This is a genomic window from Marinobacter pelagius, from assembly GCF_003315345.1.
GTDB lineage: Bacteria > Pseudomonadota > Gammaproteobacteria > Pseudomonadales > Oleiphilaceae > Marinobacter > Marinobacter pelagius_A.
Map to the genome: position 1 here is coordinate 173014 of NZ_QNRO01000004.1, position 48528 is coordinate 221541.

At 60.5% G+C, this 48528-nt stretch carries 49 protein-coding genes; 25 read left to right on the forward strand and 24 right to left on the reverse strand.

Annotation, left to right across the window (positions count from 1 at the left end; genetic code table 11):
• The first annotated feature begins 141 nt into the window (after window positions 1-141).
• The 4 genes from DET50_RS05800 (at window position 142) to DET50_RS05815 (ending at window position 4179) form a co-directional block, all read left to right on the forward strand.
• Window positions 142-1626 (forward strand): DUF4331 domain-containing protein, encoded by a 1485-nt coding sequence (locus DET50_RS05800; RefSeq protein ID WP_113861930.1) that lies wholly within the window; start codon window positions 142-144, stop codon window positions 1624-1626.
• A gap of 12 nt (window positions 1627-1638) precedes the next feature.
• Window positions 1639-1869, forward strand: coding sequence for a hypothetical protein (locus DET50_RS05805; RefSeq protein ID WP_113861931.1), 231 nt, complete (start codon window positions 1639-1641; stop codon window positions 1867-1869).
• A 169-nt stretch (window positions 1870-2038) separates the two neighbouring features.
• Window positions 2039-3070 (forward strand): tetratricopeptide repeat protein, encoded by a 1032-nt coding sequence (locus DET50_RS05810; RefSeq protein WP_258546054.1) that lies wholly within the window; start codon window positions 2039-2041, stop codon window positions 3068-3070.
• Window positions 3067-4179 carry a HupE/UreJ family protein gene (locus DET50_RS05815; protein ID WP_113861932.1) on the forward strand — a complete coding sequence of 371 codons (1113 nt, stop codon included), beginning with the start codon at window positions 3067-3069 and terminating at the stop codon, window positions 4177-4179. Before DET50_RS05810 ends, DET50_RS05815 begins: the two co-directional genes overlap by 4 nt.
• Before the next feature lie 42 nt (window positions 4180-4221).
• Here the strand turns inward: DET50_RS05815 and DET50_RS05820 are convergent, their stop codons facing one another.
• Together DET50_RS05820 and DET50_RS05825 are read right to left on the reverse strand one after the other, a co-directional pair.
• Window positions 4222-4827: a hypothetical protein gene (locus DET50_RS05820; RefSeq protein WP_113861933.1), complete on the reverse strand. Its 606-nt coding sequence runs from the start codon at window positions 4825-4827 to the stop codon at window positions 4222-4224.
• Window positions 4828-4949: 122 nt separating this feature from the next.
• Window positions 4950-6437 (reverse strand): amidase, encoded by a 1488-nt coding sequence (locus DET50_RS05825; protein ID WP_113861934.1) that lies wholly within the window; start codon window positions 6435-6437, stop codon window positions 4950-4952.
• A 52-nt stretch (window positions 6438-6489) separates the two neighbouring features.
• Here DET50_RS05825 and DET50_RS05830 point away from each other — a divergent pair, with 52 nt between their 5' ends.
• On the forward strand, window positions 6490-7617 hold the full coding sequence (locus DET50_RS05830) for a lysozyme family protein (protein WP_113861935.1): 1128 nt from the start codon (window positions 6490-6492) through the stop codon (window positions 7615-7617).
• The gene (locus DET50_RS05835; protein WP_113861936.1) at window positions 7608-8384 is read left to right on the forward strand and encodes a sulfite exporter TauE/SafE family protein; all 777 of its coding nucleotides are present in this window, start codon (window positions 7608-7610) and stop codon (window positions 8382-8384) included. The genes DET50_RS05830 and DET50_RS05835 overlap by 10 nt, the downstream gene beginning before the upstream one ends.
• On the opposite strand, the gene DET50_RS05840 is transcribed toward DET50_RS05835, so the two are convergent.
• On the reverse strand, window positions 8381-10345 hold the full coding sequence (locus DET50_RS05840) for a sensor domain-containing diguanylate cyclase (RefSeq protein ID WP_309472648.1): 1965 nt from the start codon (window positions 10343-10345) through the stop codon (window positions 8381-8383). The genes DET50_RS05835 and DET50_RS05840 overlap by 4 nt on opposite strands.
• Window positions 10346-10548: 203 nt before the next feature.
• Between DET50_RS05840 and DET50_RS05845 the strand changes: the two genes are divergently transcribed.
• The 7 genes from DET50_RS05845 to DET50_RS05875 all read left to right on the forward strand — a co-directional run bounded on the left by DET50_RS05845 (window position 10549) and on the right by DET50_RS05875 (window position 16167).
• A complete protein-coding gene (locus tag DET50_RS05845) occupies window positions 10549-11340 on the forward strand; it encodes a MotA/TolQ/ExbB proton channel family protein (protein WP_113861938.1) in 792 nt (263 codons plus the stop codon).
• Entirely contained in the window at window positions 11327-11722 is a 396-nt protein-coding gene (locus tag DET50_RS05850) for an ExbD/TolR family protein (protein WP_113861939.1), read from the forward strand. The genes DET50_RS05845 and DET50_RS05850 overlap by 14 nt, the downstream gene beginning before the upstream one ends.
• Window positions 11719-12129 (forward strand): ExbD/TolR family protein, encoded by a 411-nt coding sequence (locus tag DET50_RS05855; RefSeq protein ID WP_113861940.1) that lies wholly within the window; start codon window positions 11719-11721, stop codon window positions 12127-12129. Before DET50_RS05850 ends, DET50_RS05855 begins: the two co-directional genes overlap by 4 nt.
• Entirely contained in the window at window positions 12126-12896 is a 771-nt protein-coding gene (locus DET50_RS05860) for an energy transducer TonB (protein WP_113861941.1), read from the forward strand. Before DET50_RS05855 ends, DET50_RS05860 begins: the two co-directional genes overlap by 4 nt.
• A 214-nt stretch (window positions 12897-13110) precedes the next feature.
• Complete coding sequence (locus DET50_RS05865; RefSeq protein ID WP_091998809.1) at window positions 13111-13629, forward strand: Hcp family type VI secretion system effector; 519 nt, start codon at window positions 13111-13113, stop codon at window positions 13627-13629.
• Window positions 13630-13735: 106 nt separating this feature from the next.
• Window positions 13736-14434 (forward strand): hypothetical protein, encoded by a 699-nt coding sequence (locus tag DET50_RS05870; protein ID WP_258546055.1) that lies wholly within the window; start codon window positions 13736-13738, stop codon window positions 14432-14434.
• Window positions 14435-14793: 359 nt separating this feature from the next.
• Entirely contained in the window at window positions 14794-16167 is a 1374-nt protein-coding gene (locus tag DET50_RS05875) for a WS/DGAT/MGAT family O-acyltransferase (protein WP_258546056.1), read from the forward strand.
• Here the strand turns inward: DET50_RS05875 and DET50_RS05880 are convergent, their stop codons facing one another.
• Window positions 16168-16575, reverse strand: a complete 408-nt coding sequence (locus tag DET50_RS05880) for an NINE protein (RefSeq protein ID WP_113861944.1) — start codon at window positions 16573-16575, stop codon at window positions 16168-16170. It abuts the gene before it with no gap.
• A gap of 116 nt (window positions 16576-16691) precedes the next feature.
• A complete protein-coding gene (locus DET50_RS05885) occupies window positions 16692-17798 on the reverse strand; it encodes an AraC family transcriptional regulator (protein ID WP_113861945.1) in 1107 nt (368 codons plus the stop codon).
• Window positions 17799-18030: 232 nt separating this feature from the next.
• On the opposite strand from DET50_RS05885, the gene DET50_RS05890 reads away from it, so the two are divergent.
• A complete protein-coding gene (locus DET50_RS05890; protein WP_113861946.1) occupies window positions 18031-18924 on the forward strand; it encodes a metal-dependent hydrolase in 894 nt (297 codons plus the stop codon).
• A gap of 6 nt (window positions 18925-18930) precedes the next feature.
• Here DET50_RS05890 and DET50_RS05895 read toward each other — a convergent pair whose 3' ends face one another.
• From DET50_RS05895 to yfbR, 3 genes are all read right to left on the reverse strand, one after another.
• Complete coding sequence (locus DET50_RS05895; protein ID WP_113861947.1) at window positions 18931-19719, reverse strand: class II glutamine amidotransferase; 789 nt, start codon at window positions 19717-19719, stop codon at window positions 18931-18933.
• Window positions 19720-19830: 111 nt separating this feature from the next.
• Entirely contained in the window at window positions 19831-20646 is an 816-nt protein-coding gene (locus tag DET50_RS05900) for an SDR family NAD(P)-dependent oxidoreductase (protein ID WP_113861948.1), read from the reverse strand.
• A 118-nt stretch (window positions 20647-20764) separates the two neighbouring features.
• Window positions 20765-21361 carry a 5'-deoxynucleotidase gene (gene yfbR, locus DET50_RS05905; RefSeq protein WP_113861949.1) on the reverse strand — a complete coding sequence of 199 codons (597 nt, stop codon included), beginning with the start codon at window positions 21359-21361 and terminating at the stop codon, window positions 20765-20767.
• Between the two features lie 109 nt (window positions 21362-21470).
• Here yfbR and DET50_RS05910 point away from each other — a divergent pair, with 109 nt between their 5' ends.
• On the forward strand, window positions 21471-22289 hold the full coding sequence (locus DET50_RS05910) for a substrate-binding periplasmic protein (RefSeq protein WP_258546057.1): 819 nt from the start codon (window positions 21471-21473) through the stop codon (window positions 22287-22289).
• Between the two features lie 8 nt (window positions 22290-22297).
• Here the strand turns inward: DET50_RS05910 and DET50_RS05915 are convergent, their stop codons facing one another.
• Window positions 22298-25123 carry a DUF748 domain-containing protein gene (locus DET50_RS05915; protein ID WP_113861950.1) on the reverse strand — a complete coding sequence of 942 codons (2826 nt, stop codon included), beginning with the start codon at window positions 25121-25123 and terminating at the stop codon, window positions 22298-22300.
• A gap of 85 nt (window positions 25124-25208) precedes the next feature.
• On the reverse strand, window positions 25209-26486 hold the full coding sequence (locus tag DET50_RS05920; RefSeq protein ID WP_258546058.1) for an MHYT domain-containing protein: 1278 nt from the start codon (window positions 26484-26486) through the stop codon (window positions 25209-25211).
• Window positions 26487-26708: 222 nt separating this feature from the next.
• Here DET50_RS05920 and pdxH point away from each other — a divergent pair, with 222 nt between their 5' ends.
• Genes pdxH through DET50_RS05945 form a run of 5 tightly spaced genes read left to right on the forward strand, consistent with a single transcriptional unit; the run spans window position 26709 to window position 29507 of the window.
• Entirely contained in the window at window positions 26709-27344 is a 636-nt protein-coding gene (gene pdxH, locus DET50_RS05925) for a pyridoxamine 5'-phosphate oxidase (RefSeq protein ID WP_113861952.1), read from the forward strand.
• On the forward strand, window positions 27313-28101 hold the full coding sequence (locus DET50_RS05930) for a 4'-phosphopantetheinyl transferase family protein (RefSeq protein WP_113861953.1): 789 nt from the start codon (window positions 27313-27315) through the stop codon (window positions 28099-28101). The genes pdxH and DET50_RS05930 overlap by 32 nt, the downstream gene beginning before the upstream one ends.
• Window positions 28102-28110: 9 nt before the next feature.
• Window positions 28111-28692, forward strand: coding sequence for a DNA-3-methyladenine glycosylase I (locus DET50_RS05935; protein ID WP_113861954.1), 582 nt, complete (start codon window positions 28111-28113; stop codon window positions 28690-28692).
• Between the two features lie 57 nt (window positions 28693-28749).
• Window positions 28750-29055 carry a DUF6482 family protein gene (locus DET50_RS05940; RefSeq protein WP_113861955.1) on the forward strand — a complete coding sequence of 102 codons (306 nt, stop codon included), beginning with the start codon at window positions 28750-28752 and terminating at the stop codon, window positions 29053-29055.
• Entirely contained in the window at window positions 29052-29507 is a 456-nt protein-coding gene (locus tag DET50_RS05945; protein WP_113861956.1) for a DUF3429 domain-containing protein, read from the forward strand. Before DET50_RS05940 ends, DET50_RS05945 begins: the two co-directional genes overlap by 4 nt.
• 2 nt (window positions 29508-29509) lie before the next feature.
• Here the strand turns inward: DET50_RS05945 and DET50_RS05950 are convergent, their stop codons facing one another.
• The 8 genes from DET50_RS05950 to DET50_RS05990 form a co-directional block, all read right to left on the reverse strand.
• Window positions 29510-30511 (reverse strand): sigma-70 family RNA polymerase sigma factor, encoded by a 1002-nt coding sequence (locus DET50_RS05950; protein ID WP_113861957.1) that lies wholly within the window; start codon window positions 30509-30511, stop codon window positions 29510-29512.
• 264 nt (window positions 30512-30775) lie between these two features.
• Complete coding sequence (locus DET50_RS05955) at window positions 30776-32227, reverse strand: aspartate kinase (RefSeq protein ID WP_113861958.1); 1452 nt, start codon at window positions 32225-32227, stop codon at window positions 30776-30778.
• Between the two features lie 51 nt (window positions 32228-32278).
• Window positions 32279-33547, reverse strand: a complete 1269-nt coding sequence (gene ectB / locus DET50_RS05960) for a diaminobutyrate--2-oxoglutarate transaminase (RefSeq protein ID WP_113861959.1) — start codon at window positions 33545-33547, stop codon at window positions 32279-32281.
• Window positions 33548-33733: 186 nt separating this feature from the next.
• Window positions 33734-34249: a diaminobutyrate acetyltransferase gene (gene ectA, locus DET50_RS05965; protein WP_091998752.1), complete on the reverse strand. Its 516-nt coding sequence runs from the start codon at window positions 34247-34249 to the stop codon at window positions 33734-33736.
• A 149-nt stretch (window positions 34250-34398) separates the two neighbouring features.
• Entirely contained in the window at window positions 34399-35352 is a 954-nt protein-coding gene (locus tag DET50_RS05970; RefSeq protein ID WP_113861960.1) for a hypothetical protein, read from the reverse strand.
• A gap of 3 nt (window positions 35353-35355) precedes the next feature.
• Window positions 35356-36759 (reverse strand): sodium:solute symporter family transporter, encoded by a 1404-nt coding sequence (locus tag DET50_RS05975; RefSeq protein ID WP_113861961.1) that lies wholly within the window; start codon window positions 36757-36759, stop codon window positions 35356-35358.
• A gap of 430 nt (window positions 36760-37189) precedes the next feature.
• Window positions 37190-38161, reverse strand: coding sequence for a radical SAM protein (locus DET50_RS05985; protein WP_113861963.1), 972 nt, complete (start codon window positions 38159-38161; stop codon window positions 37190-37192).
• Between the two features lie 78 nt (window positions 38162-38239).
• Window positions 38240-40438 (reverse strand): FAD-dependent oxidoreductase, encoded by a 2199-nt coding sequence (locus DET50_RS05990; protein ID WP_113861964.1) that lies wholly within the window; start codon window positions 40436-40438, stop codon window positions 38240-38242.
• 188 nt (window positions 40439-40626) lie between these two features.
• Here DET50_RS05990 and DET50_RS05995 point away from each other — a divergent pair, with 188 nt between their 5' ends.
• A complete protein-coding gene (locus DET50_RS05995; RefSeq protein ID WP_113861965.1) occupies window positions 40627-41247 on the forward strand; it encodes an RNA polymerase sigma factor in 621 nt (206 codons plus the stop codon).
• Entirely contained in the window at window positions 41241-41501 is a 261-nt protein-coding gene (locus DET50_RS06000; RefSeq protein WP_113861966.1) for an anti-sigma factor family protein, read from the forward strand. Before DET50_RS05995 ends, DET50_RS06000 begins: the two co-directional genes overlap by 7 nt.
• A 19-nt stretch (window positions 41502-41520) precedes the next feature.
• Here DET50_RS06000 and DET50_RS06005 read toward each other — a convergent pair whose 3' ends face one another.
• Window positions 41521-42273, reverse strand: coding sequence for a DUF6969 family protein (locus tag DET50_RS06005; protein ID WP_181799936.1), 753 nt, complete (start codon window positions 42271-42273; stop codon window positions 41521-41523).
• Between the two features lie 73 nt (window positions 42274-42346).
• Window positions 42347-43195: a cytochrome c peroxidase gene (locus DET50_RS06010; protein WP_113861967.1), complete on the reverse strand. Its 849-nt coding sequence runs from the start codon at window positions 43193-43195 to the stop codon at window positions 42347-42349.
• 176 nt (window positions 43196-43371) lie between these two features.
• Between DET50_RS06010 and DET50_RS06015 the strand changes: the two genes are divergently transcribed.
• The gene (locus DET50_RS06015) at window positions 43372-43701 is read left to right on the forward strand and encodes a C40 family peptidase (protein WP_258546060.1); all 330 of its coding nucleotides are present in this window, start codon (window positions 43372-43374) and stop codon (window positions 43699-43701) included.
• A 401-nt stretch (window positions 43702-44102) separates the two neighbouring features.
• Window positions 44103-45293, forward strand: a complete 1191-nt coding sequence (locus DET50_RS06025) for an ADP-ribosylglycohydrolase family protein (protein ID WP_113861969.1) — start codon at window positions 44103-44105, stop codon at window positions 45291-45293.
• On the opposite strand, the gene DET50_RS06030 is transcribed toward DET50_RS06025, so the two are convergent.
• Genes DET50_RS06030 through DET50_RS06040 form a run of 3 tightly spaced genes read right to left on the reverse strand, consistent with a single transcriptional unit; the run spans window position 45279 to window position 47685 of the window.
• On the reverse strand, window positions 45279-45473 hold the full coding sequence (locus DET50_RS06030) for a hypothetical protein (protein ID WP_113861970.1): 195 nt from the start codon (window positions 45471-45473) through the stop codon (window positions 45279-45281). The genes DET50_RS06025 and DET50_RS06030 overlap by 15 nt on opposite strands.
• A gap of 14 nt (window positions 45474-45487) precedes the next feature.
• Complete coding sequence (locus tag DET50_RS06035; protein ID WP_113861971.1) at window positions 45488-46702, reverse strand: YeeE/YedE family protein; 1215 nt, start codon at window positions 46700-46702, stop codon at window positions 45488-45490.
• A 23-nt stretch (window positions 46703-46725) separates the two neighbouring features.
• Window positions 46726-47685 carry a sulfurtransferase gene (locus DET50_RS06040; RefSeq protein ID WP_113861972.1) on the reverse strand — a complete coding sequence of 320 codons (960 nt, stop codon included), beginning with the start codon at window positions 47683-47685 and terminating at the stop codon, window positions 46726-46728.
• Between the two features lie 225 nt (window positions 47686-47910).
• Between DET50_RS06040 and DET50_RS19400 the strand changes: the two genes are divergently transcribed.
• Window positions 47911-48069, forward strand: a complete 159-nt coding sequence (locus DET50_RS19400; protein ID WP_181799937.1) for a hypothetical protein — start codon at window positions 47911-47913, stop codon at window positions 48067-48069.
• Window positions 48070-48136: 67 nt separating this feature from the next.
• Here the strand turns inward: DET50_RS19400 and DET50_RS06045 are convergent, their stop codons facing one another.
• On the reverse strand, window positions 48137-48403 hold the full coding sequence (locus DET50_RS06045; RefSeq protein ID WP_181799938.1) for a hypothetical protein: 267 nt from the start codon (window positions 48401-48403) through the stop codon (window positions 48137-48139).
• Window positions 48404-48528 lie beyond the last annotated feature (125 nt).

Genomic DNA, 48528 nt, shown 5'->3' on the forward strand with positions numbered 1-48528 from the left:
TTTTCGGGTAATACGCGGCCCCCGGCTTCAGGGATGCGCTTCAAGGCTATCCGGAAAAATTTATTCGACTGTGCATCTTTCCTGCGTGCTCCTCCGTTACCCCTGTGCAACACCAAGAAACCCTTACCTGAGGAGAACGGGATGAACAACGTACTAAAACGCTCCGGCCTCACCATTGCAGTGGCCAGCGCTGTGCTGTCCGCCGGCCTGAGCCACGGCTCCAGCCATCGCGAGGCACCATTCATCACAGAGGTGCCCAAGGTTGATGGTACTGACTTCTACATGTTTCGCAGCTACGAATCCGGTCGTGAGGGATTTGTGACCCTTATTGCCAATTATCTGCCTCTGCAGGATGCCTATGGCGGCCCGAATTACTTTGACCTGGACGAAGACGCCATTTATGAGATCCATGTGGATAATGATGGCGACGCCGTAGAAGATCTGACGTTCCGATTCGAGCTTCAGGATGTGCTGAACGACATTCAGCTGCCGGTGGGAACCGAAGGCAACACGGAGATGGTGTCTGTCCCGCTGAAAAACATCGGCGACGCCACCAATAACGCCAACGTGCAACTCCGCCAGCAATACAGCGTGAAGGTTGTTACCGGGGATCGGAACACGGGCACGGTACAGACCGCCACCAACGTCAGCACCGGTACCGATACCTTCGCCAAGCCCCTGGATAACATAGGTGCGAAGTCCTTCGCCGATTATGCGGCCTACGCGAACCAGCACGTGTTCGGTATCGATATCCCCGGCTGCAACACCGACGGCAGGGTCTTCGTCGGCCAGCGCAAAGAGGCGTTCGCGGTCAATCTCGGCGAGATCTTTGACCTGGTCAACACCAACCCGCTCGGGCCACGCAACGGCGAGGGTGCCGGTGACCTGGCCGACAAGAACGTCACCTCCTTCGCCCTGGAAGTCCCAACCGGCTGTCTGACCGGGTCGGCCGTGAACTCCAACGACCAGCCGGTGCTCGGCGCCTGGACCACCGCCAGCGTTCGTCAGGCTCGGGTACTTAATCCTGCCCCTTCCGCCAACGGCAAGGGGGCGACCGTGGAGGGCGGGGCCTACACCCAGGTTTCCCGACTGGGCATGCCGCTGGTGAACGAGGTGGTGATCGGCCTTAAAGACAAGGACAGGTTCAATGCCAGCGAGCCCAGGGACGACGGTCAGTTCCTGACTTATGTAACCCATCCCACCTTGCCGGAACTGCTCGAAGTTCTCTTCCCGGTCGAGGCGCCTAATAACTTCCCGAGAAACGACCTGATCACTGCCTTCCTGACCGGTGTTCCCGGCGTGAACATGCCGGTTGGCGTGACCGCTTCCGAGATGCTGCGTCTGAACCCGACGATTCCTGCAACGCCACTGGACTCCCAATCCGATCTTGGCGTGCTTGGCGGTGATGACGCCGGCTTCCCGAATGGCCGACGCCCCTATGATGACACCGTCGATATTGCCCTGCGCGTTGCAATGGGGGTACTGGCCGACCCGGCAGACGCACCGGATGGAAGCCTTGCCTATACCGACGGGGTCCAGCTGGCAGCGGATCCGTCAACGTTGCCGGCGGACTACGAAGTCTTCCCGTACCTGGCAACCCCGATTGCCGGCTCACCCAACGAATAAGAGGTACCAACAATGAGAACTCTGTTTCAATTGGGGTCCATTGGACTGCTCGTAGCCCTGCTGAGCGGCTGCTTCGGAGGCTCCAGCAACGGGCGCCCGAATCCATCGGTTGATTTCACGACTTTCGTGAAGGCCCAGATTGCCGCTACCGGCAAGGTGAAGGCACCTGTGGCGGTCAATCCGGTCGATTTCAGCTTCAACGATCAGAACAATCCGCAGGCCTATGATGACCTGTTCCGTTAACACCAAAGGCAGCCGGACCTTGCTTGATTTGTGTCCGGCCACCTTCCTCCCTGCCCTCCGGGGCAGGGCTTTTTGGATTGGGCTCGGTCTCGCTGGCCTGTTGTTGTCTCCAGACCCGTTGCAGGCGGCGCCGAGTCCAATCCAAAGCGATTTCGCGGACGACGCTGTCGTGGCGACCCTGCCCGACACCCCACCGATACCCGAGCAACTCCCGACAACATCAACCGACCTTGCCGACCGGGTTCAGAACCTGATTAGCCAGGCCCGCAGCACCGGCGACCCGCGTTACCTGGGTTATGCGGAGCGGCTGTTCCAGCGGTGGCCGGAATCGTCGCTCAACGACCGGCTGTTGGTACTCCGGGCCACGCTCTCCCAGAGCCTGCACCGATTCGAGCAGGCCCGGGAGGATCTCACCGTGGTGCTGGAACGAAGCCGGAACCGCCAACACCGGATCCAGGCCCGGCTTACCCTGGCCAATCTGGAGACAGTGCGGGGTCGCTACGCTGAAGCGCAACACCACTGCTACCAGCTGGCACTCGACTACCCGGGGCTTATCGCCGAGAGCTGCTCCGCCCAGGTTGCCGCCAGAACCGGGGATCCGGAGGCCGCGTACCGGGCACTCGAAACACGCCTGGCCAACTCCGATGCAAAGCGCCCGACCGCGCGACTCTGGGCCGAGGGAACCCTGGGTGACATCGCAGCACAACTGGGCCGGGAGGCAGCAGCCAGACACTGGCGCGACGTGCTGTCGGCCTCCCCCTCCGATCTGTACATCCGGGCCCAGCTCGCGGACTGGCACCTTCAAAGGGGGCATTATCGCGAGGTAGTGGCGCTTACCGAAAGCTACGAGCAGGTCGACTCGTTGGCGGTCATTCGCGCCATCGCGATGCACCGCAGCCAGCACCCGGAACAGGACGCCCTTACCCAACAACTCCGGGAGCGTTTCAGCGAGGCCCGTTGGCGCGGGGCATTGTTACACCAGCGCGATTACGCCCGTTTTCTGCTGGACGTGGAAGGCCGTCCCGAACAGGCTCTGGAACACGCCTGGGACAACTGGCAATCCCAACGGGAACCCCTGGATACCCGGCTGCTGCTGCGCGCGGCACAGGCCGCCGGAAACCGGGATACGCTCGCATTTCTCCGCCAGTGGCTGGAGCAGTATGGGCAAACCGACGCCCGCTATCCGGAGGTAGCTTCATGACAGGGCTCCGACTCTGGGCACCATGGCTGCTGCTTCTGGCATTTCTGAGTCAGAGCGGCACTGCACTGGCCCACAAGGCCAGCGACAGCTTTATTTACCTGGATTCGGATGCCGGGGAACTGCGTATCGATGTCGCCCTGCGTGACCTTGCATTACTGGTGCCACTGGATCAAAACCAGGACCGGCAGATCACTGGCCGCGAGGTGCGCAATCAGCGCCCGATCATCACCCGAACGGTGGAAAACGGGCTTGAGCTATCGGCAGAGTCCGGTGTTTGCCGCCTTCAGGGCCTTGAGTGGGGACTGAGCCGGCACAGTGACGGCCGCTATGCGGCAGCGCGTTACCGGATCGTTTGCCCGGATGGGGATGATCCCGGGCAACTGCAGTATTCGCTGCTATTCGACCGGGACAGCCTCCACCGGGGGCTGGTCCGGATCACCTCCGATTCCGGTTCCACGCTTGCGGTGCTGTCGCCGGACCGCAACACGTTGCCGCTGACCTCCGGGTCATCCCGCACGCTGGAGACTTTCGCAGCGTTTCTCGTGGAAGGGGTGGTCCATCTGTTGATTGGCCTCGATCACATCCTGTTCCTGCTGGTGCTCGTCCTGCCGGTCAGCCTCATGGCCCCGGAGACAGGGAGCGACACCATCAGATCCAGCATCGTCCGGCTGGCCGGGATCGTCACCGCCTTTACCGTCGCTCACTCCATCACACTGGCGTTGGCGGCCCTGAATCTGGTGACCCTGCCCATCGCCTGGGTCGAGACGGTCATCGCACTGTCCATTGCCGTCGCGGCAGTGAACGTAATCTGGCCTGTGCTGGGCCGGAAAACCTGGAAACTGGCGTTTGCCTTCGGCCTGATACACGGATTCGGCTTCGCCAGTGTGCTGGGGGATCTGACCAGTGGTGTCTCGGACATGGCCGTGGCGCTGGCCGGATTCAATCTGGGCGTGGAGCTGGGGCAGTTGGGGCTGCTGGTGCTGGGTTTCCCTGTTCTGTGCCTGTTCTCGCGGTGGCGACTTTACCAGCGGGCTATCGTCCCGGCCATACTGTTGGCAGTGGTGGGTACGAGCCTTGTGTGGGCAGCCGAGCGGGCCGCTTTCATCTGAAATCGCCTGCGGTAGCCGTTGCCGGCTACCGCGTTATCGGTCTCAGTGCAGGGCGCGCATCTGGCGCGGGTAAAGTGCGGCGCTCACTTCCGGTTCCTCGAGGAGGTCCGCCAGTTCACGGTCCACGTCTGTTTCCTCCCCCTCGGCCGGCAGCGGCTCAAAGAGCGTATTCAGCCAGGCGGTAACCGACGGCGCTTCGTCCCGCCGGTAATCCGTGGACAGCGCCTTGATCCGGCGGAAGCCGATAATGCGCTGATGGCGTGGATCCCGGATCTGTTCAAAGCCCCGCCAGTAGACATGATCCCGGGTGTGGAGCTGGACGAACAGGGTGTCGATCGGGCCACCGGAATCATCGTCCGGGGCGGCTTCATCTGCTTCGTTTGCTTCGCCTTCTTCGGTTTTCTTATGGCGAATAGTGGTCCAGGCCGGGTAGAGCACCGCCACGGCGTCCGCTTCCACGTGCTCCCGCGCAGCACGGAGAATCAGTCCCCAACGGGCCTTGTCGGCATCGCTTTCAAGGGAGTTAATGGGCAAGTCGTAGCTTTGCTCACTGGACAGGACGATTGCCATCATCGGGGCGTCAAGTTCCCCCATGGCCTCGGCCTGTGCTACTGATACCAGTTCGTCGATTGCCATCGGTTGGTTCATAAGACGCTCGCCTCCTCGATGCCATCTGGTGGGTCAGGAAGAAGATGCCTTCCTGACTCACAGCATAGCCTGTTCCACACACAAAGATAAACGTGGAGTTTCGGAAGCCGGATCACAACCCCTCAGAATGCATCTTCCAGGCGTTCATAGTGACTGAACCAGGGCGTGGCCTCCTCGAGCTGCGCCGCCAGCTGGAACAGCACGTCCTCACCACCGTGGGGCGCCCCGAACTGGACGCCGACCGGCAGCCCCGACAGTGTCCAGTGCAGGGGCACCGACATGGCCGGAGTCCCGGTCAGGTTGGCCAGCTGGGTGAACGGCGTGCGAGCCAGGCTCTCCAGGGCCATCTGGTCCACCTGGCCACTGCGATGCACCAGCCGGCCCGCTTTCAACGCCAGCATCAGCTTTGCAGCAAATTTCAGATGGGACGGCGTGTCCAGTTCTCCTATACGGGCCGGCAACTGGCCCGTGGTCGGACAAAGGTAGAGATCATAACTCTCGAAGAAGGTGCCCAGCGCCCGGGCGAACTCGTTCCACTGCTGGCGCCGGCGGACATACTCCGGTAGCGGCATGGTCCGGCCGAGCATGGCAATCAGCCGGGTATCCAGCTCGAAATCATCATCGGTGGCGCCGAACTGCTCACGGGCCCGCTCCATCAGGGCCGACACCTCGCCGAAATACAGTGCGAGGTAACACCGGGCCAGAGCCATGCCATCGAATTCAGGCCGGGCATACTCGACAATGTGGCCCATCCTCTCCAGGGTGCGGGCGGTCTCCTCCACGGCGGCAATGCATTCGGGCGCGACGTCGGTATCATAGGGAGATTCGGTAAACACACCGATGCGCAGCCGGCCCGGGGCCTGTTGCATCAGTTCCGTGTAGGGTGCTGACGGCGGCGCAATGACAAAGGGATCGCCCTGGGCAGGCCCGGCCAGCACATCGAGCATGGCCGCGCTGTCGCGGACGGTGCGGGTCACCACGTGATCGACCGAGGCTCCGGTCCAGGTCTCGCCCAGGAACGGCCCACTGGAAACCCGGCCCCGGGAGGGCTTGAGCCCGAATAGACCGTTGTAGGCAGCCGGGATGCGAATGGAGCCACCGCCGTCGTTGGCGCCGGCCATCGGCACCACTCCGGCCGCCACCGCGGCACCGGAGCCTCCGCTGGAACCGCCCGGGGTAAGGTCGACGTTCCAGGGGTTGCGACTGGCGCCCCAGAGCTCCGATTCGGTCACCCCCTTCAGACCAAATTCCGGGGTGGTTGTTCTCCCAAGGAAGACCAGACCACCCTGACCGGCGCGTCGGGTAAACTCGGAGTCCACCGGCGCGATATTGTTTTTCAGGCCACGACTACCGTAGCTGCAGGGATGGCCGGCCTGCTCCTGCGCCAGGTCCTTGAGCAGAAAAGGAACGCCACTGAACGGGGCGGATTCGGTAAACTTCTGTTCGAGGGCTTCGGAGAACTGGGGATGGCAGATGGCATTCAGGGTTCCATTGACCCGGGTCGCACGCTCAATGGCCGCTTCGCACACATCCCGGGCCTGGATCTCGCCTCGCCCGATCAGGTCGGCAAGGGCCATGGCATCAAGTTTCAGATACTCGGATTGCTTCATGATCACGTCCGTTTGTTATTGTGTTATCTGAATGGTGACGGGTATTACTGATATGAACCGGAAAATCGGAAGCTTACGCCAGCCTGCTCTGTTTTTCATCCTGCTCCTGCAGGCCTTTTCTGCAACCGGAGCTGCGTCACAGGACGAGAGCGAAAACGACGGCTGGACCAGCGTTATCCGCAACTCACCGTACTGGGTCAGCCAGGGGGTCTACCAGAATATCCAGACCATCCGTAGCTGGGTACTGGCCGAAAACGCCTACTGCTCCGAGTCCGAGCGCCACATCCTGTTCGACATGCGCGGCCGGTTCCTGGGCTGGATTGCCGATGGCCCCGACACGGCCAGTACCCAGAAGAAGCTGAACAGCACCCGCCAATCCCTCCATGAACGGGGAGAGGTGGACAGCTGGGTGGCGGGCAGTGAGGGGCAGACCGGTTATCCGTTCGCCCTGGCCTGCGATCAGCCTCACGTCAATTTACCGGAAGCGCTCGCCCGTTACCTGGGCACTCTGCCCGCCGACCGCCTCTGGGGCCGGTGGGACGACCTGAGCTTCGCCAGCAGCGACCAGCCCGGCAACCTCCACGATGCCCTGCTGTATGTGTACAACACCCGCCAGCAACAGGGACGACTGGACCTGCCAGCCGCCATGCCCCGCTATCTTGCCGGCCAGTTACTGATCGAGAGCGGCGGCCAGGCCCGGGCCCACTCGGCCGCCAACGCCCGGGGCATACTGCAGCTTTCTCCCAGCGCGCTGTCCGATTGCGGGCTCAAGCCTGAAAACTACTGGCATCGCCTGGCACAGATCGACTGCGCCCTGCGCCTGACCAACCAGAATGCCCGGAATCTGCGCCCGGCCTTCGACGCCAGATTCGGGCACCTGCCAGAGGACAAACAGGACCGTCTGTTCACCCTGCTGCTGATCCAGGCCTACCATGGTGGTGCCGCCCGGGTGCAGGCACTGCTTGAAGACGACATCCTGGCCCGACCCGCGGCCTATTTCGCCGAGCACCAGGAGCGCTTCACCGCGGGCGATATTGCCTTCGGCATAGTCTTCCACAACCTTGGCCGCGACCGGCTCGGCCTGGCGTCACTGTATTATGTGGCCGATGTACAGCTTGCCACCGAGGCCCTGTGCCGGAATCCCCGACTCAAGGACACGGATTTCTGTCAATGGAACTGACCCTGATCCCGGAGGCCCTGTCGCCCGGAATTGCCCTGTTCCTGCTGGCCTGCTCGACGCTGACCTCGATGATAACCGCCAGTCTGGGCGCCGGCGGTGGCCTGCTGTTGCTGGTCCTTATGGCGAGCTGGCTGCCCCCGACCGCCATCATACCGGTGCACGGCATGATCCAGTTGGGCTCCAACGCCGGGCGCATGGTGCTCACCTGGAAACACATCGACTGGAGAGTGATCGCCGCCTTCGCACCCGGAGTCGTGGTCGGGGCCGCTATCGGTGCCTGGCTGCTGGTGAACCTGCCTGAACACCTGTGGCAACTGGCCATTGCCCTGTTTGTGCTCTATCTGTGCTGGGGCCCGGCCCTGCCAAAAGCGGCCTTCGGGCGCATGGGTGTTTTCCTGGCCTCCGCACTGACCAGTTTCATCAGCCTGTTCGTGGGCGCGACCGGCCCTCTGGTGGCCGCCTTCATCAAGCAGATACACCGGGACCGGTTTGCCACGGTCGCCACCTTTGCCACGGCCATGACCCTGCAGCATCTGCCCAAGGCACTGGTGTTCGGCTTCGCCGGTTTTGTCTTCGCCGACTGGCTGGTGTTCATTCTGGCCATGGTCGCCTTCGGCTTTGCCGGCACCTGGCTCGGATTACACGTGCTCCGGTCCATGGGCAACCGCTGGTTCACCCTGGTGTTCAATGTGATGCTCACGGCCCTCGCCCTGCGTCTGCTCTGGCAGGCAGGCATTACCGCCGGCTGGTGGTCAGCGCCCTTCTAATCACCCGAATCACCGGAATCCGGCGGCACAGGTACCACCACAACGGCATTGCGCCCCCGGGATTTGGCGACATAACAGCCCTCATCCGCCCGGGCCACCACCTCACGGGGGCCACTGTCACGAATGGTAAGTTCCGTCAGGCCTATCGATGCGGTCACCCCGAAACTGCGACCATCCTGCTCGATACGCAGCGCCTCAACACCGGCCCGGATCTTTTCCGCCAGAATTTCAGCCGGGCCAAGCCCGCAGGAAGGCAGGATCACGCCGAACTCGTCGCCCCCTAACCGGGCGACCGTGTCCGAATGGCGCACGGAGTCCTTGAGCAGATCCGCCAGCCGACGGAGCAGGTCGTCACCGAGCAGGTGGCCACCCTGGTCATTGACCGGCTTGAAGTGGTCCAGGTCGATCAGCATCAGCACTGAAGGCGTATCCTGCCGGGCAGCCTCACCCAGAAGTTTGACCAGGGTTGCGGTAAAGGCACGGCGATTCAGCACCTGGGTCAGGCTGTCGTGGGTTGCCTCCCAGGACAATCGCTGTTCCTCCCGACGGCGCTCGGTGTCATCCCGGAGGACAAACACCAGCTGCTCGTTGTGGAGGCCCTGACGGATGTGGAGCAGGGTGAGGTCGATGTCGAACTCCACCGCCCGGTGATTGCGCAAGGTGGCATACAGGCTGTCGATATCAGCGCCCTTGAGAAAATCGGTGCGATGCCAGGGTTGGCCGGCCGCCTTGATGGTCACCATGTCGAAAAAATTCTGGCCCAGGCAGTTGTCGTCGACTCCGATGAATCGGCAGGCCGCCCCGTTGGCAAAGCGGATCATACCGTCGGCGTCGAGCATCAGGACCCCTTCCTGCAGGACACCCAGGATGCTCTCTGCCCGTTGCTGCTCCTGGTGCAGCGTTTCCGTCACGGTATTGAAGACCTCGGCAACCCGGCGAATTTCCCTGCCACCGGCCACCTCAACCGGGATGGTGCGGGTACCTTGGTAGCGCTCCTGGATCTGAATGGCCAGGGTCTGAAGGGGAGCCATCAAGCGGCGGAAAAGCCACAAAGCCAGGGGCACGACGATCAAAATGACCGCAAACAGAATCCAGACAAAGTTATCACTCGCCCTCGTAATCGGCGCATAGGCTTCCTGCGTTGGCCAGACAGCAACCACGAACCAGGGCACTTGGGCCATTTGCTGGACCGACATAATACTGTCCTGACCGAGACTGTTCTGCGTCTGCACTGTTCCCTCGAAGCCAGCCAGAGCCTCCGTCATCACCGGAATCTCACGGCCCACCGGCACCATCACTTCGCCGGTCGCCCCGTGGCTGATTATCGTGCCACGATGACTGACCAGATTGAGGTAACCGGTTTCTCCAACCGTGAGGTCACTAAAGTCCTCCATGAAGTCATCGCCTTCAAGGAGAATGGCACCACCGAGTGCCCCGACAAACCGGCCATCGTGATTAAACACGGGGACTGCAATCATCACAGCAGGGTGGTTCCGAACGTTGGAAACGAAGGGCTCACTGATGACCGGTGTAAGCTGGCTGGCAACACGTGTGAAATAGTCCCGGTGACTAACGTTCAGGCCGGTCTGCTCATAAGCTTCCGGATACTCCGCCAGGACCTGACCCTCGGTGTCGATCAGGTAAAGACCGTCAAACTCATGCTGCAATGCCACCTGTTGCTGCACGATGACCCGGGCACGCCGACGTAGCGCCGTTTCACTCATAGTCAGACTGACGGCTACCTCACTCAGTATCTCCAGCCGGCGCCCGAGTCTATCGTCCAGCTCCAGCGATACCAGTTCGGCGATGGTGGCGACCTGATCACGGGCCTGCTGTTCCAGCTCAGTCCGGCTGAGCAACGAACCTGCGCCGGTCACAATCAGCGCAGTCACCAGGACAACAATGGTCACCAGGGCCACCGCCCGGTTCACCAGGCTTCCGAACCACCGTTGGATCAGCACGTCAGGCCAGCTCCATAGTCGAGTATCAAGGGTGCGATAGATCCTCCCCCTGTTGAACAGAATTCCATCACCAGCCAGTTTAGCGAGCCGACAAACCCCTACAAAAGACCAAGACAGGCCAGTCCACAACATTTAACATGTTTGAAATTTTACTGATAATCGTTATTATTTAGATCCAAATTCTTAAAACCGAGGGGATTCCAATGTCTGATCCTGCCAATGTAGTCAGTTTTCCCTTCCTGCAGGGTCCGATTGCGCAACTGATTGATATGGGTGGCCCGGTCATGATGGTGTTACTCGCCCTCGCGGTCCTGGGCGTGGTGGCGTTTTTCTACCTGATGCTGTCGGGCACACTCTACGCCCCAAGGCTGAACCGGCATCTGAAGCAGACCCTCCGCCATTGGCAGACCGACCCGGGCGCCGTGAACCCGGAGCATCTCCGCAGCCAGGCCAGATTCCGAGACCGGATGAACCCACTGCTTCACCTGGTGGCGGATACCATCGAGGCCTGCAAGAAACGTGTCGACGGCCAGCAGATCCGGGAAACCGCTGCACGGGACGCACAGCACGCCCTGGAGCCCTTCGAAGCGCCCCTGAAAATCATCGAAGTGATTGCGGCACTTGCCCCTCTGCTGGGGCTTCTCGGTACGGTAATGGGAATGATGGAGGCCTTCAGTGCCATGGCCGCCACCGAAGGCCGCGCCAACGCCGCACAACTCAGCGGCGGCATCTACGAGGCCCTGACCACCACCGCGGCGGGTCTGGTCGTGGCCATTCCCTTTGCCGCGCTGGCCGCCTGGATCGAATTCCGCCTGCGCCGGATTCACAAGACCATCAACAGCACCCTGGTCAGCATCCTCAACGTGGCGGAAACGCCCCGGAGCAACGAGGACGCGCTTTCGCCCTCCGGAGAGGCCGGCGCCGCTTGGCCTCGGGAACAGGCTGAAAACAACGGATTCACCGGCAGGCAGCGGTTTGCCCATGCAACTGGTTGATCCCCGGCCCAGCCGCCCCATCCCGATCCGCATCACGCCGCTGATCGACGTGGTGTTCATCCTGCTGGTGTTCTTCATGCTCACCAGCCGGCTTTTGCCGGTGGGCGCCCTGGAACTTGCCAACGACACCAGCCAGCGCGGTGGCGCGGACGGCGCCCCGTTGCCGGCATTGACCGTCATCAGTGACGGAAAGGTACGCTGGGAGGATCGGACCTACCAACCCGATGAACTGGCAACAGAGCTGAAGCAGCGCGGCATCAGCGAAGTCAACCTGGCCACGGAAGGTCAAACACCGCTTTCGGGCTTCACCCGAACCCTGAGCCTGCTCGACGTGCAGGGCATTACCACCCACTGGCAACGAACAGATCCGAAACAACCATGACCAACCTGGTTCCGCCTCCGGCCACCTCCGGCAAGTCCCTGCTGGAACGGGTGGAGGATGCCCTGTTACCACTCATCAATCTGGTCTTTCTGCTGCTGATGTTCTTCATTGTGGCGGGCCAGCTTGCCAATGAGCCCTTGCCCGAGTTGCCGGGCGCTGCCGCCAGCGGACAGGAACAGACACCGGAGGCCGACCTGAAAGTCACCGAAGGCGGCCGCTGGATGGTCGGCGCCAGCAGCGTCGATGAACAGACCCTGCTGGCCAGCCTGCCGGAACCGGGGGCCGGGCAACCCTTGCGAGTGGCTGCGGTCGAATCCGTGACCATGGCCGAACTGGAGCGACTGTTCCGGATCCTCGAGCGTGGTGGTCACAACGACATCCTGCTGTTGACGGAGCCCGGCTCATGAGCCTCTCCCGCCCCCTGCAGAAAACGGGGCTGGTGCTCCTGGCCATGCTGCTGACGGCGGCAGTCCTGGTCTGGGCCGCTCCGCAACAACCGCTCAAGCTTGAGCCCCTGGGCGAGGACGCCATCAACCCGGCGCCGGCCATTCGCATCAGCCTCGCCGGTCGGCCGCCGGAGCCAAAGAAGCCCGATTCCCTGCAGGACCCGGCGCCAGCACCCGACCCCGCCCGCAAACCGGAGCCAAAGCCCAAGCCGGAACCCAAACCCAAACCTGAGCCCAAACCTGAGCCTGAGCCTGAGCCTGAGCCTGAGCCTGAGCCTGAGCCTGAGCCTGAGCCTGAAACGAAGCCTAGTCCGGCTATTGCGGATCCGGAACCCCAACCCGAGTCCGCACCCTCGTTGGCAAAGACAAACAGGGAACCCCAGGAAAACAATACCAGTGAGCAGCAGCCCGTGGCCCTACAGAATGCAGGATCGTCCGCGGACGTGGATAACTATCTCTCAAAGCTCAGCCGTCACCTGGCGCGCTTCTATGACTATCCAAGGCGGGCACGCCGCCTGGGGCAGGAGGGCACCCCGGTGATCGTGTTCGAATTCCAACGGGACGGCACCCTGGTCCGCCACGACCTCAGGGACTCCTCCGGGCATGAGCTTCTGGATGAGGCCGCAATGAACATGCTGGCCCAGGCTGCGCCCCTGCCCGAAGTTCCGGACCGGATGAAAGGGCAGAGCTTCAGCTTTGCCCTGCCGGTTCGGTTTCGCCTGCGCTGACGACTATCTGGTGCAGGCCAGAACTTGCCACCAAGGCAATTTCTGGCCACGGATGCAGGCACGATGTTGCCTGCATCCCCCACGGAATCGGGCCAAAAATATCTATGCCATTGTTTTTAGTGCAATTTAAAGAGCTGGCACGAGACTTGTTGGTGACATGGGCGTCCAGGGAAGAACCCAGGGACAATCATTCATCAAGTCAAGGAGCAGACTCATGCCAACCCCGTGTTACATCAGTATCGAAGGCCAGACCCAGGGAAACATCACCGCCGGCGCTTTCACCTCAGATTCCGTAGGCAACATCTACGTGGAAGGCCACGAAGACGAAGTCCTGGTTCAGGAATTCAGCCATGTGGTCACCGTGCCGACTGACCCCCAGTCCGGCCAGCCCTCCGGTCAGCGGGTACACAAACCCTTCAAATTTACCGCTGCCCTGAACAAGGCCACACCGTTGATGTACAACGCCCTGGCTTCCGGCGAGATGCTGCCCAAGGTGGAACTGAAGTGGTACCGCACTTCCGTAGAAGGCAAGCAGGAGCATTTCTTCTCCACCATTCTGGAGGATGCCACTGTCATCAACATCGACTGCAACATGCCCCACTGCCAGGATCCGGCCAAGGCCGAATTCACCCAGCTGGTGGAAGTGTCCCTGGCCTACCGCAAGGTAACCTGGGAACACGCCGTTGCCGGCACCTCCGGTGCCGACGACTGGCGTTCGCCGATCGAGGCCTGATACCAACGTACCTATCCGGGAAAACGGTTGGCCCAGGGGCCGGCCGTTTTCATTTGTGCTGCCTGCCGGGCGCCGTTAAGATGATCTCCTGCACAACAGGTTCATCATGCGCGACTCATCTTCTGCCCTACACCAGATCGGCCAACTCATGTGCGAGGCCACCCGGGATATCCTCTGGCAACCTGCTGCCGACTGGCTGAGCTCACAGTCCACCGGGGGTGCCCTGCGTTGCCGGGTCGGGTCCGGGCAGGCCACCTACCATCGCTACGATCCCCGGAAGAAGCAGCACCTGATCAACTACGGGCTGCGCATGATTGCCGCCAAGCTGCAGCCAGAGACTGCCGAGGGGTGGCTATCGACCCGGGAAATCCGCGGGCGGGGCTATTTCGATGGCGAGCTGAGCACCCTGAACCTGCTGGCCCACACTTGCTGCCATGAGTTTTCCCATCTGCTCCAGTACAGTGCCGGCCAGCGTTCCTATGGTTCGGTCCACAACCGGCACTTCTACGAGATTCTTGACCAGTTACATGAAAGCGGTGGGGCGGGTGCTACCCGGCACTTTCTTGCCGAACAGGCCCGCACCCGGGGGCTTGAGCTTCCGACCTCTCCCTTCGAATTGCCCGATAGCCGACATCAGGCGCGGCAATGGCAGGTAGGGGAAAGGGTCAGCTTTGGCGAAGGCAACCGGCAAAAACACGGCGAGATCATCCGTGTAAACCGGAAAACCTGCACGGTACGGGGCATAGGGCTCGCCCGGGGCACCCGTTACCGGGTGCCGCTGTCCATGTTGCGCAAGGCCGGGTAGCAGCCGACTCAGGGCCTCAATTCCGTGCACGCCGCCCCGCCAGGGGGCGAAAATCCCCACCACCTACTGTGACAAAACCGATCCGTCCTTCCACCTCTATGTTTTTCATAGAATTATAGAGTTGGCACGAAGATCGCTAAGTTTTCCGCAGGGATGAACGTCCCGGCCAGGGATTCGGCCGGACCATCAGATCATTGTTGTTGGCATTGGCACCGGGCTCACAAATCCCTTGCAGGAGGCGGAGCCCGGTTTTTTTTCGATGACAACAACAGTTGCCGGATTCAGCCTCCAACCGTTACCAGTAGTCAATTCCAGAACCGCCCGACTAAGGTAAGATCACGGAAAACAGAACGACAAGGATGCGCCCCGTGAAGCCCCTGAGTCCCACCGACCAGCTGTTCCTCTGGCTCGAGAAACGCCAGCAACCCATGCACGTGGGCGGCCTGCAGCTGTTCTCCTTCCCGGAGGATGCGCCGGACGACTACGTAGCTCGGCTCGCTGATCAGCTCCGGGAACACACGCTGGTTACCCCGCCTTTCAACCAGCGCCTGAGCTACCGCCTGGGCCAGCCGGTCTGGGTCGAGGATGAGCATCTGGATCTGGAGCACCATTTCCGTTTCGAGGCGCTGCCCACCCCCGGTCGTGTTCGCGAGCTGCTGACCTTTGTTTCGGCGGAGCATTCCCATTTGATGGATCGGGAGCGGCCAATGTGGGAAGTGCACCTGATCGAGGGGCTCGGCGAGCGGCAGTTCGCTCTGTACACCAAGGTCCATCATTCCCTGGTGGACGGGGTCTCGGCCATGCGCATGGTGACCGGCACCCTGTCCGAGGATCCGGAGCAAAGGGGCATGCCGCCGATCTGGGCACTGCCACCCAGGGTCCGGGACGAATCCGGCGAGGGCCCGTCAATGTGGCGCAGCATCGGGCACCTGCTGGGGGAATCCGGCAAGCAACTGGGCACGATCCCCACCGTGGCCCGGGAGTTGCTGAGGACCATCAACGAGGCCCGCAAGGATCCGGCCTATCACTCCATCTTTCATGCCCCCCGCAGTGTGCTGAACCAGAGGATCACCGGCTCCCGCCGGTTTGCCGCCCAATCCTTCTGCCTGAAGCGGATCAAGGCGGTGTGTCAGGCGTACGGTACCACCGTGAACGATGTGGTCACGGCCATGTGCGCCACGGCGTTGCGGGGCTACCTGATGAACCAGGAGGCGCTGCCAACCAAGCCGCTGATTGCCATGGTGCCGGTATCGCTGCGCCGGGACGACAGTTCCGGCGGCAACCAGGTGGGCGTGATTCTGGCCAACCTGCACACCGACGAGCCGGACTCGGCCGAACGGCTTCGCAAGATCCATCAGGGCATGCAGGAAGCCAAGGACCGCTATGCCCACATGTCGCCGGAGGAAATCATCAACTATACCGCGCTGACCCTGGCGCCGGCCGCGTTCCACCTGCTCACCGGGATGGCTCCGAACTGGCAGACGTTCAATGTGGTGATTTCCAACGTTCCGGGTCCCCGGGAAACCCGGTACTGGAATGGCGCGAAAATGGAAGGCATGTATCCGGTGTCTATCGCCATGGACCGGCTGGCCCTGAATATGACCCTGACCAGCTACAACGATCAGGTGGAATTCGGGCTAATTGGCTGCCGGCGAACCCTGCCCAGTCTCCAGCGTATGCTGGATTACCTGGACGAGGGTCTGGCCGAACTGGAGGCTGCCGCAGGGCTGTGATCAGCCGAAGCGGCGTTCTTCGTTGCGCACGGAGATCTGGTCGTTCAGGGTCCAGAAGTCGTAAAGCACGCCGATCATGAACAGGCCGCCGGTCAACAGGTACAGCAGGCCGGTCAGCCACTTGCCCATGTACATCCGGTGCACCCCCAAGACGCCAAGGAAGGTGAGCAGCAACCAGGCGATGTTGTAGCTGATCTCGCCCTGGCGGAAGCGCAGGTCTGCCTCCCGGTCCATGGCGGGGATCAGGAATAGATCGATGATCCAGCCAATGAAGAACAGGCCGAGGGTGAAGAACCAGATGGTTCCGGTTACCGGCTTGCCGTAGTAGAAGCGATGTGAGCCCAGGAATCCGAAGATCCAGAGGAGGTAGCCAAAGACTTTGCTGTGGGTGTTGGGTCTGTCGGTCATTTACACGTCCTGGTGAGATTTTGGATTTACGGAGTTACATGGGGGCCTGAAGTCAAATTAGCAAGGTTTCGGGTTTGGTGCCGGACCTCGCGATAACGCTTTTGAAACCACAGACTTCAGGGGCCGACCTCTGGCGCCGGATCTGGGCCATCTTCCCGGAATTCGCTGGCCGATTTGCCGGTCCATTTTCGGAACGCGCGACTGAAGTTGGACAGGTCGGCATAGCCCAGTTCGTAAGCGATCTCGCTGACGGACTGGTTGGTGTAACGCAGCAGCTGGATGGCCCGGTCCTTGAGCACCGATTCGAGGATTTCCCGGTAGCTGGTGTCCTTGTCCGCCAGCCTCCGTTTCAGGGTTCGGGAGGAGACGCAGAATCGTTCTGCCATGGCCTCCAGAGAGGGCAGCGGACCAGGGGTCATGCGTAGCATGTTGCGGACCGCGAGGGCGATGTCGCCCTGTTCTTTGAGGGCCTTCTGCAGTTCGAACTCGCACTGTTCCCGGGCCATGGCGGAGGCGTCGGCATCGGCCAGGCGCATGCGGACGTCGAGCATGGTCTTGGGGAAGATCATCATTTGTTCCGGCTGGCCGTACTCGAAGCGGACCGGCAACTGATCGGCGAACTTCCGGTAATAGTGCGGTTCCGGTGAGCTCAGGTGGACGGATACGCCGGGGAGTTTGCCGTCTTCCAGGGCGAAGCCCCTGGCTTCGGCGTCTTGCCGGTCGAGCAGCTGTTCGGTGAGCAGGATCAGCGTGGCGCTGACGGTTTCGGCGAGGAAGGCATAGAGCTCCGGCACGTCGAATTCGGCACACAGTTGCACCAGGACCTGGTTCCCGGCCAGGGACTGGTTCATGGTCAGGAACGGGGCGCGCAATTGCAGGTAGCGGCGTACGGAGTCCAGCGCTCCCTCGAAAGTGGGGCTGGTGAGTGCGGCGAAACCCAGGGTGCCGTGAATGGTCAGCCGCAGTTCCCGGGCGAGGGCAAAACTCAACCCCTCGTCACCGGCCAGCTCCCGGGCCCGCTGGGCCATGATGGTAGCGTCGGTGACGAAGACCCGGCTGTCGTTGGCTTTCAGGTCAGCGGCGGTGAATGACAGCCCTTCATACAACTTCCGATCGTTGTGTCCCAGTTTCCGGACAGTCTCCGCCAGCACCCGGAGGTACACGCCGGGCACCAGGAAAAATCCCGGCATCTGCCGCTCGTTGTCCGGGGTACCTGTTGCCATACGCGGTTCCTGATTCCTGTATTGGTTGTTACCGGACTCTATCAGAAGCCGCCAGCCCGGACAGTGGGGCCACACACACCACCGGCACCGTCACCGGAGTCAATCGATCCACGTTCCCTGTGTCCCATCCTGAATGATGGCCGTCCCGTTCGAGCATTCAGCCTTACCGTTGACCCGCGCACACTGGTGGCATGACATCGGCTAAAGTGCGCAAGCGCAGAGGAGTAGCACCATGCTGAATACCAAGACTGCCGGAACCACCACCCCGGTTTCCCAGACCCCGGACCACGTTGCCATCAAACCACAGCGGATGGGCTTCGAGTTCGGTGAGCAAGTCCCCCGTTATTGGCTCAATGACAATTACCTGCTGAGCCACATGATGAATGCGTTGTCGGTCCTGTTTCCCCAGGGCGAGCAGTTTTTCGTGGATTCGGTCCGTCAATTCCGTGACCAGATCACCGACCCCAAACTCAAGGAGGAGGTCCGGGGTTTCATCGGACAGGAGGCGATGCATTCCCTGGAACACGATGCCATGAACCAGCACGTGCGCGATCAGGGCATGCCGGTGGAGGAGATGGAGAAACACCTGGAAGTGGTTCTGGGAATCGCCAGCAAGTTGCCCAAGCGGCACCAGCTCGCCATCACCTGCGCCCTTGAGCACATGACGGCGATGATGGCGGACATGCTGCTGGCGCGGGACGACGTGCGCGAGGACATGCACGAGTCCATGCAGCCGCTGTGGGTGTGGCACGCCATCGAGGAGACCGAGCACAAGGCGGTCACCTACGATGTGTTCCAGCAAGTCGGCGGCACCTACGCCGAACGTTCTTTCTACCTGGCGTTCAGCACCGCCGCTCTGGGCGTGATGGCAACTTACTTCACCACGCGGATGATGCTGAACGACCGGAAAGGTTTCTCACTGAAGGACGCCGGCAAGGGCCTGTGGCGCATGTGGGGCAAAAACGGCACTTTCTCGAGCCTGATTCCCACCTGGCTGGAGTATTTCAAGCCGGACTTCCATCCCTGGGATCACGACAACAGCGAGCTGATTGCCCGGTTCAAGGAACAGATCCAGGCTCATATCGCCCCCCAGTACCGCAGCGGTAACCGTCGCACGCTGCAGTAAACGGGGTCAGTCGGGCCGGGCAGGCGCCAGGCCCGACTGTACCACCTCGCCCTTGCGCCAGAGGCGCCATTCCCCGGGCTGGTAGATATCCCAGGTTTCATCGGTGGTCAGCGGTTCGGTCACGATCACGCTGACGATGTCATTGGGGGTGGTTTCCGCCTCGAAATCCACGGTGACATCGGCATCCCTGAGCCGCGCCGGCCCGAACGGTGCCCGCCGGGTGATGCTGGCCATTTTCGTAGTGCAGTAAGTGAACAGCCAATCCCCATTGCTCAACAGCAGGTTGAACACGCCCTGACCGGCGTAGCCGCTGGATAACCGGACCAGGCGCTCGACAATCTCATCGGTGGGGCAGTCCCGGTCACAGTGTGTGCGAAGGTGATTGAGGATGTCGCAGAACAGTGCCTCGCTGTCGGTGGTGCCCACTGGCTCGTAAAAGCCACCGCTGTAATGGAAGTCACTCAGCTGTCCGTTGTGGGCAAAAACCCAGTAACGGCCCCACAGCTCCCGCATGAAGGGGTGGGTGTTGGCCAGGCAGATGGAACCGACATTGGCCTGCCGGATGTGGCAGATGGCCACTTCACTCTTGATGGGATGGGTCTGTACCACTTCGGCAATGCGGGAATTGGCGCTAGCGTCGGCATCGTGGAAGGCCCGCACGCCCTTGCCCTCGTAGAAGGCCACACCCCAGCCATCCTTGTGCGGCCCGGTGTCGCCACCCCGACGGGTGAGGCCGGTAAAGCTGAAACACAGATCGGTGGGGGTGTTGGCACTCATGGCCAGCAATTCGCACATGGACTGGATGACTTCCTGACGGTTCCGGGTTCACCCCAAGAATACCGGAATCAGGTTTCTGTGCCAGCCAGCAGGCCGGAATCCACTCCAACCTGCTGCCGATCTTTGGCCTCAGATATAGAGGTTATTGCGGGAAAATCGTTCCACCAGGGGCTGGTAAGCAGAACCCAGGAGCCGGTTGATGGCGTCGATGCCCCAGGCGTCCGGGCCCACCAGGATCCGGGATTCATCCCGGAGGATGCCCTTGAGGATAGTCTCTGCCGCCTTGTCCGGGGTTGTCATGGCCAGCTTGTCGAAACCCTTGCGCTGGGCCGCGCCGTTTTCGGACTTGCCCATGCGGGCGGAGTTGGCGATGTTGGTCCGGATACCGCCGGGGTGGACACAGCTGACCGCCACCGGCTGGCCCTCAAGCTTCATCTCCTGCCGCAACGATTCGGTGAAGCCCCGCACTGCAAACTTGGCGGCGTTGTAGGCACTTTGTTTGGGGACGCCAATCAGACCGAAGACACTGGAAATGTTGACCAGGTGGCCGTCACCGGAAGCGATCAGGTGCGGCAGAAACGCCCGAGAGCCATGGGCCACGCCCCAGAAATCGATATCCATGATCCACTTGAAGTCCTCGTCGGTCATTTCCCGGACCGAAGCCGACAGGGCCACACCGGCGTTGTTGATCACCAGGTTGACCTGACCGAAGTCCCGGACCACCTCTTCCGCATGGGCGTAGATGGCATCACGGTCCGACACGTCCAGCCGGTAACTGCGGACTTCCGCTTCCTTGAGCTCGGCCGCGGTTTCCGCAAGGCCGGTTTCATTCACGTCCGAGATCGCCAGCCGGCAGCCCCGGGCCGCCAGAGCCCTGGCAAGGGACCGGCCGATACCGGAGCCTGCCCCGGTGACCACGGCGACTTTGTTGTTCAGATCCTTCATGGCGGGAGCCTCTTGTAGTGGTTTTCCTTGTATAGCAGAACTGCTGTGGAAAACCACTTTAGGCCCCGGACGCGGCCGCGCCTATGGCAGCATGTGCTCCCCGCGGCAGGCAGTGTGGTCAGTCGCCCAGCAGGTTATCCAGCGGCTGGTCATAGCTGGGGGCGAAAACCTGCAGGAAATACTGCACTTCCGGCAGACCGTCCTGTTCTAACCGCTGACGGATCTGGGTTGCGGCTGGTCCGAACTCCTGGTTGCCCGCGCGGATCTCGGCCTGGCACTTGAGCCAGGCCGACAACCGGTCGGCGGCCTTGATCAGCTCCTTCTCCTCTCTTGCCAGTTGCGACTCCTGCAGATAGGGCGCGAACGGTCCCTGCAAGTCTTCAGGCAGCAAGGCGAGTAACTCCGCCTCGGCCTTGTGCTCGATGTCGCCAAAGGCTTCCCGCATGACCCGCGAGTGATACTTCACCGGGGTTGGCATGTCACCGGTAATGACCTCGGTGGCATCATGATAAAGCGCCGCGGCGGCAATGCGATCCGCATTGACCGTTCCGTTGAATCGGTGGTTGCGGATGATCGCCAGGGCGTGGGCCAGGGTAGCCACTTCCCAGGAGTGGGTGGCAACGTTCTCCTCGATGGCATTGCGCATCAGGCCCCAGCGCTTGATCCAGCGCAGGCGTGACACATAGGCGAAGAAGTGGCTTACGATGGCGGCCATACCCCGATTCCTTTATCTTTAAGTGATAACCCGTGAACCCTGTTTCAGGTATTTGCGTGTTAGCTTTTGAACTGGTGACTTTGTTGCGCTCTTAGCAGGTGGATTATACGTGCCCCGAATCCGATGTCTTTGCAAGCTCGTCTTTCTTGCGCTGTTCTCACTGGCATCGCTGCCAAGTGCCTGGGCTCAAACGGAAATCATTGTCGGTGTCTATGATTTTCCGCCAGTCGCCCGCGTCGATGAGGACCAGAACGTCGCGGGTCTGCTGGGAGACCTCCTAAGCGAGCTGGAAACCGTCCATCAGGATGTCACTTTCCGGATCTTCCACACCTCCCCAAAACGCCGTTACCTGGATTTCGACGCGCACCGGTACGACGTCATTTTCTTTGAAAGTCCGAGTTGGGAGTGGCAGGACAAACAGGCCCTTATCAGCCCCCCGCTCCTCATGGACGAAGATCTCTACATTGCCCTGAACAAGCCGGGGCGGGACGCGAGTTTTTTCGAAGACCTTGAGCACCGCAATATTGTCGCCCTTTCCGGTTACCACTATGGTTTTGCCGGCATGGAAACCGATCCGCAAGAACTCGAACAACGCTTCAACATCGAGTTCTCGGACAGTCACAGCCGCAACCTGGATCTGATCAAGGCAGACCGGCCCTCCGTCGCCCAGGTGGCCATCATCAACGACTCGTACCTGCAGATGCATCTGGACCAGCATCCTGAAGACCGGAACCGGTTCCTGATTTCGGACCAACCGGACCAGAGCTACCAGCTGAGCATCATCACGCATCCCGAAGGACCCGTCACCGCCCGGGACATGATGGATCTCCTGACGCCACTGATCGAGACCGGACGTTACCAGAGCCTGGTGCAGAAGTGGGGGCTGGATCTGCCGCCCTCCCTGTCACCTGACTCCGGGAACAACTGACATCACGGTCAACGCACATCCAGGGCGAAGGGCACCACCACATTGCCTTCGGCACCCACCCGGGCATCCCGAACCGGGTCCAGCAGGAACAGCTGGTCAGCCGGAACCTTCTGGGTATTGGCCAGCAGCTGGCGAACGGCCAGGCCCCGATCCCGGGCCAGGTTGTTGAGCGCCTCCGGCGGCAGCTTCCGTTCACCCGAGAGATAGGCCTCGCGGGCCTGTGCCCAGGCCTCCTCGGACAGTTCTTTCTGACCGCCATCGGTCAGCTCATCCCGCAGCAGCGCCAGTCCGTCAGTTTCCGGAGATACCGCTCCACGCACGTTCAGTAACAATTCGGGACGCTCGCGCAGAGCATCGGCCAGTGCCGACAGTTTGGCTGCCTCTCCTTCCGCCAGCTCAACGCTACCCGGGACAAAGCTGACCTGACCGAGATCCTCGCCGGTCAGCCCCGCCATCTCCGCAATCGAACCCAACATGCTGAACGGCGAGGCCGCCGCCTTCACCAGCAGATTCACGAAGGCACGCATAACCACCTGGCCGACACTGAAGTCCGGGTCAGACAGGTCGCCGCTGATCGGAAGGTCCACCTCGATGACACCATCGCTATCCCGGAGCAATGCCAGGCCCAGCTTTACCGGTGCATTGACGGCTTCATCACTGGCCACCGCCTGCCCGAGCTGCAACCGGTCCATGACAACCAGGTTCGAGGCGTCAATCCGGCTGCCGGCAATCTCGTAATCCAGGTCCAGATCGAGCTTGCCGCTGTCCACACCGTAACCCAGGTAACGGCCGAAATAGGGTGACAGTGCCGGCAGGGACAGGTTATCCATGGTCAGGGTGAGATCACTGACATCGTCGGTCCCCAATGTACCGAGGGTCCCCTGGAACTTCACTTCACCCACCTGGCCAACCCGGCCCCGCAAGGACACCTTGCCCTGTTGCGGCGGGATATTGCTGATCCCGATGACCGAGCCGGACAGCTCGTCAAAGGAGGTGGTGAACGCCGGGCTCAGGGTCCGATCCGTGTAGGCCACCGACCCGTTCTCGAGGGCCAGTTCCCCGATCCGGAAGATGAACGAGGGCTGGCCGTCGCCGGAATCCACAGTCTCGTCGGCCGAAGTGTCCTCGGACGATCCGCCACCGGACACCGGGATCTGGCTGACGTTAAGAATAGCATCAGTACCGCGCACGATGTTGGCAACCGGCTGCACCACGCTGATCGTACCGATCTCCAGACGCGCAGGGCTGACGTTGTATTCGATTGGAGCAAGGCGCACAGTCTGCCAGGACAGCAGCCGATCCTGCTGGCCGGCCAGGCGCAGATTCAGGTTGCTGACCTCTGCGGTGCCGCTGAAGGTTCCGGTCATCGGTTCCTGCTGGCTATCCAGATCGAGATTACCGTCAAAACCCAGTTGGCCATTGGCAACACTAAGGTTGGCACCCTGCTGTAAATAGGGCTCAAAAGCAGACAGGGTGATACCCGATCCGGACACCGCCGCTTCGAAAGTGAAGGGCGCCGGTGTTACCTGGCCCTGCAGCGCCATTCGGCCGCCGCTGGCCAGGGTGGCACTCAAATCATAGCTGACCGGCTCTTCCAGCCGGTGGCTCAGGGTTCCGGTGGAGAGGGAGATTTCCTGCAGCCGGAGATCTGCCTCCGTGGCGGGCACCCGATCCTGCCAGCTTACCGCCGAACGGGCGACGCTTACGCCGTCCACTGACCACCGGAACGGCCGGGTGTCGGCGGCGGACTCCGGTGCGGACTCCCCGGTCTCTGCCTCGGTGGTATCACCCGCCAGTGGCGCCAGCCAGTCGATCGATCCCCCGGCATCCCGGGCCACCGCCAGGTCCAGGTTATCCACCGTTACCTGTCCAACCCGGGCCTCCCTGGCGGTCAGGTCAAATCCGATCTGGTCGACACCGATACGTCCGGTGGTGAGCCTGGCGGCCTCTGACTCCGCGTCAAGAGCGACCGCCAGATCCTCCAGGGACAGTTCGCCATTCTCCGTGGCCAGGTAAAACACCTCACCGGCCTGAAGTTCATAGTCGGACCGGACAGTAACACTGCCCCCACGCAGGTCGTAGGGCAGATAGGGTGCCAGGAAATGTTCGAGGGTTTCATAACTGATGTCAGCAATGCGCAGGCTGCCCCGTGAATAGAGCGGCGTCACGCTCAGGTCGCCCTGCCATTCAACCGTCTGGCTGCCAATAGCCGCCAGCAGATAGTAGTTGCTGTCGCCTTCCTCGCGCGGCCAGGTGGCCAGATCACTAAGGGAAAGGTCCAGGGGCGTGATCCGGAACTCGGCCGGCTCGGCATGGCTGAAATCCCGGAACAGGAGCTCGCCACCATCGATGGCCAGCTGCTGGAAGAACAGCTTCGGCGGGCCACTGTCCTGGCCGTCCGTTTCGGGTTCAGCCGCCCGCTGCGGTTCCGGGTGAGCGGCCTGCCAGTCCCGCGCGAAATTGATGCTGTAGTCTTCGAGCAGGTCAACCCGGATGTAGGGCTCCTGCAGTCGGATCTCCTGGAAGCCGACGATACCCCGGAACAACTGGAAAAAACTGAGGTTTACGAACAGCCGGTCAAAGCCAAGGACCTTCTCACCGTCACTGTCGTTGGCGGACAGTTGCGTCGCTTCCACCGTCAGGGCAAACGGATTGATGGCAAGGTCCGTTACCTCACCCTGCCATCCCATTTGCTGATCCAGCTGCTCAGGGATGGTGCGCTTGAGCCACCAGGGCAACACCAGGAAGCCTACGACGGCATAAAGAACAACCAGAACGAGGGCAACTATTGCCAGGTTCCTCGGCAGACGACTCTTTTGACGGCTCCGGGCCACGAAACTCTCCTTTGTTTTCGGCGGAAAAGCGGGGCCTTAACAGCCCCCTGCCTGACACAAGGATAGTCGGCCCGGTGTCCGTTTGTCAGCCTGCGGTGCTCTGACCCGGCAAAACCAGGTCCGGATCGGCCTTTACATTGTTGAACCGGCCAATCTGGTCCAGATCCCGGGGAACCATCGCCGCCCGGACCAGCTTGCGGCTGGAATTGCCGGTGAGCGGGAACACCGACTGGCCCGCCCGCCAGGTCACCGGCATGGCCGGCGTGCCAATGCGTTGATCCAGTTCTCTCAGGCGCTTGTACATGAAGCTGTAGGCGGGATCGCCATAATCCTGCACTATCAGGAAGAAGCTACTGGCGGAATACCGTGCCAGGTAAACCGGCTCCGGCGCCAGGTCCCTGATCGCCAGTGTGATTTCCCGGAGGACAGCATTCATGGACTCCGATCCCAGGTTTCCGGACAGCTCCCGGTAGTTGGCAATGTCCAGGTAGATCAGGGCAAAGGGATGCTCCCGGGAATCTTCCCGGGCCAGGGTGTCCAGCAGCCTCTGCTCAAGGGCGGAGCGGTTGGGCAACCCGGTCGCCGCATCCAGGAATGCCATGCGCGCAACCCGGACGTCTTCTTCCGCTTTCTGCCGGGCCAGCTGACCTTGCTGACGGATGTCGAAAGCGGCAATAAACACGCTCACTGCCAGCAGCGCGACACAGAACAGCGCCAGGGGAATACCCATCCAGTCGCCACGCAGACCATTGTCAGCCGCAGGCATGGCACCCTCCGGGAAGGTCATGGCGAGCATACCGGTGTAATGCATGCCACAGATGGCGGCCGCCATCACCAGGGCCGCGCCGAAGCGGGCCACCGTGACACGACTACCCGGCAGGGACCGGATCTTGCGGGAAACACCCAGGGCTGCGGCGGAGGCAGCAACGGCAATGGCGATCGAGACCACCAGCCAGACGCCGTCGAACACCGGCGGCGCTGACATTCGCATGGCGTACATACCGAGGTAATGCATGACGACAATACCTCCGGACATCATCAGTGTTGCGGCCGCAAACAGTCCGGTTCCGATCTTCTCCCGCCCGATGATGTGCAGGGCAATCCCCGAGGCGAGCACCGCCGCCAGCCAGGAAATGACGGTCATGCCGGCATCGAATGTCATCGCCATGTCCATGGCCCGCATGCCGACAAAGTGCATGGTCCAGACGCCGGTGCCCATGGCCAGGCCTCCGGTCACCAGCCAGGGCAGGCGTTTGCCGCCGCGAACGGAACCGATCCGGGCTCCAAAAAAGAGTGCCGTGTATGCGGCCAGTACAGCCACCACGTATGAAGCTATTACAAGCGATAGATCGTAATGGGTCATCATTTTCTGTACTCATCGATTTTTGAGGGTAAAGGCTGCCTGCAAGCCCGAGGATTTACGGCGGCAATGTGAACTGGCTCTCAAAAATATGTATAGATATGTAACCATCAGCAACAGGTCGCACCAGCACTGATGACTGACACGATGGTGTGAACCCGCTATGCTCTGAGGCCGTACCTGAACACGGTTACCGCGGCGGTTGAGCAAGACGAGGAGGAGTGGATGGACATCGGCGACATGCGTCGTGATTTCGAAAGCGAAGGCCTGGATCGGGAGCATCTGGACGGCAATCCGGTCCGGCAGTTCCAGCACTGGTTCGAGGATGCCCGGACAGCCGGCATACTGGAGCCGAACGCCATGTCCCTGGCAACCACCGGCCACGATGGCATGCCGGACCTGCGCACGGTTCTGCTCAAGTATTTTGATGAGCAGGGCTTTGTGTTCTACACCAACTACGGCAGCCGCAAGGCCCGCGAGATCGAGGAAAACCCCCACGCAGCCCTGTTGTTCCCCTGGATCGGTCTGAACCGCCAGGTACGGATCCAGGGCGCGGTCGAAAAAGTCAGCAAGGCCGAATCCCTGCGTTATTTTGCCTCCCGGCCCCGGGGCAGCCAGATTGGTGCCTGGGTATCCGAGCAGAGCAAGGCCATCACCTCCCGCGGCCTGCTGGAACAGAAGGTCGCCGAAATCAAACGCAAGTTCTCCGAGGGGGAAGTCCCGCTGCCGAGTTTCTGGGGCGGTTACCGGGTGGTTCCGGAACGCATCGAATTCTGGCAGGGGCGACCCAGCCGGCTTCATGATCGCTTTGAATATGTGAGGGAAGGCGATGGCTGGCTCATCCAAAGACTCCAACCCTGAACGGGTACCGAGCCCGATGCCGAAAATCTGGCTTTGCCATGAGACCCCGGGCGGCGATCCCGAGATTCCGGCCTGGCTCACGGACTACGAACGGAAAACCGTCGCGAAATTCGGCGGCCCGCGCAAACGGGAATACCTGACCAGCCGCTGGCTGATCCGCCAGGCCATCGGCCGCACCAGTGGCGAACTGGTCTCTGATTGCCGACCGGTACCCGGACGGCCGAACCGCTCGGAAGTGCCATCCGGGTTCTACCTGTCCCTGAGTCACAGCCATGGTCTGTCGGCCTGTGTGGCCGGCCCGGTGGCCGGCCTGGGGATCGACATCGAGCCCCTGCAGCGGCATCCTCAGTGGTACAAAGTGGTCAAACGCTGGTTTACACCCAGGGAGCAGGAATGGCTGTTCCGTACCGATGATCCTGGCAACTTCCTGGTCGCCTGGACCCTCAAGGAGGCCTGGCTGAAGGCGACCGGCCGCGGCATCGCCAACAACCTGCAGACCCTGGAGGTACTGGAGGGCTTTGAACTCTATGGCGATCAGGACGACAATCACTGGTCGGCTTACTGTTACGAGTGCGAGGGATTCCTCGTGACGCTGGTCTGCCGGCAACCCGGGGCGACCGGCCAGCCCGGCTGGCCCTCCATCCAGTTGTTGCAACCTCCGGCCGAAGACTTCAGCCTGGGCGAGGCAGAGGACCTGGACACTCACTGGGAGCCCCGTATCCAGCGGATAATTCACCCTGCAACCGGCACAAAGTGAGAAGGCAACATGACTGAATCCGGACGCTGCCCCTGGTGCGGCACCGATCCGCTGTACGTGCATTACCACGATACCGTCTGGGGCCGGCCCGAATACGACGACCGGGCCCTGTTCGAGAAACTTTGCCTGGACGGCCAGCAGGCCGGCCTGAGCTGGATCACCATTCTGCGCAAGCAGGACAGCTACCGGTCCGCCTACGACGGCTTCGATCCCGAACGGATTGTCCGCTATGGCGACGACAAGGTCGCCGAGCTGCTCGCCAACCCCGGGATCATCCGTAACCGACTGAAAGTTCAGTCGATCATACGCAATGCCCGGGGTTACCTGGAGCTCCGGGAACGGGGCCAGGGGTTTGCCGATTTCCTGTGGTCCTTCGTGGATGGCCAACCCATCCAGAACCGGTGGCGCACGCTCGACGAGGTGCCGGTTACCACCAATGAATCTGAGGCCATGTCCCGGGCGCTGAAGAAACAGGGGTTTACGTTCGTCGGCCCCACCATTGTCTACGCCTTCATGCAGGCCACCGGGATGGTCAATGACCACCTGACCGGTTGTCCGCAACATCACCAGTGTGCGCAGCTGGCCGGATGATCCTGTCACGCCGGCGGTGCGTAAATACCGGGGTAACACCAACTCCGGAGATTCATAGTGAGAATCACCCTCGAAGAGCTCAGGGACACCAAAGACCTGGTCGTTGACCTGCTGGAAATCCTCTCGCTGGAAGGCCAGCAATACATGGCCAGACTGGTTATCGGCGACCAGACCCTCCTGCTATCTGATGCCGGGGGCAAGACCGCCCTGTTCCGAAGCGCCTGGCAAATCCAGGACACCCTCGGATCGTTCAATATCCTCGAAACCCAGGTGGTACACCCATCTGCCTATCACGAGATGGTCGGCATGGCGCCAGCCGATATCGAACCCATGAGAATCAGGATCCAGAGGCAGCGGCAGTGATTTCGGTGGCACGACTCGCGGTCCTGGTGGGAATCGCCGGGCTGATTCCATTCATTGCCGGTACCGCCGGGCTGCTCCTTATGCCGGAGAACAGTGTGGCGATCCTGGCCTATTTCTATCTCTACAGCGCCGGCATCCTGGCGTTCATGGCGGGTATTTACTGGCCCATCTCCATGCAGCTGGAGAATCGCTGCTATCCCCTGTCACCGCTGGTGACCATGCTGCTGAGCCAGGCCTTCTTTGTCACCGCCGGCATCGGCCTGCTGCTACCGACAGCAGCCCAGGTTGGGGTCTATACCCTGGCTTACGCGGCGCTGTATCTGGTGGACGCCCGCTGGATGAAGATCTACTGGCCAGCCTGGTACCGGCAGATGCGCCTGATACTCACCACGGTGGTCCTGGTGTGCCAGGTGACTGTCGGCGCCTGGTTCTTCCTCCTCCATGGCGCCTGAATTCAGGCGCCCGTTTCATCCCCTTCGCCGGAGCCAAAGCGGGTCTGCAGTTTACGCAAGGCACCTTTCTCGATCTGGCGGACCCGCTCCCGGCTGATACCCAGGGCATCGGAAATCACCTGCAGGGTCTCCGGATCGGGCAGGTCCAGACCGAATCGCCGGGACAGGATATCCCGTTCCCGGTCACTGAGTTCGCTCAGCATCATCCGCAACTCGCTACGCCGGTCCCGCTGGCTCATCGGATGCTCCGGAGCCAGCTGCTCACCGGCCGGAAGGGCATCGGCCATGGTCGCCGAGCCGTCTTCAAGGATCGGGACGTCGGTGGACACTTCCCGTGCCGCCAGCGCCCGCAGCTCACCAATCCTGGATGGTGTCGCCTCCATCGCACTGGCCAGCTCGGACTGCGACGGCGTGCGCCCGAGTTGCTGATGCAGGCGAAGCGAGACTTTCTGGAGCTGACGAATCTCGTCCACGACATTCTCCGGCGTGTGAACCACCCGAGTGCCCCGCTGCAGGCATCGTTTCACTTCCTCACTGATCCACCAGTAGGCATAGGTGGAGAAACGGAAACCCTTGGTGGGATCAAACCGTTCCACGGCCTTGATCAGCCCGACATTGGCGTCCTGGATCAGGTCAGGCATGGGAATACCATGCTGGTTGTACCTCCGGGCGATGTGCACCGCCAGGCGAAGGTTGCTCTGGATCAGCTTGCGCCGGCAAGCCATGGCCAGGTGATAGGCCCGGCGGCATCGGCTGGAAAAGGCGCAGGCGTCACCGAGGCTGCCCATTACCTCGCGAAAGGTCTGGGGTGTCGATTCCGGCAACCCCAGTTCGGTGCTGACAATCCGGAAACACAGGGACATTTTTCGGGACAGACGACGCTCCTGATCGTCCGAGAGTATGTGATAACGGGACGCATCCCTGAAATACAGCCCGACCAGGGAATCCCTTTCACCATCGCTGGGCGGAGTCGGAGACGGTCCCAGCCTGTAATTTTTTCGCATGGCTACGGTACCGGTCTGGATCACAATATTTGTGAAAGGATACGTTTGGAGCAGGCGGTCAGATTGGCGCGGTAGGGGCAAATGCGGAGGCCGGAGTCAGGCCAGAAAAGTAACAGGAATGGAACGCCGGAAAGGGGATCGGCTACGCCCGGCCATGAGAACTCACTTTCGGTGAGCCGGCCGACCGGGCGCCCGATCTGGAGGCAAGACGTCCTCCATTACCGGTGGGCGGAGCGACCGGTTCCGCCCACCGGTAATCCTGCTTTACTCGATGGATGCCGCCACGATGGCGTATTCGTGCTTGTGAGGTTCAATCAGACTCGCATGCAACGCTCTGATCGAATCTTTATAATTGTCCTCATCCACCACAAACTGGATATCCACCTGACGCATGCACTGGTGAATCGCCAGTACGCTGATGTCCTCATCCGCGAGCGACTTGACGGAACGGGCCAGGATGCCCGGCACTTTCATGTCGCTGCCAATGGCCGATACCAGCGCCACCTTGCGGGTATTGACCTCGGCGTTCGGGAATTCCTCCTTCAGTGCCTTGACCACACGCTTGACGTGCTTGAGCGTGCTGTCCACGTAGTGGGTGATGGTATTGGCGTTGGTGTCCTTGGACATGAAGCGCACCTTGAAGCGGCTCAGTACGTCCAGGATCCTGCGATCGGAGCCCGGCTCGCCCTGCATGTCCTGGTCGAACACCTCGATGGCGAACACACCCTTGGCGCCGGCAATGATCTCCACCTGCGGCGTCTCGCTGATGTAATCGCCGGTGATCAGGGTACCGGTATGCTCCGGCTCGAAGGTGTTCATCACCCGCAGCGGAATCTCGTTCTGGCGCAGCCCCTTACCGGCGCGGGGGTGGATCGCCTCCATGCCCAGGTTGGCCAGCTGGTCGGCCACGTCGTAGTTGGTCCGGCCCAGGGGCACCACCTTGTCCGCACCGACGATGTTCGGGTCGGCGGAGCTCAGGTGGTATTCCTTGTGGATGATGGCTTCACGGGCGTTGGTGATCACCGCTACCCGGCTGAAGGTCATCTCACTGTAGCCCCGGTCGAAGGTCCGCATCAGACCTTCCTTGCACTGGGCATAACCGGTGACGATGGGCAGCTCCCGGCTCAGATCAACAGCATCGAACGCCTGCTTGAGTTTCTCATCCAGCGGCAGCAGTTCGCTGTCGCGCCAGCCGGTCAGGTCGACGAAACGGGCGTTGATGCCTTCCTGCTGAAGCTTCAGGGCGGTATTGAAGGCACTGTGGGCCTCACCGATGCCCGCCAGCATCTCACGGACGGTCAGCAGATGCTCTTCCAGCTGGAACTGGCCATAGGAGCACAGCCGCTGGAGATCGATCAGACAGCCGCGAACACCCTCGATACGGTCGGTGATGAACTGGTCCGCCTGCTGCTTGAGCATCGGATCCTGGAACAGCTCACCGTTGATGTCGGTGAGAAACTTCACCAGCTTGGTGAGGTCATCGCCCCAGGCCCAGTCCGACTCGGCATCCGCAAACAGGGCGTAGACCCCGGGCTCACCGGTCTTCTTGTGCTCGAGCAGTTCGTTGGTCACGCCACCGTAGGCGGACACCACGAAGATGCGCTGGTACAGGTCGTCCTTGCTGCGATTACCAATGATGATATTGTCGCGAACGGCCTCGTAGTTACTCATGGAAGTACCGCCGATCTTCTCGACGGTATGTTGTGCACTGGTCATAAAGTCGCCTTCGCTATCCTGCAGAATGAATGTCCCGGAAGTGCGGGCGCCTTACGACGCCTCGCTGACCCCTTCCTGCATGATCTCGTCGACACTCTCGGCCAGCAGGGCAACACCTTTGCGGAGGTCATCCTCACTGGTGGTCAACGGCATCAGGCACTTGATGACTTCATCGTTCGGACCGCTGGTCTCGATGATCAGGCCACGCTCGAAGGCACGCTTGGTGATCGGACCGGTCAGATCCGCGTCCTTCGCCTCGATGCCCCGCATTAGGCCACGGCCTTTCATCCTGAACTCGCCCGGATACTTGTCGCAGATCGCCTGCAAAGCGTCGCCCAGGACCTTGGTCTTGGCCTTCACTTCGTTGGCGAAGGCATCGTCCTTCCAGTAGGTCTCGATCGCGGTACGGGCAGTGATGAACGCCATGTTGTTACCACGGAAAGTACCGTTGTGCTCGCCCGGATCCCAGACATCCAGCTCCGGCTTGAACAGCACCAGTGCCATCGGCAGGCCGTAGCCACTGAGGGATTTGGACACGGTCACGATGTCCGGCTTGATGCCGGCGAATTCAAAGCTGAAGAACTCGCCGGTCCGGCCGTTACCGGCCTGGATGTCATCCAGGATCAGCAGGATGTCGTGCTTCTTGCACAGCTCGGACAGGCCTTTGAGCCACTCGGCACGGGCGGCGTTCAGACCACCTTCACCCTGGACCGCCTCAACGATCACGGCGGCGGGCAGCTCGACACCGGAGGAGCTGTCAGACAGCACCTTGTCCATGATATCCAGGGTGTCCACATCTTCACCGAGGTAGCCGTCATAGAACATGAAGTCCACGTGACCAAGCGGCACGCCGACACCACCGCGGTGATGCTCGTTACCGGTCGCGGCAACAGCACCGGCCGTTACACCGTGGAAACCGTTGGTGAAGGAAATGATGTTGGTACGACCTTTCACCTTACGGGCCAGCTTCATGGCCGCTTCCACACAGTTGGTACCGGTGGGGCCGGTGAACTGCATCTTGTAGTCCAGGCCACGGGGGTCAAGGATGTACTTCTTGTATGACTCCATGAAGTCGTGCTTGGCGGTGGTGAACAGGTCCAGGCCCTGGCTCACGCCGTCTGCCTCGATGTACTCAAGCAGGGCTTTCTTCAGGATATCGTTGTTGTGGCCGTAGTTCAGGGAACCGGCGCCGGCCAGAAAATCCAGGTACTCCTTGCCGTCTTCGGTGTACAGATGTGCATTCTTGGCACGGTTAAAAATCACCGGAAAGGCACGGGAATAAACGCGTACTTCAGATTCGGTCGACTTGAAAATTTCCATTGTCTTGCCTCTTAGCATTTCAGGTTCGAGGTAGATGCGCGGGGACCTGTCGGTTAATACATTTCGGTCGCGACAAGCCCGCCGTGCGTTGGTTTAAGCCTTGGTGACAGACCTACCTCGGGTGGTCTGCCGGCTAGTCCAAACACAGTCAGTCATTCACGATGAGAGATCGTGAGACCAGGGCTCTCAGACAGGCTTCGTGAAAGGTCCGATGCGCAGCAGGAATTCAGAATCATGCTTGCCACCGAAGTGCTTCTCTTTCTCGAAGTGCTCGTGGTAGGTGAGCTCGGCTCCCATATCACGGGCGAATGACCGGAACAGCGCCCAGGAGGCCTCGTTGTCCTCGGTGATGGTCGTCTCCATGTGGGTGACGTCTTTGCACGCATCACGGGAAACGATCTCTTTCAGCATCCGCTTGGCGAGGCCCTGTCCACGACCTTTCTCGTGAACCGCCACCTGCCAGACAAACACGGTCTCGGGCTGTTGGGGAGGGATGTATCCGGAGATAAAGCCGACCAGATCGCCTTCCTTCTCCGCGGCCACGCCGGTCTCGGCAAAGTGGCTGCACTGCAACAGGTTGCAGTAAATCGAGTTGGGGTCCAGCGGCGGGCACTCGGCCACCAGCTGGTGGAGCCTGTAGCCATCGTCTTTCGTGGGTGTACGAAGACTGATGGCGGTGGTATTCGAACCTTCTGATGTCATAACGTGATCAATTCGCTTCTAAAAGTTAGTGCTGAATTATATAGACCACAAAATATATTTCAAGTTGCGGTCCATTTACCCACAGCAAGACGCCCGCTCTCACGCTTTAAGAATAGACCGAATTGAAGCATTCGCCAGTGACAATCAGATTAAAAACCGGAAGGAAAAACGACATCTCCGGGCGCCAGGGAAGTACCGTTGAGAAGCCGGTTCCGATAGGAGACCTGGGCATCGGAACCGGACGGCCAGAGTGCATCAAACCGGGTCAGCCAGGCCCGCTGATCAAAGGCTACCGGCACCAGCGAGAAGTGCAGGCCACGGCGCTCCAGCGCTGCCACAGGCTCAACGGAGGGCATGGATGCGCTGATACGGGTGATCAACCCACGAGGATCATTCTCCAGGTTGCCCATGCCGGCAGAACCATTATTGACCACCACCCTGGCCTGTTTTGCAACCAGTCCCGACCAGAGCACCGGCAGACAGGTATGGGTGCAGACAATCCCATCGGCACCGGTTGCATTGAACCATTCGGCCAGGGAGCTTTCGTTACCTTCGGCAAACGCCTCGTGGGCCAGACCCCAACCGGCCAGGGATTCGGGATCGCCATGCAACACCAAAATCTTTAGGCCTCCAAACATCAGGCAGCGATACCGGGGTGAATCAGCCAGTTGCTTACGGATATCCTGGCAGGCCGAGGCCACGCCCTGGAGCCGCTCGATGATCCGGTTGGAGCGTTCCACCACGTCCTGCTCGACAAACTCGGGATAGGCACAACCGCAACCCGCCCCGGGGCTCGGATTGGCCAGTTCGTACTCGACATTTCCCAGGCTGACGGTATGCCCGAGCACCCGTTCATTGACCTCCCGGAACAACTCATCACTGGCGTTGAACCAGTTGAAATCCCCGTTGAACACCAGCTGGACGCGCCGGCCTTCTCGTTCCTCCGCCCGGGCCATGCGCTCAATCTCGTCCAGCGCATATACATTGCCGTAGAGCCCACCGATCACATACAGCACATCCGCGGAACTCTCACTGACCTGCCGGCACAAATCGGCTGGATCGTATCGGTACGCCAATGGACAACTGCGACCTTCCTGCGCCATGGATCAGGCCTCCCCGGCAGCCAGCGAGCGTCCCGCCAGGCGCCGCAACACCAACGGGACAAAGAACCCGGCGGAACAGATCAGGAAGCCCCAGGCGTTGACGCCCAGCAGCATGGCGTACTTGCCATCACCGATGGCCCAGCTCGCCGGAATCAGGCCCATGGCCAGCAAGACACCCAGGCCCAGGCCGGTCCAGAAACTCAGGTGGAAACTCCAGGGCGACCACCGGGTGAAGCCGTAAAACAGGAACACCGGCGCCAGCCCCATCACCATGGTGCCGGAGATGGTCGTGGCCTTGAGAATATCGGTGCCGGCAAACATCGGCAGGTTACCAAGGAACGCAAACACCACCATCACCACCGCACCAACCCGTATGCTGGGCAAGCGCTCTTTTGCCCGCCTGGCAAGTCGTGGCAGGTCCACCGCCAGGGATTTCGCCAGCGACGTAAAGGTGGAATCCAGAGTGGAACCGGCCGAGGTCATCATCACCACACTCATGAAGAACAGCGCCGCCAGCCCGAGCGACTGACCCACCGCCGCAGGCGCATTGCCCATGGCCTCGATACCGTTAAGCCGCGCATGAACCCCGACCAGGCTGAAAATGAACACCGCAACAAAGCCCAGCAGACCGGCGACCACAAAACTCCTGAGCATGGTCTTTTCCTTGTTCACAAAGCCCCGGTCGGTCAGTACCGGGTCGTGGAACGGGTAACTGAACAACTGAAGCAGAGCCACGAGCAACAGGTCAAAGCCGGCATCCAGCCGGAACTCGCCATTGGAAAGCAGGGCACTGGTGTCGTTGGCAGGAACGATGAAGAACAGCACTGCCCCGACAAAGAACACGAACACGAAAGCCTGGATCACATCAGTAAAGATCGACGAACGCAGCCCGCCTTTCAGGCTGTAGGCCAGGGTAAACACGGTGAACAGCATCGCCGCTGCGTAATACTCCCACTCCCCGGGCAGACCGAAGTAACCGCCCACGACCGCGGTGTTACTCCACACCTCGTTATACAGCCGGATCAGAATCGCCGCCGCAAAGGCCAGACCGGCCAGCCGGCCAAACCGGGAGGTCAGAAAGTCCTGCAGACTCCGGGCCCCGGTCTGGGTCCGAATCAGGTAGATGACATAACCGGCCACCGGAATCGACAGCCAGTAACTGGCGTACGCCAGACCACCGACCACGCCGTAAGCCGCCCCCAAATTCGCCGCATTGGTCACCGACTTGGCGAAGATCCAGCTGATAAAAATACTGGCCGTCAGTGACCACTGACCTACCGGGTTCCCCTGATCATCGGCGCCTTTATAGAACGAGTTCGCGTTCTTGCTCTTCGGCGACAGCACATACATCACCACGCCGTATACCAGCAGAAATCCCCAGAACAGGGAGGCTTCAGTAAAGTTCATTGCTTCAATCCGGTTTGTTGTTTGGTCCGGGGCTCTTCCCGGGGTTTCAACTATGGGTGGTATCGGGGATGGCAGGCAAAGGATCAAAAAAACGCCCGTAAACCCGTCCATGGGGGGCTTGGTCGCGCCGTCCATGGCGCTCCACATTTTTTGATCCTCTGCCTGCCATCCCCTCGTTCAACTTCAGTTCTGGTTTCCCCGACCAAGGCGCAAGCTGACAGAAAAATCACACCTTTGAGTCTTTTCCTTGCTTTCCTTTTCGCCTGTCAGCGAATGGCAAAGCCATATCTGCGGTCTGGGTGGTGGGGGTAATTTATCCGCCGGAAAAAGATGTCTGAGCGAAGCGAGTTGTTTTTCCAAGGAGAAATTACCCCCACCTCCCAGGCCGCCAATGACCAGCCATCAGTCCTGAAAGGCCCCAAACCAAAACTCAGGCAGGCGCCGAACAACTAGCCCCAAAGCGGTAACAGGAAAAACACCGGTGATGCCGCAACATGATCCGTTCGTCCATGCTCTCGGCCAACGACCCGCCAAGATCATACTGCGGATCATCATCCACCAGCGTGCAGGCATACACCCGCACCGAATCGCCCTTCTTCACCAGCATCCGCGTATACGTACACATAAAGTGGGAGCGAGCCTCCTTGGTCGGATACTTTTCCATGCAGGTCTCAGTGATTTCCGGACTGCCGTCCTCGGAACCCGGTGTGCCCAGGTCGGGGAATGCAGTAAAGGCCAGGTTCTCCGGGATATTCCACTCACGGAAAATTTCACGGAACGCCGCCTCGACGTCCGAGGGAACCTCCTCCGGGTCGGTCTGGCGGGCAATGGACACCTTGAAGCCCTGTTCGATCAGCCAGCGAATGCCTTCCAGCGCCTGGTCGAAGCTGCCATCGCCGCGGTCCTTGTCGTGCCGGGCACGGTCCGGGAAATCGAGGCTGACCCGGAAGTGAATCGGGTGGGGATTGTCCAGCAGTGGCAGCACCTGATGCCGACGCTTCAGCAAGGGCTCGGTGGCGTTGGTGAGCACGAAACAGGGCCGGTGCTGGCTGGCGTAATCGAGGATGTTGACGAAATCCCGGATGACAAAAGGTTCGCCGCCGGTGAACGAAAACTGCTCCACGCCCATGTCGATGGCCTCGTGGATAAACGGCTTCACATCACTCAGTTTCATGCCGGGGATTCGACCGTCGCCGGGGTGGGAGCCCTCCAGACAGAACGGACAGGCCAGGTTGCAGGCGGTGCCGGTGTGAATCCACAGCTCCTTGAGCTTGTCCGCATCGATGTAACCCCGGGGATCACCGTTGCGGGTGTGGGTCCAGCTGTCGAACGCCCGGGGTTCGAGGACTTCCACGGCCGGAATACGTTTACTGCGGGCCGGTCGGGTTTCGGTCAGGGGCATAGATGCTCCTCGATGATTCAATGTTATTGGGCACAGACACGGGCAGGACGGTTTTATTACAGCGACCGCCTGATTTTTTTAGCCCGTGGTCACTTCTTTACGCTTTTCCTGTCGGCTCTGGCCTTTTTTCCCGCGGCGCCATCCGTGAAGTTTCTCGAGAAGCCTGAGGATGCCTGCCGGCGCGTGGGCGCGTTTCCATTCGCCGGCCGCGTACTTGGCGGACTCGTTCCAGGTCGGGTAGGGGTGGATGGTACCCAGGATCTTGTTCAGGCCGAGGCCATGTTTCATCGCCAGGGTGAATTCCGCCAGGATTTCACCGGCGTGGGTGCCCACTACAACCGCGCCCAGAATCTTGTCCTTGCCCGGCGGTGTCAGCACCTTGATGAAGCCATAGTCCTCGCTCTCGGCTATCGCCCGGTCCAGATCATCCAGGCCATAGCGGGTGACCTCGTAGGCAATTCCCTTTTCTTTCGCTTCAGCTTCGCTCAGGCCGACCCGCGCCACTTCCGGCGAGGTGAAGGTGACCCAGGGCATGACCCGGTAGTCCACCCGGAAGCGCTTGAACTGGCCAAACAAACCATTCACCGCGGCATACCAGGCCTGGTGGGCGGCGGCGTGGGTGAACTGGTACGGGCCGGCGACATCGCCACAGGCAAACACGTTGGGGTAACGCAGGCTCATATCCTCTTCCACCGGCACGGTACCGTTGGGCAAGGTGTCCACGCCAATCCGTTCCAGGTTCAGGCCGGAGGTGTTCGCGGCACGGCCTACCGCTACCAGTACCTGATCGAAGGGAATTCTCACGCGTTCACCCTCATGATCGCAGTAGGCGACCTTCTCGCCGTTTTCTGTACGGAACTCGGCCGCAGAATGTTTGAGCCGGACATCGATGCCGTCAGCCTCGAACTGTTTCAAAACCACCGCGGCAACATCGGGATCTTCCTTCGACAGCAGACGTTCGCCGCGCTCCACCTGCGTCACCTTGCTGCCCAGGCGAGCAAAAACGTGGGCCAGTTCGGAACCGATCGGACCACCGCCCAGCACCAACAAACGCTCAGGTTGTTCCTGCAGGTCCCAGAGGTTATCGGAAGTCAGCGGCTGCATGTCTTCAAGTCCCGGGATCGGCGGCATGGCTGGCTTGCCTCCAGTGGCGACAATGATACTGCGCGCAGTCAGTCGTTCGGTACGGCCATCGTTGTGCCGAACCTCCAGTTCCCAGGGAGATACGAAGCTCGCCTCGCCGGAGATGCAGTCGACACCCAGCTTGCGGTAGCGCTCGGGGGAATCGTGGGGCTCCACTTTGGCAATCACGTCCTTGACCCGATTCATGATGGTTTTGAACGAGCCCTTCACCGGCACCGATTCCAGGCCGTAGCGATTGGCGTGGCGCAAGGTGTCTGCGGCCTTGGCACTGCGAATCAGGGCCTTGGAGGGTACACAGCCGGTGTTGAGACAGTCACCGCCCATTTTGTGCTTTTCGATCAGGGCCACCTTTGCCTTGACGGCCGCGGCGATATAGGCCGAGACCAGGCCTGCAGAACCACCGCCGATGACCAGCAGGTTGTAGTCAAAATGCTCCGGTTTCTGCCAGCCGGCATACACCCGGCGCCGACGGATAAAGCCCACCACGAACTTGGCAATCAGGGGGAACAGTCCGAGCAGGGCAAAAGACAGAAGCAGATCGGCGGACACGATGTCGCCAGTGGACTGGATCTGGCCGAGCTGGGTGCCGGCATTCACGTAGACAAAGGTCCCCGGCAGCATGGCAATCCAGCTGACCAGGGCATAGGTGCGCAGCTTCATGCCGGTCAGGCCCATTGCCAGGTTGATCAGGAAGAACGGAAACACCGGCACCAGGCGCAGGGTTGCCAGGTAGAAGGCACCGTCTTTTTCGATACCCCTGTCGATCCTGGCAATGGTTTCCTTGTAGCGCTCCCGCAGGGTATCCCTTAAAAGAAAGCGTGCCACAAGAAAGGCCAGGGAAGCGCCCACGGTCGAAGCAATGGACACCGCAGCCAGGCCATAAAGATTTCCGAAGAAGGCACCGCCGGCCAGGGTCATGATGGTTGCGCCAGGCAGGGACAGGGCGGTCACGACGACGTAGATCAGCCCATAACCGAGAACCGCCACCAGCAGATGTTGATCAATCCATTGGGTCAACGCAGCCTGATTCGACTGCAGGTTTTCCAGGGTCAGCAGCTTGTGGCCGTCCAGACCAATAAACACAGCCACGATCGCGGAGATAACGAGAATGAGTAAAAGCTTGCTTCGATTCATGTCCATACCTGCAAAAAATGTATAAACCAGTACGTTGTTATTGCTGAGACACGATCACCGGCTGGATGTTACATCGTCCTTGATTTAAGATTTTTGAGCAATCGCTACAGAATGCCGGAACTTTTCCGGAATCCGAACCACTATAAAGACACAGCGATCGAAGCCAGACTGACAAGGGACGGAAACCCATGGACACAGCAGTGCATCCGGACATCGAAGGTTCACTGATAGAAGCACTCAAACAGGGCGACTCGACGGCCTACAAGCAAGCCGTGCGCGACTATTCACCGGGTATGCTGGCCGTCGCCCGGTTCTACCTGGACCACTCGAGCGCAGAGGAGATTGTCCAGGACTGCTGGGTTACGGTGATTGACGCCATCCACAAGTTTGAAGGCCGCTCCGGCCTGAAAACCTGGCTGCACCGGATCGTCGCCAACCGGTGCAAGAACAAGCTACGTTCCAGCAAGCGCGAAGTAGCGACCGATTTTTCCGAAGGCCTCGAGCCGGAGCTGGCCGAACGCTTCAACGCCACCGGCCGATGGGAGGTGCCGCCCAAGCTACAATTCCACGAATCCGCCGATAGCCTGATGGAAAACGGAGCACTCAGCGATTGTCTCGATAAACACCTCTCCGCTCTGCCGGAAACCCAACGCTCCGCCCTGATGCTCTACGAAGCCCACCAGCACAAATCCGAAGATGTCTGTAACATTCTGGATGTCAGCGCCTCTAACCTTCGTGTACTTTTACACCGTGCGAGACAGAAGATCTTTCTCATGGTGGAGACCTTCCAGGAGACGGGCGAATGTTAATGTGCAGGGACCTGGCCGAAATAGCCAGTGACTACATCGATGGCGAACTCAGCGGCCGACAGAATCTGTCCGTGAAAATGCACCTGATGATGTGCAAGGACTGCCGAACCTTTATCGGCAACCTGCGCGCAAGTACCGAGCTTTTGCAGGCGCACTCCGCCGGCCACCCGGACGAAGAACTCCTGCGTCGGATCGATGAGCGGGTCTCCGAAGCCCTCAAGACACGAAGACCCCGAGATAAGGACGACGAATAAATGTTCCCGGCGGGGGTGGTCACACCCCCGGGATTTGTTGCATGCGCCTGTTCTGTCCCGCACCAGCCGCCCGGGTTCGTCTTTTCCGTTCAGCTTCGAGTCTGTCCGCCCAACTCTCGACGTCGATCGGAATGGTCCCGGTAATCTCCAGGGATCGATCCTCCAGTACCTGTTCCAGGCTTTGCTCTCGCCGTTGTTCTATCAACTCGTCCCGGTGGTGCAATAAGGCTTCGATCTGGGGCCGGAAACCACGCACCATGGCCGTCAGCCAGCGGTTCACCGGCCAGCTGGGATAAGCGTGGTCAATGGCGAACCGATCCAGCACGGTCGTGATTGTTGTCGCCGTCAGCCAGCTCTCGTCCGTCACCCAGCGATTTACCGCAAACAGGTCGGTGGGGTAGCCCCAGGCATCCATGGAGATGGCAACCAGGTGCGCCACCCGCTCCTCGCCGGTGGGCCCCATCGCTGGCTCTACCCCCTCTGGTAAAGAGGCGTCACGAAGGAACAGATGGAAATGGCCATGTTCGGCGTGGTCCTCCCGGTGGGCGTGATAGTAATACTGGGACGCTGTATCCCGGTCATAAACGTCCTCTTTCGGGTAATGATCCATTTCATAGAAAGGGCCCTGATCCTTGAGCACTTCCCCAACCACATTCAACCCGCCTTTCTCCAACACCCGGTAGCACTCCCGGATATCGTCAATGGCCGCCAGACTGATTTCCAGCTGCGCGTCCGTCAGGGTCGCCAGCCTGGGAATACGAAGTTCAGTCATAGCCTTTCACCTCCTTGCCGGGGCGACTTCCGAAAATTCCCGGAAGTCGCGCCCATGAACATTTTCAGCAACCTCAGGCAGTGGCATCTGCCAGCCGTTTCCCGGCACTGGCGGAACAGGGGTTCTTCGCCGCACAGGGATTTTTGGTTGCACACGGATTTTTCGTGGCGCAGGGGTTTTTACCGGCGCACGGGTTGCAGGCACCGCATTTACCACCCTTCAGGGCACAGGGATTAGCAGCCAGCTGCTCCTGGACCTTACCCATATAGGTGGTGAGTGCCGCCAGCTGCTCGCCACTCCAGTCCAGGGGCTCGGCTGCCATGGGCTGGACCATGCAGATCTGGACCATCTCATCCAGATGCACCGAATCCATGCCGAAGATGTCCCGGGCCATGGCCACGGAGTGCGGATAGGCCTTGGCAAAGGTGGCGTTGTAACCGGCGCCATCGTTATGGCAGGTCGCACAGGACAGGCCGTTGCCGCTCAGGGAGGTGTCGTTGAACAGCTTTTCCCCCAGCGTCATCAGCTTACAGGGATTCCCCTCATAGGGCTGATAGTTGGCGGGCCTGGAGACCTTTTTGGCGGCACAGGGATTGGGTTTGGCGCCACACTTCCCCGAAGCCGCACAGGGGTTACAGGTCTTTGTGGCACAGGGATTACAGCCGTTGCTGGCACAGGGGTTCTTTGCGGCGCAAGGATTTTTGGAAGCACAGGGGTTTTTGGCGGCGCAGGGATTGCCTCCGGCCTGGCAGTACTGCTCTGCCTTGCACTTGTTCTTGCACGGAGAGCAGGCGCTGCAGGCTGCAGCCGCGAGCCCGCCGGTCCCCAGCATGGCCGTCACCAGGGCTGCAGACCACCAGGTGGCGCGGCGATGTTCGAACGAAGTACGAATCGCGTTTCTCAGAGGATGTATTGTGGACATTGTCTCTCTCCCTGATCATGGAGTTATGGTTTGGGGCCGTCGGAGCCCGCCACCGCCCGAAGGGGCGGTCAGGTAGGAGACACATGAGTTCCGGAACTATTACACAGGTCTGTAACAATTTTGTTCGCGGTTTGTCAGCACTATAAATAACGGCAGACACACAACCGGGTTACCATATGCTGCTTGACTGGCTGTCGCGGCGCCTGGCCGCCTATCTTTCCAAACAGATCAAATGCCACTCCGTTCGAACCTCCAGCTGGGAGGCCATGCAGTGCTCTGTCAGACCCGGCGATGTGCTTCTGGTCGAAGGTAAGTCGAGAATCAGTAAGGCCATCAAATATCTGACCCAGTCCACCTGGTCCCATGCGGCCCTCTACCTGGGTCCGAACGCAGCCCTTGGAATGACGGAAGACGGCGAGCCTCACGTATTGGTCGAAGCGGATCTTGAGGAAGGTATCCGCTCACTTCCGCTGTCCTTTTACCGGCACTTCCACACCCGTATATGACGACCCCGATTCGGACGCCCAGTCACGCGAATACTTCCGCATTCGCCATCACTCCCTGTTCGCCCCCCGGGATTTCGACGTCTCTCCCTACTTTGACGTCATCAAACCCACTGTCGAGCAGGGGTTTGATTACCGGCAATTTCAATGGGCGGATTGAGCAATCACCTTCGTGCGGCAATCAAAAAAAGGGTGGAGACCAGCTCCACCCAAGGGGTTTACCACCCGACCAACGATGCAAAAGTCACACAGAGTCAACGCAGCAATTACGCCAAGTCGGCTCAACGGTACTTGCCGTTCTGTGTTTTACTCCGTACTGACTCGCCAGCCAGCGGAATGTTACAAGGCCAGGTGATGTTTTCCTGAATGCGCCAGACACTGAATCCGACCAACGGGGATTTCCGATGACCAACAACCTGCCAAGCGACAGAAAACCCGCCATAATCGCCGCCCTGGCCGGAGGCTGGGTCGGGGATTCAGCCAGCCTTGGTCTGCACTGGTTGTATGACAGCGCGCGCATTCTTGAAGTAGGCGGTGAATCACCGGAATTCCTGCCACCGGATGCGGACTATTTCACCGTCGGATTCGGTTACTTTGCGCACGAGGGAAAACGCTCCGGTGACATAAGCCATTATGGAGCGGCCACCGGCGTACTGACCGGCAGCCTCTTGGCCAGCAAAGGCATACTTGATGTTCGCGATTACCAGCGACGCTTCCGGGCGTACTTTGGCCCCGGCGGTCAGTGGCGGGGCTTTATCGACAACCCGACACGAGTCACCCTGAACAACCTGAACAGCATCGAACAGGAAGCGATTGAGCGGGCCCAATCAACCATCACAACCGAACTGACCGACAAGCAGAAGCGGATACTGGTGCAGAAGGTGCTGCCTTACACCCGACGCCTGAGTGGCAATGAACTGGCGGAACCGGTTCGCAGGGCCATCGACCTGACCTACCATGAGACGGAGATTCAGGAAGCGGGCGTCTACCTCGCCGAAACCATCGACCAGCACCTGTTGCCGGAAAGCGGCGCCAACGACATGCAGCTACCCGCGGTATCCAAACTGCCGCCCCTGGTGGCCAGTTATTGCGGCAGTGATCGATTAATGGAGCTTAGCGAAGCCGCTGTCCGGGTCACCAATCACAATGACGAAGCGGTGGCCTGGGCCAAGTGCGCGGCGCGACTTCTGGACCATCTTTTCCGGGGCGAGTCGATGCCGGCGGCCCTGGAAACGGCCAAAGCCTACGCTCCGGACCAGGCAAGCCTGGCCAGGGCCCAGTCCGGTTCATCTCTGGATGCGATACAAGCCGGCGACACTTTCGGCCGCACCTGCTACCTGCACGAAGCCATGCCGGTGATCTTCCATATCCTGACCCACGCCAGAAGTTATACCGAGGCGATTCGCGCGAATATTCACTGCGGGGGCGATTCCTGTGGCCGGGCCTGGATTATCGGCCCGGCAATGGCCGCCGTACACGGAGTCGGTGGTGAGCGCGGAATCCCTCTCGGCTGGCTGACGCGGGTCACCGATGCGCCTGCGATCCTCCGGGACATTGAAACGCTGGTAAACCGTCCCTGGTCAGTCTCGCGTTGAGGGGCAAGGCGCCCCGCAGGGCGCACAGGCGGTTTCATCCCGCTGCATCAACGCCGTTTCCACGTTGCCCTGACCGGAATTGAACGCAAAGGTCGGGCTGCCGAGATGATCCGCCATGATCAATGCCAGAATCACCCCGAGCATGACCACGATGCGGGCACGACTGTAGGCTTTGTTCATCCTATCCTCCCGCATCAGTTGGGCAGCCGGAACCACGGCCGGAGCCGGATTCCGATCAATGAGCCGGCAAAGGCGCAGGCAAACCAGATCCAGGCATGCAGGCTGGCTGAGGCAATGCCTGAGAACAGCGCGCCGATATTGCAGCCGAAGCCCAGCCGGGCGCCATAACCCAGCAGCAACCCACCCACCACGGCAGCCAGGAACTGGCGACCTTCCGGCCGGTTACGGCTGGCCTCGTTGAAACGGTTAGCCAGGCCCGCCGCCAGCATGGCGCCAAGCAGCAGACCAAAGTTCATCACTGAAGGTATGTTAGTCAGCACCGAATCCTTCAGGGCCATGGCGGGGTAATCCCAAGTCCAGAACTCGAACTGGGCCATGTTTACACCGACCACTTCCAGGGCCTTGGCGCCCCAGACGTTAAAGGCAAAGGTAATGCTCCAGGGCGCACCACCGATGGCCAGGGTCAGGGCATTGCCGGCCGCGAGAATCAGGATGGCCCAAGTGAAGGGCCAGCGACCGCTCAGCAAAGTTCTGAGCACACCGTGGCTCTGGCCTTTCCATAGCAACTCATCCCGCTCGATCGAACCATGAGCCTTGCGCTCGATGCGGTTGACCCACCAGGCGATCGATCCCAGACCGACAAACTGCACCAGAATGGCACCGCTGACGCCAAAACTATTGACCAGCGGTACCGGATCGAACCCGGGCTGATCCAGCCACCAGGGCAGGTGGATGGAACCGAGCACGGCGCCGGCAATAAAGAACACCAACGTGACTACCATGCGGATGTTGCCGGCGCCCACAGTAAACAGGGTACCCGAGCCGCAGCCGCCACCCAGCTGCATGCCGATACCGAACAGGAACGAGCCCACCACCAGGGAAGTGCCCACCGGCGCCACTGCACCCACCAGGCCCTCCTGGCCACTATGGAGCATGGGCACCATGACCAGGGAGCTCACCGCGAACAACAGCAACTGGGCGCGCATGCCTGCGCCACGTTTTTTCACCACCAGATTGCGCCAGCCGGCGGTGAAGCCGAAGGCTCCGTGGTAAAGCGCCATGCCCAGCACGGTGCCCACCACAAACAGCACTACCATAAAGGGGGCCGTTTCCAGCCAGATCAGTCCACCCAATAGAGCGAAGCCCGCCAGTGCGGTCGAGACAATAAACCGGTCTACCTGCCAGGGTGGTTGTTGGAGATCCGGCTGAAGAACTGCGGAGTCAGTCATCACGTTTCCATCTAATCAGGCATTCAGTTAAACAGGTCCAGCAGTTTGCTGAGGCCTTTTTTCGCCACCTGCATCGGGCGGTCACTGTCCTGGGACCACTGCGCCATGGAGCCGTCGTACAGAGCCACTTCCTCGAAACCCGCCAGCTCGCTCAGCACGAACCAGTCGGTGGCAGCCCAGTGTCCGGTGTTGCAGAAGGCAATGGTGCGGGCACCGGGGTCCAACTCGGCCGTGTTTACCTTTTCGGTGATTGCATCCCGGTTCAGATAGAACACCTCGTCCTGCTGGTTGATGAACGAGTCATGGGGCAGGTTCCGGGAGCCGGGAATGGTTCCGGGTGCTTTGGCCGCCGGCGATTTGGTCTCGCCCCGGAAATAATCCGCCGGGCGGGCGTCTACCAGCTGCGCCTGGGTATCACGGGCCTGCTGGACCTCCTCGAGGCTGGCCAGGAGAGGTTCCTGAAGCTCGCCCTTGAACTGTGCCACCGGCAAGCGTGCGCCATCGCCCGTGGCAACGTCATAGTCCGCCGCCTTCCAGCCGGCAAAGCCTCCGTTGAGAATCGTTACCGCGTCATGGCCTAAAACCCGGAAGGTCCAGTAGACCCGGGCCGCACTACCGAAATCGGTTACCCCGGTTCCAGCGGGCACAACAACTACCGTCGTGTCATTGGTAATGCCCAGGCTGCCAATCAGGCGTTCCAGGGAACGGACCGGCGGCATGAGGCCGGTCACGCCGTCCCGGGTTTCCCGCCAGCCATCATTGGTGTAGCTGCTATAGACGGAGCCGGGGATGTGCCCTTGCTGGAAGCTGCTCCGATCGCCGCCGTTATCAATGCCGGAGCGAACATCCAGAACCACCAGCTGGTCATCGCCCAGACGGTCATTCAACCAGGCAGCGTCCACCAGGGCCGGCACTTGGGCCTTTGCCGCGTAGCAGAAGGCGCTGAACAGAAACAGAACTGATAATGTCGCCAAACGAATCATGGGCGCACCTCCAATGGGAGCTTTATTTTGAATGATCATTATGAATCAGGATTGTTGTTATTAAAATATTAAAATATATATCTTTTTGATCTATTCAAATGAGAAAAATTTCCACTCAAAAGCTCCCTCAGCTGTAACGCCCCCATGACGCCAGTGTCTATGAGGTAACGGCAGCGACTTCGCGGAAGACGCTGCCATTGCTGAAACGACAATGGAGTATGGATCATGAAAAAGATCACCCTGATTCTGGCTTCTTTTGTTCTGGCCTTGTCTGCCACCACCACTCTGGCGATGGACGGACAAGCGGATGACATCAACGAAGCCCGTAGCTATCCGAACAAAACCGCTGACACAGTGGCGGATGTGCGGGTATCCGCGAAATAACCACCATCATCTTGGCACGGCGAGGCATCACTGCCTCGCCGTGCATTGCCATTCCAGCCGATCCGATTTATTCCTGGCCAAAATTACCGGTAGAGAAATTGGACGGACGGTTCAGCGACCAGTCGTAATCGATGTACTCCAGGGTAGAAGTGCGGCTTACCTCCACGGCGACTTCGTCATTCGCCCACTGGTCAATGAAGTCCCGGACAGAACCCGCCGCCTCAACGAAGTCCTGTTCGTACCACTTGAACAGTTCCGTGCCATACAGGGTGTCGCCGCTTATCCTCAGATGATATGGAGTGTTGAAGGCGCGCCGGGTGTTCTCTTCGAGCATGGCCTCAAGATTGTCGGCCGTGTAAATCTGGGGTATACGGATTTAATGGTTGATGGGGCACCTTCACCCCATCAATCTGATACCACCCTCAGATGGTTGATAGATCGACTCCGTAGTTGAGTTCC

Coding starts and splice junctions, on each gene's coding strand:
- DET50_RS05800 (WP_113861930.1), top strand. CDS start 142: ATGAACAACGTACTAAAACGCTCCGGCCTCACCATTGCAGTGGCCAGC.
- DET50_RS05805 (WP_113861931.1), top strand. CDS start 1,639: ATGAGAACTCTGTTTCAATTGGGGTCCATTGGACTGCTCGTAGCCCTG.
- DET50_RS05815 (WP_113861932.1), top strand. CDS start 3,067: ATGACAGGGCTCCGACTCTGGGCACCATGGCTGCTGCTTCTGGCATTT.
- DET50_RS05820 (WP_113861933.1), bottom strand. CDS start 4,827: ATGAACCAACCGATGGCAATCGACGAACTGGTATCAGTAGCACAGGCC.
- DET50_RS05825 (WP_113861934.1), bottom strand. CDS start 6,437: ATGAAGCAATCCGAGTATCTGAAACTTGATGCCATGGCCCTTGCCGAC.
- DET50_RS05830 (WP_113861935.1), top strand. CDS start 6,490: ATGAACCGGAAAATCGGAAGCTTACGCCAGCCTGCTCTGTTTTTCATC.
- DET50_RS05835 (WP_113861936.1), top strand. CDS start 7,608: ATGGAACTGACCCTGATCCCGGAGGCCCTGTCGCCCGGAATTGCCCTG.
- DET50_RS05845 (WP_113861938.1), top strand. CDS start 10,549: ATGTCTGATCCTGCCAATGTAGTCAGTTTTCCCTTCCTGCAGGGTCCG.
- DET50_RS05850 (WP_113861939.1), top strand. CDS start 11,327: ATGCAACTGGTTGATCCCCGGCCCAGCCGCCCCATCCCGATCCGCATC.
- DET50_RS05855 (WP_113861940.1), top strand. CDS start 11,719: ATGACCAACCTGGTTCCGCCTCCGGCCACCTCCGGCAAGTCCCTGCTG.
- DET50_RS05860 (WP_113861941.1), top strand. CDS start 12,126: ATGAGCCTCTCCCGCCCCCTGCAGAAAACGGGGCTGGTGCTCCTGGCC.
- DET50_RS05865 (WP_091998809.1), top strand. CDS start 13,111: ATGCCAACCCCGTGTTACATCAGTATCGAAGGCCAGACCCAGGGAAAC.
- DET50_RS05870 (WP_258546055.1), top strand. CDS start 13,736: ATGCGCGACTCATCTTCTGCCCTACACCAGATCGGCCAACTCATGTGC.
- DET50_RS05875 (WP_258546056.1), top strand. CDS start 14,794: ATGCGCCCCGTGAAGCCCCTGAGTCCCACCGACCAGCTGTTCCTCTGG.
- DET50_RS05880 (WP_113861944.1), bottom strand. CDS start 16,575: ATGACCGACAGACCCAACACCCACAGCAAAGTCTTTGGCTACCTCCTC.
- DET50_RS05885 (WP_113861945.1), bottom strand. CDS start 17,798: ATGGCAACAGGTACCCCGGACAACGAGCGGCAGATGCCGGGATTTTTC.
- DET50_RS05890 (WP_113861946.1), top strand. CDS start 18,031: ATGCTGAATACCAAGACTGCCGGAACCACCACCCCGGTTTCCCAGACC.
- DET50_RS05895 (WP_113861947.1), bottom strand. CDS start 19,719: ATGTGCGAATTGCTGGCCATGAGTGCCAACACCCCCACCGATCTGTGT.
- DET50_RS05900 (WP_113861948.1), bottom strand. CDS start 20,646: ATGAAGGATCTGAACAACAAAGTCGCCGTGGTCACCGGGGCAGGCTCC.
- yfbR (WP_113861949.1), bottom strand. CDS start 21,361: ATGGCCGCCATCGTAAGCCACTTCTTCGCCTATGTGTCACGCCTGCGC.
- DET50_RS05920 (WP_258546058.1), bottom strand. CDS start 26,486: ATGACCCATTACGATCTATCGCTTGTAATAGCTTCATACGTGGTGGCT.
- pdxH (WP_113861952.1), top strand. CDS start 26,709: ATGGACATCGGCGACATGCGTCGTGATTTCGAAAGCGAAGGCCTGGAT.
- DET50_RS05930 (WP_113861953.1), top strand. CDS start 27,313: ATGGCTGGCTCATCCAAAGACTCCAACCCTGAACGGGTACCGAGCCCG.
- DET50_RS05935 (WP_113861954.1), top strand. CDS start 28,111: ATGACTGAATCCGGACGCTGCCCCTGGTGCGGCACCGATCCGCTGTAC.
- DET50_RS05950 (WP_113861957.1), bottom strand. CDS start 30,511: ATGCGAAAAAATTACAGGCTGGGACCGTCTCCGACTCCGCCCAGCGAT.
- DET50_RS05955 (WP_113861958.1), bottom strand. CDS start 32,227: ATGACCAGTGCACAACATACCGTCGAGAAGATCGGCGGTACTTCCATG.
- ectB (WP_113861959.1), bottom strand. CDS start 33,547: ATGGAAATTTTCAAGTCGACCGAATCTGAAGTACGCGTTTATTCCCGT.
- ectA (WP_091998752.1), bottom strand. CDS start 34,249: ATGACATCAGAAGGTTCGAATACCACCGCCATCAGTCTTCGTACACCC.
- DET50_RS05970 (WP_113861960.1), bottom strand. CDS start 35,352: ATGGCGCAGGAAGGTCGCAGTTGTCCATTGGCGTACCGATACGATCCA.
- DET50_RS05975 (WP_113861961.1), bottom strand. CDS start 36,759: ATGAACTTTACTGAAGCCTCCCTGTTCTGGGGATTTCTGCTGGTATAC.
- DET50_RS05985 (WP_113861963.1), bottom strand. CDS start 38,161: ATGCCCCTGACCGAAACCCGACCGGCCCGCAGTAAACGTATTCCGGCC.
- DET50_RS05990 (WP_113861964.1), bottom strand. CDS start 40,438: ATGAATCGAAGCAAGCTTTTACTCATTCTCGTTATCTCCGCGATCGTG.
- DET50_RS05995 (WP_113861965.1), top strand. CDS start 40,627: ATGGACACAGCAGTGCATCCGGACATCGAAGGTTCACTGATAGAAGCA.
- DET50_RS06000 (WP_113861966.1), top strand. CDS start 41,241: ATGTTAATGTGCAGGGACCTGGCCGAAATAGCCAGTGACTACATCGAT.
- DET50_RS06005 (WP_181799936.1), bottom strand. CDS start 42,273: ATGACTGAACTTCGTATTCCCAGGCTGGCGACCCTGACGGACGCGCAG.
- DET50_RS06010 (WP_113861967.1), bottom strand. CDS start 43,195: ATGTCCACAATACATCCTCTGAGAAACGCGATTCGTACTTCGTTCGAA.
- DET50_RS06015 (WP_258546060.1), top strand. CDS start 43,372: ATGCTGCTTGACTGGCTGTCGCGGCGCCTGGCCGCCTATCTTTCCAAA.
- DET50_RS06025 (WP_113861969.1), top strand. CDS start 44,103: ATGACCAACAACCTGCCAAGCGACAGAAAACCCGCCATAATCGCCGCC.
- DET50_RS06030 (WP_113861970.1), bottom strand. CDS start 45,473: ATGAACAAAGCCTACAGTCGTGCCCGCATCGTGGTCATGCTCGGGGTG.
- DET50_RS06035 (WP_113861971.1), bottom strand. CDS start 46,702: ATGACTGACTCCGCAGTTCTTCAGCCGGATCTCCAACAACCACCCTGG.
- DET50_RS06040 (WP_113861972.1), bottom strand. CDS start 47,685: ATGATTCGTTTGGCGACATTATCAGTTCTGTTTCTGTTCAGCGCCTTC.
- DET50_RS19400 (WP_181799937.1), top strand. CDS start 47,911: ATGAAAAAGATCACCCTGATTCTGGCTTCTTTTGTTCTGGCCTTGTCT.
- DET50_RS06045 (WP_181799938.1), bottom strand. CDS start 48,403: ATGCTCGAAGAGAACACCCGGCGCGCCTTCAACACTCCATATCATCTG.